Consider the following 51,328-nt stretch of genomic DNA (forward strand, 5'->3'; position numbering starts at 1 on the left):
TTGATTGTACCGGCTTCATTTTCAGAGAGAAGAAACGTTTGCGTAAACTTCGTAAAGAAGTAATAGAACAATTGGAAATCCCTGTGCCTTATTTCACCGCCCTTAAAAAAGGGCTTGATTATACGGCACCGAATGGCGAAGTATTTAAAAATGAAGATTTGACAACAGATTCGGCCGAACCCAAATCATACGCCTATTGCTCGGATACTATTTACTCTGAAAACTATTTTGAGCAGATAGCCAAAGCCACGCTGTTATATCATGAATCTACATTTTTGAACGATATGCTGGATAGGGCTAAGGAAACAAATCACACCACCGCATTACAGGCAGGGGAGGTGGCGCTGAAAACAAATGCTAAACGTTTACTCATCGGTCATTTTTCGGCCCGGTATAAAACACTTAATGAGCTATTGGAAGAAGCCCGCTCCGTTTTCCCTGATACCGACCTGGCCATTGAAGGAAGAACTTTTTATATTGATTGATGTGCAGATTTTTTTGATTTGAAAATTTGAGTATTTGAAGATTTGAAAATGAGGTTTTAAATATGCAGATGTGCAGATTTTTTGATTTAAGTATTTGAAAATGTATGATAAAGATAAAAAAGGCCGGTGATCAATATTGATCACCGGCCTTTTTTATCTGTGGACTTCTGTCTTGATTCTTGACTCTAATCTCTTGATTCTATTCCCTTCCTCAGTCTTTTTTACCGCCGAATACCGAGAAGCTTACGTAGCGTTTTGGATGTGCTTTAAGATCGATCAATAGGTTATTGAGACTGTTGGTGGCGTTATCCATATTCCTGTAAACCTTATCATCATTCATTAGCAAGCCTAAAGTACCTTTGGTTGAATTGATGTTGGCAATGGTAGCCTGCAAATCGGCCATGGCTTTATTAGCGTTATCTAAAGTGTTTTTAATGTTTGATGCGGCAATATCATTGCTCACTTTTTCAAAATTGGCGGTAATGCCGTTAACGTGAACTGTACTGGTTTTTAAATTGCCCGATACAACTTCAGCATTTGAGAGAATGCCGTCAATATGTTTTGTTTGTGAGCCTACCAGGTTGTCTATTTTTTTGGTGACACCTTCTAAGGTTTGCAACGAGTTGGCAATACTCATAAAGCTGCGATCAACATTCTTTTGAAAATTTGGGTTCAGAATTTTGTTGATGGCAGCCAGTGATGAATCGAGCTTGTTGATCAATTGTTCTGCCTTTTTCTGTATAGGCTGCAAGCTTTCTGCAAGGCTGCCCTGTATATCGGCTTTCAGCGTGTCTTTATTTTCAGCAAGAATCTTACTGTTGCCCAATTCAAAAACAATGGCTTTGCTGCCTAAAAGATCCGTGCTTTCCAACTTGGCAAGCGTGTTGTTTGGTACGTCGTACTTTTCTTCTATTTTAAACTCAACTATGGTGCGGCCATCTGGCTGAAGTTCCATTTTTGAGATGCGGCCAATCTGGAAACCATTTACCAATACCGGTTTTGATACACCAAGACCTTCTACGCTATTATAAACAGCGTAAAATTTATTTGATCCCGAAAAAACGTCGTTGCCTTTTAAAAAGCTATATCCTAATACAAGTATCGTTATGGCTATTACGGTAAGCGCACCTATTTTGGTTTCGTTTGAAATTTTCATTAAGCAGAGTAAGTAGTATGTGTGATTATATGTTTTTGTTTTTAAAGCACATTCGTGCTGTTTGCTGTCGGTAATGTATTATTTTGTAATATACGTTTGAACGGGGCATTAAGTTTGGCAGTAAACGCCAACTGAGTGCTTTTATTACTGTGAAACGTTTTCAACTGCGCTTTTGTAGTTCAATAATGCACGTACTATCGAACTTACAATCTCGTTCTGGCCATCTTCTGAATTAAGGTATTCTTCGTCTTTTGGATTATTAATGTATCCTGTTTCGACCAGTACCGAAGGCATGGCAGTGTGGCATAGTACGTAAATACCTTGTTCCCTTAAACCTTCGCTTTGCCTGCCATCAGTTTCTGTAAACTCATTATTAATGAGGGTAGCCAGTTTGATACTTTGTTGCCTGAATTTTCTTTTATACTCATTGGTTAAAATAACGGTAATGGGATCATCCGGGTCCAGACCTGCATCCATACCAGAGTCTTCTTCAACCTGGTTATGAACAATGGTTTTTTCTTCTTCTTTTGATCGGTGTAAACCATAAATAAGCAATAACACCCCACGACCGGAACGATCTGGCACAGTAACGGTACGGTAAACCGCTTTGTGATGTTTGGTGCCTACCTGCTCGCGCACCCGTCTGTCTGATAATGAATTGCAATGGATGGACACAAAAATGTTCCCTTTGTTTTCGTTTGCTATTTCGGCACGTCTTTCAAAGGACACATCGTCTTCCGTAGTGCGGGTTAAAACAGCGTTTACGCCAGGCATATCTTTTTCTATAGCTTTTTGCAATTTTAGTGCAATAGCAAGCGTTACATTTCTTTCCTGTGAAAAGCTGCCCGAAGCTCCATGAGAAAAATGGCCCGTGCCGGTAGGTTTACCACCGTGACCAGGGTCGACAATGATAGTTTTGATTTTAAAACCACCGTTATTTAAAATAGTGTCTGTTTTTATGGAACCATAAGATGTGCCCGGGAAATATGAAAGGAGTACAACTAATACCGATAAACTATAAATCAATCTTTTCAATGCCCTATTTTTCATTATTTTTGAACGCTGTTAACTATATCTGCAAAAATACTATTCATAATCAATTTTGAAATTCATAACACTTTTTTTTCTGCTTGCAATTATTTTAACGGTGAGTGTATTTGTTGCCCAAAGCAAAGGTACACATAAGCGCTATAGCCGCAAGGTTATTGCCGATACTATTATAAAACTTGACACCAACAAGAAAAAGGATCGTAAACTCCTTAAAATTAATAAATCTTCTCAAAATTCAATTAACAGCGACGGGCAGGCCGGGAAAAATCTGAATGTTGCACCGTTAAATGACACTATTACTAAAAAGATAGACACAGGGAAGAACAAAAAGATTAATCCTACCCCGATTATCCCCGGGAAAAACGGCCCTGCTCAGGTAGATACCACTAAGGATAAAGGTGCCATACAATCTGAAGTAAAGGCGGTTGCCGAAGATTCAACCATTGTTGACAACGATCATAATGTTTTATACCTGTATGGCCGTGCAAGGGTAACCTATGAAGATTTTGAACTGGATGCCGATTATATCCGGGTCGATCAGAAAAATCACCTGATCTTCGCCAGCGGTAGTATTGATCCACGTACCAAACGCTATATCGGCCGGCCGATCTCTAAATCGAAAAACGAAAAGCCAATCGCTTCAGATTCCTTATTGTTTAATTATAACACCAAAAAAGGTAAATTATATAATCCCGCATCAGAGCAGGAGGGAAACTTTATATCTGGCGGGCAAGCTAAAAAATTAAACGAAACCGAGGTTGCTTACCGAAACGTAATTTTCAGTACCTGCGATTTGCCTTATCCCGATACCCACTTTGGCATTGTGATAACCAAAGGTATCGGCGAAAAAAACAGGATCATATCTGGCCCGGCTTATTTGGAGATTGAAGGGGTGCCTTTGCCGTTGGCTATTCCTTTCGGCTTTTTCCCCAAACCCAACCAGCGAACATCCGGGGTAATATTGCCCACTTTTGGTGAAGATGCCAAACTGGGCTTTAAACTGGCGGGCTTTGGTTATTACCTTGGTTTTAGTGATTACATGGACTTAACCACCACGGGTACCATATATTCTAAAGGATCATACGAGGTAAATGCTACATCGCGATATTTGGTGCGTTATAAATATAGTGGTAACATCTCGCTGAGTTATGGATCACATAACTACCAGCTGCCAGGCGATCCTCCTGTAAAGGATATTCACATTGATTGGACGCACTCACAGGATCCAAGTGCCAATCCCGGTTCAACGTTTAGTGCTTCGGTAAATGCAGGTACATCCGGTTATTTTTCGCGTAACCCATCAACCTCAAACTATAATGTGGTAACTGCTGCTCAAAGTAGCTTACGTTCAAGTATCTCTTACGGTAAAACATGGGCGGGTACGCCTTTTAATTTAAGTGTGGGTATTGGCCATAGCCAGGATATTGCTAATAAAACCATCACTATTGAGTTGCCAACTATCGCATTCGGCATGTCGTCCATAAATCCTTTTGATTCAAAAGATAGGGTGGGCGAACAAAAATGGTATCAAAAGATCACCATTAGCTATAATTTGAATGCCACTAACAAAGTAAATAATATCCCCGAATCGGAATTGTTTAAAAGCTCGGTTACCAGGCGGTTGCAAAACGGTTTTCAACACCAGATCCCGGTAAGTTTAGGCCTAAATGTGCTTAAGTATTTCCAGTTTAACAGTAGTGTGAATTATACCGAACGCTGGTATTTTCAAAGTATAAATAAACATTTTGAACGGGGAAGTGTCTCCAGTTCAGACGCGTTAATTGTTGATACCCTACAGGGCTTTAAGCGCGCAGGTAACTATAGTATGAGCACGGGTTTATCAACTAAGGTTTATGGCACCTGGACTTTTAAACACGGCAATTTAAAAGCGATAAGGCACGTAATGACCCCTTCGATAGGATTTGGGTATACGCCAGATTACTCCGATCCAAGCTATGGCTACTATAAAACTGCGGTGAGCACCGCAAGCGTTCCGTACCCTTATACGCATACCAAATATTCGATCTTTGAAAATGGTGTTTATGGGTACCCTTCAAGCGGTAAACAGGCAGGTATCAGCTTTGCTTTGGACAACACTATTGAAGCCAAGCTAAAAGCAAAAAGTACCGATACATCTGGTACCGATAGAAAAATAACGCTATTACAAGGTTTATCCTTTTCAACATTCTACAATTTTGCTGCCGATTCTATGAAACTGGCAAATATCCAGTTTTCGGGGCACACTGCTATCTTTAAGCAAAAAGTGAATATCAGCTTTAGCGGTGCTTTTAACCCATATGTAACCAGCGTACATGATTCTATTGCCAATAACACCATTGTGCGCACAAGCCAGCTTATTAATAAATACAGGTGGTCAAACGGGCAATTTCCTCAGTTAAGCCAGGCGAGTATTTCTGCAAGTGGTAGCTTAAACTCTACCACAGCCAAAGCCCCGGGTACGCCTGCAGTTAATACATTGCAAAGTATAGGCGCCCAACAGGCACAAAGGCTGGCGCTCATCAACAGCGATCCTAACTCATATGTAGATTTTAACGTACCCTGGAATATATCTCTTAACTACAGCTATAGCTATAGTAATTATCTTAACCAGGTGCAAACCAGTAACACCATAATGATAAGTGGTGATGTAAGTATCACCCAAAAATGGAAAATTCAATACTCAACTAACTATGACATTAAGGCGGCTAAATTGAGCAGTGCAACGTCATTTTCTATTTATCGCGACTTACATTGTTGGGATCTTTCGTTTCAATGGGTACCTTTCGGCTACTTAAAATCATATAACGTAACATTGAAGGTTAAATCAACTATTTTGCAGGATTTGAAACTGAGCAAAAGGAACGATTATTCAAGTAGCAGAACTTTTTATTAATTACCATGCTGGCAGAGATCATTACCATTGGCGACGAAATACTTATAGGACAAATTGTTGATACCAACTCGGCCTGGATGGCCAGGGAGTTAAATAAGATAGGGATCCGGGTTAAACAAATCTCGTCGGTATCAGATGATAAAAATCATATCCTGAAAGCCCTGGCTGAAGCTGCCGGCCGTGCCAAAATTATTTTTATTACGGGCGGTTTAGGTCCAACCAAGGATGATATCACTAAAAAAACGCTGGCAGAATATTTCGGCGTTGAGTTGGTTGAAAATGAAGAAGCACTTGAAAATGTAACCCGGATTTTTGCCAAATATAATCGTCCTTTATTGGAGGTAAACAGGCAGCAGGCTTTTGTACCGGCAAATTGTGTAGTTGTACCCAATAAAAACGGAACAGCCCCCGGTATGTGGTTTGATCATGAGGACGTAATTTACGTATCGATGCCTGGTGTTCCTTTTGAAATGATGTACATGATGGAAGAGGAGGTAATTCCTAAAATTGTTGCTACATTAAAACTACCATCAATAGTTCACAAAACATTGTTAACAGTAGGAGAGGGAGAGTCTTTCCTCGCCGAAAGAATAGCTGATATTGAAGATTCTTTACCACCCTATATCAAACTGGCTTATTTACCAAAGCTTGGCCAGGTTAGGTTACGTTTAAGTGCCTTTGGCAATGATGTTAACTCGTTACAAAATGAGGTAGACGCATTTGCCGCCAGAATAATTGAAAGGATAGGTCGTGTTTTTGTTGTTGATCAGGATATCCCACTTGAGAAAGCCATTATGGATAAGATGGGCGACCTGGGCCTTACTGTATCGGTTGCCGAAAGTTGCACAGGCGGGTACATTTCTCATTTGTTTACGCAGCATGCCGGTGCTTCAAAAGTGTTTTTGGGTGGCGGTATTGTTTATTCATATGATTTGAAAGAGCATATATTGGGGGTAAAACATGAAACTCTTGAGCAATTTGGCGCTGTTAGCGAACAAACGGTGAAGGAAATGATAGAGGGTGCACTTTTAAATTTTAAATCTGATTTTGCTATTGCGGTAACCGGTATTGCAGGACCTGATGGAGGCACTGCCGATAAACCCGTTGGTACTGTGTGGATTGCGGCGGCAGGCAAGGGGAAGCTGTTAATAAAGAAATACACATTTGGCAACAAAAGACAGCAAAACATTGAAAGGAGCGCTGTGATGGCATTATCAATGTTGAATACTTTACTAACAGATGTTGCAGAATAAAGCTTAAAATGCATATTTTTGGGGTTAAGTATAATTTCTACATATGGCCAAATATCAACTGTTACTGCCAAAAATGGGTGAAAGCGTTGCCGAAGCAACGGTGATCAAATGGAACAAAAAGCCAGGAGATCATGTTGATGCGGATGAGGCGGTAATGGAAATAGCTACTGATAAAGTAGATTCTGATGTGCCTTCGCCGGTGGCTGGTAAACTGCTTGAGCAATTTTACCAGGAGAACGACGTAGTACAGGTAGGTGCTGTTATTGCCATTATTGAAACTGCTGATGCAGAGCCTTCAATTGCAAAAGATATTGAACCAACCACTACTGCGCCAGAGACACCAGAAGCACACACATTTACAGAGCACGCACCTGCAATTGAGCATATTCCTTTTACTGAGCCCGTTGTAGTTACCGAACAACCGGCAGCAGTTGTGGAAACGCCAACCTTTGCACCGTCTTTTGAATCTGAACAGCATACCGACATCCCTGTTGATATTCCTGGCATTAACCAGTTGGATCAAAAAAGTCCATCTCCGTATAATCAATCATTTAAGGGTGAGGGCCGATTCTATTCGCCCTTGGTACGCAACATTGCAAGCCAGGAAAATATTAGTATCAATGAGCTTGATACCATTCCCGGAACAGGATCAGAGGGCCGTTTAACCAAAGACGATCTTTTAAGTTATATTCAGTATAAACATTCGCCGGCCGCCTCGCCAAAAACGGAAGCGCCTTTGGCTACTGCAACACCTCCGGTTGTAAGTGAAACTGTTAAGCCAATAAGGGCTGCAGCGCCAGGTGAGCAGCCTGTAAACGCGCCTGTGTCACCAGCTCCCGAACCGGTAATTGCCGCAGCGCCTGTTTTAACGGCTCCCGAACCGGTGGCTATACCTGAGTCTCCTAAAGAAAAGCCGGTTGAAATTAAATCTGCAGCTCCTTTAAGTTCGGTATCTGGTGCGGATGAGATCATTGAAATGGATAGGATGCGCCGTCTGATTGCCGATCATATGGTGATGAGCAAGCAAACCTCGCCGCATGTAACCTCTTTTGTTGAGGCCGACGTAACCAGCCTGGTGATGTGGCGCGAAAAGGTGAAAAATAGTTTTGAAAAGCGCGAAGGTGAAAAAATTACCTTTACACCTATATTTATTGAGGCTGTAGTTAAAGCTATCAAGGATTTCCCTATGATTAACGTTACCGTTAACGGTACACAGATTATAAAAAAGGCCGCCATCAATATCAGTATGGCGACCGCTTTACCAAGCGGTAACCTTATTGTACCTGTAATTAAAAAAGCCGATGAGTTAAACCTGTTGGGTATTACTAAAGCGGTTAACGACCTGGCTAACCGCGCACGTAATGGTAAACTATTACCGGATGATGTAAGGGAAGGTACGTTTACTATAACCAATGTAGGCTCTTTCGGCAACGTAATGGGTACACCTATTATCAATCAGCCACAGGTAGCTATCCTGGCAGTAGGAGCCATCAAGAAAAAACCAGCTGTGATAGAAACACCCGAAGGTGATGTTATTGCTATTCGTCATATGATGTTCTTGTCTTTATCTTATGATCATAGGGTAGTAGATGGTGCATTAGGAGGCTCCTTTGTGCGTAGGGTAGCAGATTACCTTGAAAAATGGGACGGAAACAGGGTTGTTTAAATTTCGACCGATACTACTATAAATAACAAAAAAGCCGGCATAGTCTGGCTTTTTTGCTATAGTACATTTTTAAGTGCCGCAAATGACAATAAAGTGGATAAAAAAAAACCCGCTGGTTTTCACCAGGCGGGCCCTTTCAAATCAATCAACTGTACAAGTATTTTATGGCTGCTTAACTAAAGTATAAGCTGCGGTTTTATCATCTGCGGTAGGTAAGAAGGTTATTTTGTACGTTCCTGTAGCAGGTACCGGGATGTTATCATCATCTGACGATGCTAACGTTTTTCCATCGGCGCCTGTTTTTGGTATACCGTAACTGATAGCCCAATCATGGCCTTTTCTTATCTTGATTGTTCCTGATGATTTCAAGGCCAAAGTAACGCTCCATGAACCGGTGCCATCATTAGCCGCTTTCATATCCACATCATTACCGGCATTCCATCCGTTTGCACCATCGCCAATAATACTGTAATAGTTTTTAGTGGCGTCAAAAGTTATTTTGTTGGTGTTGATATTAAGTGTAACGGTGTAAAAACCTGCTGTAGCAGGGGCGTAAAAGTTATTTGCACCGCCCACAACAACATTGCTGCTGGTAGTGTTTTGAGCATCTGTAGTAGCGTATTTATTGTCGTAGCTGCCTCTGCCCGGCACAACCAGGAATTGACTGTAGCTATCAGTGAAATTGAGGATGCCAACATAGATGCCATTGCTGGTAGCCGATAGTAAACTATCCTGGTGTTTAATATCCCAGCCTTGGTAGGCACCTACGGTATATAAAAATGAGGTAAGGTTAAATGGCGTTGCATTTAGCGTAATATCATTTGAATAAGTTGGGGTTGTTATAGAGCCTGTAAACTGCGTTTTTAAGCGGGCATGTACAGTGGTGGCAACGCCGCCTGTTAATTTTAAAGATAACAGCACATTGTTAAAATCAAGCACGGTAAAGGTTTTTGAAACATCTTTAATGCCTAATGATGTTTCTTTTGTTAATGAATCAACAAAAGTAGCAGATGTACTTATTTGTATTACATTGCTTGTAGCCGCGCTAAAGCCAAATTTCGGTGCTGTTAAATTAAAGGTAACGGCGTTATCGGTCATATGATCCTTACTAAGGGCAACCGTTGTGGTATTGGCGCTTAAAGTACCTTTGGCTCCTGTACCTGATATAACTACCTTATTGCTGTCATCCTTTTTACACGATGCCAGTATCAGCAGTGACATACCGCATAATACCGAAAATTTTGTAAATATTTTTTTCATTTTCTTCTAAAATTTAGTTGATATAACAGCCGGCAGTATCAGAAATACTGCCGGCTATTTTATTAATAACCTGTATTTTGTTTTAAATTGGTGTTGGCTGCCACATCGCTGCTTGGCAGTGGGTATAAGGTTCTGTAGCTATCAACGCCTTTACCTGTTTTTACGCCGCCTTTATATGGCCACAGGTAGGTATCTTCTACAAATTTTCCGAAACGAATTAAATCCGTACGGCGGAATCCTTCCCAATATAGCTCTCTGCCTCTTTCGTCAAGGATGTTGTCAAGTGTTAAGCTGGTTAAATTACCATTGGCGTTGCCATAAGCCCGGGTGCGTATCAGGTTTATATAACCTAAAGCAGTAGCATTATCACCGCCGGCGCCACCTCTTAAAACGGCTTCGGCATAGGTAAGATACATTTCAGATAAGCGGAAAATTGGGAGGTCCATATCAGCATAATCCAGGCTTTGCGGAGCACCGCCATTTATTTTGATGTCCTTAAACTTAGTAATACCGTACCCATCTGTAAATGTGCCTATATCGTTAATTTCCAGATTTTGACCGTTGGTGTAAAACTGAGCGCGTTTATCGGCACTTGAAGCACCTCCCGGAAATAGTGCCACCAATGCTTTGGTGGTACGTAAACCAGCCCAGCCACCGCCTATACCAAAATCACTTGCGGGCATTGATCCGCCCACCGGCGCATGAGTCATGAAAGTTGCGCCACCGTAACTTTGGGTGTGTAATCCGTCATAATTGATGGTAAGGATAAACTCACCTGTGTTAAGGTTGTTATCTGCACGCATTAATTTGGTGTAATCGCTTATCAGGCTATAACCGGCGCCAATTACCTTTTTTGAATAAGTTATTGCGTCAGTCGATCTATCGGTACCTGTATAAACTTTTGCATTCAGGTATAACCTGGCTAATAAGGCCCATTCGGCAGCTTTATCGGCACGTCCGTATTCATTAGTTTTTGGATCTGCCAAACCTGCGTCAATTGCCTTTAATTCAGATTCTACATAGTTAAAAAGATCCTTACGGGTAATTTGTTTAGGCAAAGTTGAACCCAGCGCATCGGCATCTGTAACGAAAGGAGGGTTACCAAAAAGATCAATTAACGAAGCATATTGGTAAGCCCTTAAAAAACGAGCTTCGGTTTTATATCTGCGGATATTATCAGCATCGGTACCAGAAATGCCCCTGCTGCTTAGGTTGGCATCAGATGACTGGCGAATGAAATCGTTGGCCAAAGTTATCTGATAAATAGACCTGTAATACAAGCCCTTTAAGAACACGTTGCTTGAAGACCAACTCATGTTGTGGAAATCTGGCAAACCAACATCGCCCCACCCAACAACAGCCTCGTCTGTAGGTAACTCCTGCGCGCACCATAACAAACGGAAATAATCTGATGTCCCCTCATCTATACCTTGGATATCGCCGTTACCGGCCGGGCCAGAGTTACCAGTAAGTGCAAATGCGCCATAAACTTTTGCAAATGCTTGTTTATAACCGGTTGCTGTGCTGTAAACCTGTGCCGATGTAACATCATTAGTGGGCAACAGATTTAATTTTTTGGTACATGATACCAAGCTACCGGATACTAAACCGGCAATTATTATTATTTTAAATGAATTTCTTTTCATGCTGATTTTTTATAATTAATCAATAATTATAGGGATAGGTTTAAGCCTAAAACATAAGTACGTGGTCTTGGATAAAAGTTGTTATCAATACCACCGTTTACTTCAGGATCTAAACCTTTATACTTGGTAATGATAAATACGTTTTGAACATTGGCGCTCAAACGAAGGTTGCCTCTGCTACCAAATATTTTACCAAAGTTGTAACCAATATTAGCGTTGTCCATTCTTATGAAAGAACCGTTTTGAACGTAGTAGTCAGATAAAGCATTTTTATCGTTAGTACCGCTAAGGCCGCTTTCCAATAAATTGGTTGATGCGTTATTGAGGATACCAATTGGGTTAAGTACACTCACTTTGGTACCCGAGCCTGAGAAAACGTTATTGTAAACGTAATTACCCACACTTGCTCTTGCCACAAAACCAGCCGACCATTTTTTGTAACTAACACTTGATGTTAATCCAAAATAACCTTTAGGATCGGGGCTTTTGTAATGATAAAGATCCTGGCCGTTTATTACGCCATCGCCATTACGGTCAACATAAACACCATCAAGCGGTTTGCCATTGGCACCGTACACCTGTTGGTACACGTAAAATGAATTACGTGCATAACCTACCGACTGAATTTGGATATTGTTACCTGTTCCGCCAGAAATGCCACCTGTTGGGCTACCAGCATAATTAGGATCGTTTGAAATGGTAAGCTTGGTTATTTTGTTGGTATTGTAAGTGGCGTTAAATGCAACGTTCCAAACAACATCTTTGGTTCTTACCACATCTGAGCTGATGTTAAATTCAACACCGCTGCTTTTTGCATCGCCTATGTTGGCTACAATTTCGTTAGAAAAGTTAGTACCTGCCGGTTGCGAAATGTTATTTAACAGATGTGTTGTTTTACGGTTAAAGTAATCAATACTACCGGTAATCCTGCCGTTTAAGAAACCGTAATCTAAGCCGATATTGGCAGCTGCGGTTTGTTCCCAGGTTCTGTTATAATAATAACCTCCCGGGCGGTATAAATTGTAAAATGTATTACCGAATTGATACTGCGCAGTACTGTTGCTCAGGTTGTAGTAGGAAATATAATCATAGTTTCCTATACCTTCCTGCTGGCCGGTAACACCATAACCTAAACGTAGTTTTAAATCAGATAAGACTTCTGAATTTTTAAGGAAAGGTTCTTCCTTAATTTTCCAGGCAAAGGCCGCTGATGGGAAGGTACCAAATTGTTTATCGGGGTTAAACCTTGATGAACCATCGCGGCGTACCGTTCCTGTTAAAATATATTTATCTTCAAACACATAGTTTACACGGCCATAAACAGATATTAGCCTGTTTTCTGGCTTATCGTAAGGATAAGTAGGGGAGGTTACTACTGTTTTATCAAAAGTATAATCGTTATAGTTATAGTTGGTGATTAAAAAGTCCTGGTAAGAGTAACCCGCTACTGCGTCAATGTGGCTGGAAATGTTTTTGAAGTCTTTAGCGTAGCTTAAAAATCCTTCAAAAATTTTATTTGACTGTGTTTGTTTATAAATGTTGTTGGTGCCGCCATGGAATTTCCCTTGCGCATCTTTAAAGCGGTTATAACCATTGGCTGCGCTATCAGGGATAATGGTATGCCCGTCGCCTTTTGAAATATCGTAACCTACGTTAACGTTGGCATGTAATTCTGGTAAAAAGTGAAATTTATAATCCAGTTGTAAGTTTCCAATGCTCCTGTAAACCTTACTGCGGTTATCTTGTTGTTCAAGTAAACCAAGTGGGTTTAAACCAGCTAATGAACGCAAGCCCGAGGTTGAAGAAGGGTCGAGCCATTCATAATAACCACCAAAACGTTTACTGCCCGAATAAATAGGTTTTGTAGGATCAAAGCTTACTGCTGCGCCCACGGCACCTTCATTTGCAAACCTTTGTTTTACTTGCGAACCTTTTAAATTTAAATTGATTTTTAAGTGATTGGTAAATAAGGTTGGGTTAAGGTTGATAGCTCCCGTTAAACGCTCCAAAGAACTTGTTTTTAATATACCATCCTGGTCAAGGTAACCAAACGAAACGCGATAAGGTAAAACCTTGGTGCTGCCAGACAAGCTTATGTTGTTATCGGTTGAAAGCGCTGTTTGGTAGATCTGTTTTTGCCAATCGGTATTTGCTGTACCTAACTGTGCCTGTTGTGCAGTTGTTCCGTTTGCCTTTACATAAGCTCTAAGCTGGTCGGCGGTTAATACGCTTGCTTCTTTTACCAGTTTGGCTACAGAAAACTGTGAACTGAAGTCAATAGTAGGTTTACCGCTTGCGCCTTTTTTCGTGGTAATCAGTATTACACCGTTTGATGCCCTGTTACCATAAATTGCCGCTGCAGAAGCGTCTTTCAAGATCGAAAAAGATTCGATATCGTTAGGGTTAATAAGGCTTAACGGGTTGGCCGCGCCAGAAATGCCGCTGTTACTTACAGGTACGCCATCAATAACAATAAGAGGATCGTTGCTGGCGCTTAGTGAAGCGCCACCACGAATACGGATTGTACTGCCGGAACCCGGCGCACCGCTGTTTGATACTACAGAAACACCTGCAACTTTACCTGCAATCAACTGCTCCGGCGTAGTGATAACGCCTTTTTGGAAGTCTTTTGAGGTTACATTGGCAATAGAGCCCGAAAGGTCTTTTTTCTTCTGTGTTCCGTAACCAATAACAACTACTTCATTCAGGCTTTTGCTTTCGGGCTGAAGACTAAAGTCAACAACGGTAACAGTATTTGTAACGGTAACAGCTTTCTTTAAAGGTACGTATCCTATAAACTTTGCAGTTACGGTAACGTTCCCGGTCCTTACGCCAGTAATAGAAAAGTTACCATTTGTATCAGTAGTGGACCCTACTGTAGTACCATCAATTGTTACGGAAGCGCCCGGTAGGGGCTGGTTTGTTTCGTCTAATACCTTACCTTTAATGCTTCCGGTTTGGGCAAATGCCATCACTGACATCATTAGGAAAGCACAAAGAAGAACGTACTTTTTTGAGTAATTTTTTCTCATTTACTTTTTGGGTTTGTGTGAATAAAAAAGGCTTAATTAGCCGGTATTAATTGGTCTTGTATTTTTGCTTTAACAGCACGTGACTAATTTACATTTAGAAATAATAAATGCAAATTTTATATAAAAGATAATTTTGACTAAAATATTTAAGGTATAGTTAACTTTAACGAAACGTAAGTGGGATGGATAATTTTAACATTTTTTCGCTTTTTTATGGCAAAATTTGCAAATTGACAAAGATTTGCATCGTTCTAAGTGTCAGAATTACACAATAGATAATTTTACTAATATGTAACGATTTTCCGGGAACGTTCCCGGAAAATAACTGTTTAACAAACAATTAATAATGATAAAAAAAATATTTTTCTGCGCGTTTTGGGTTTTTAGCCAAAGTTTTTTACTTTTTGGCCAGGTAAAAATCACCTTTAAATCGGGCAAAACCGCGCCCTTAAAATCAGCCTCAGAACACCTGTTTTTGGCCGGTAACTTTAACAACTGGAATCCAGCCGATGTTGCATGGCAAATGCAGCCCGATGGCAACGAAGGGTACCAACTTTTAAAGGATTTGCCTAAGGGAGTTTACAACTACAAAATAACCCGTGGTAGCTGGGATGCTGTTGAATGTACAACCACGGGTGGCAGCGTTGATAACCGCACGCTCACCCTCGTAAATGATACTACTGTTAATTTTGATGTTGCAGGCTGGCAGGACAATTTTGCAACCGCAGAAAAGAAACATACTGTCAGCGCCCAGGTGCATGTCATTAGCGATCGATTTGAGATGCCGCAATTGGGCAGGCAACGCAGGGTTTGGATCTATTTACCTGCAGATTATGGATCGTCAAAGAATAAATACCCGGTAATATATATGCACGACGGGCAAAACCTGTTTGATGACTATAGCAGTGGCTATGGCGAGTGGGGGATAGATGAGTTTTTAGACAAGGTTACCACAGCTAAAGAATGTATAGTTGTAGGGATAGATCACGGCGGCAATGAACGAATTGCGGAATACGATCCATATGATTCTAAATACGCTAAAGGACGAGGCGTTGATTATACCGCATTTTTGGTAAAAACGTTAAAGCCTTACATTGATGTAAATTACCGCACAAAAAAGGAAGCTAAATATACTACTATAGCGGGCAGTTCAACGGGAGGGCTAATATCAATGTATGCTGCGATAAAGTATCCTGATGTTTTTGGTAACGCGGGAATCTTTTCGCCGGCTTTTTGGATAGCGCCCGAAATATATAAACTTGCTAAACAAACCTCGCTCAATAAAAAATCCCGGTTTTACTTTGTATGTGGCGATGCCGAAAGCGACCTGATGGTAAGTGATATGAAAAAGATGGCCGACCTTATTCGGGAGAAAGGAATCAAGCCCGAAAATTCACCGGTAACCGTTATAAAAGGAGCCAGCCACAACGAAAAGCAATGGAATGCCGATTGGCCCGGTTTTTATAGTTGGTTGATGACGAATTAAGCCGCTTTTATGTTGGCGTGTAGGAGGGTGAAAGTGGGTAATATCGAGTTATTGATACCTGAAATTCACCTTTAAATTTGTCTTATATTTGACCGGTTGATTTCACACTGACAAATTTTTGCTTGAAACATTTAGAGATTAAAGAGCTGGTATCATTCATCCATAATAACGATGAAGAGGCGTTTAATAAACTCTATAAATTGCTGGTGAAAAAACTGGTGCAGTTTGCTTTTTCGTTCCTGGACGACAGGGCGATATGTGAGGAAATTGTGAACGATATATTTGTGAATCTGTGGCTTAACCGGCACAAACTCAATGTGGTTTATAACCCTAAGGTTTATTTATATGTGAGCGTTAAAAACGCCTGCCTTAACTACAACCGCGGCAACAATACCTTCGAAAAGCGAAAGGAAGAATTATCCGAGATCCACTACGAGATCCAATCACCCGATCCTTCACAATTGCTTATCGGGAAGGAACTAACCGCCCGTATCCTTAATGCTGTTAACGGCCTGCCCCCGCGTTGTAAGCTGGTCTTTAAAATGGTGAAAGAGGATGATCTTTCCTGCAATGAGGTGGCTGATATATTAGGTCTTTCCAATAAAACCGTGTTCGGGCAGCTTCGTATCGCGCTTGAAAAATTGGATGAAGCCCTGGTTTCCAGGTAGCATATAACCAGCTTTTTCATCCGCCCGAAAAAATATTTTAATTTCTTTTGAGAAAAACGATTGTTTGTTGTGTCCTTATGGTATTAACAACCCAATACCCTACATGAGCAAATCCAGATTTATTGACCTTATGGTTAAAAGCATGGGCAAAGCGGCAACCGAAGCCGAGCTGGCCGAACTGGAGCTATTTCTGGAAAAATTTCCCGATTACAAAAGACTACATCAATTAACTGATGAGCTAAAGAGTGATATCCCCGCCACAGGCCCTGTAGCCGAAGAGGAGCTAAACAAGAATTTAGACAACATCTGGACGAAGATCAAGGCTGCCGACGACGCGGTTGATGAACAACCTGAACCAAAAGTGATCACTGGTTTCAGGTGGGGCTGGGCTGCCGCTGCCGCGGCGGTGCTGCTATTCGCGTTTGCAGGCGTGTTTTATACCTTGAGTAAAAAAACGCCGCCGCAATTGGTAAGTGTGTTAATGCAGCAGATCAAGGTTCCGTTAGGCACCACCCGCCACCTGGTTTTAGGCGATGGTACTAAGGTTACCTTAAATGCCGGCAGTACATTTACCTATCCCGATAATTTTGACAAAGCAACACGCGATGTAAGCCTTGCCGGCGAAGGTTTTTTTGAAGTGACAAAGAACCCTAAGCGCCCGTTTTTAGTGCATACCAATAAATTTACCGTTAGGGTTTTGGGTACTGTATTTAATGTTAAGGCCTACAACAACGATAAAACCACCGAAACCACCTTACTGCAAGGGAAAGTGCAGGTACAGCTTACCAACAGTCCCGAGAAAACCATCATTTTGGTGCCTAACGAAAAATTGATAGTGGTTAACCAGCCTGCAAAAGCCGCAGCTGCAAATAACTCTAAGCAGGGTAAAATTGAATACCAGGTAGCGGCCCTTCCCGATGTTAAACCCGAAGAAGTTAAGGAAACAGCGTGGCTTGATAAACGAATTTTGTTTACCAACGACCCTTTTGAAGACGTTGCCAAACAAATAGAACGCAAGTATAACGTGCAGGTGGTGTTTGAAAGTGCCGATTTAAAAAACGAGCAGATAAGTGGTTTACTTGATAAGGAAAGCCTGCAAACGGCCATGCAGATCATGGTGCAAACAACACCTTTTAAATATAGGTTTGAAGGCAATGTATTATACCTGTCCCGTAAATAGAATTAACAACTTAATTAACCCTAAATAACAGCTTATGATTTTAAACAATTACTTACCAGATTCTTGAAAATCAATATTATATAACAAAGGAAGAGCTGCAAACTCTTCCCTGTAAAAATAGGATTTATCAATCGGAGTAAGCTACTTTCCAAGGGCCGCTTACTCTATCCATTAATTTTCAAAACAAATGTAATGAAAAAAACAAGAACGGCATTTGCTCGTCCTGGTGCCTCTTTATGCCTTAAAGTTGTCTTGCTCATGAAAGCAATTTTCTTTATCATCCTGGTTTCGTGTTTGCAGGTTTCGGCCAGCGTTTACTCGCAGCAAAAATTTACGCTTAGCATTAAACAAACGGATGTTAGCAGTATTCTTACTAAAATTCAAAAACAAAGCGATTATCGTTTCTTTTACAACTATGCCTCTATTAAAAAGCTGGGCAAGGTTAACCTTGATGTAAAAGACGCAACCATTGAGCAGGTGCTTGCCGAGCTTATGGATAATAAGCTGCCCTATAAAATGGGCGAAGATCACGTAGTGATCATATCTACCCCAGATAATGCTAATGCGCTGTTATTAGTAAAAGGTAAAGTTGTTGATGCCAAAGGCGAAGCGCTTATTGGTGTAAACATTAGGCTGCAAGGAACAAACCTTGGGGTTACAACCGATATCAATGGCAACTTTGTGATTAACGCGCCGGTTAACGGCGTGTTGGAGTTTAGCTATATCGGCTTCGAAAAAAAGGTGGTTACGGTAACTGGTGATGCGCCTTTAGCTATCACCCTTACGGCCCTGCCATCGGCTTTAACCGAGGTGGTGGTAGTTGGTTATGGTACCAGTAAAAAAATAGATGTAACCGGTGCTGTAGCCAGCGTTAAAGGTGCTGATATTCAAAACCTGCCGGTAGCATCTGCTGCACAGGCTTTGGATGGCCGTGCAAGCGGCGTTAGCATTGTGCGTAATGATGGTTCGCCGGGTGCTGCACCAAGTATCCGTATCCGCGGTACAGGTACCGTGAATGATGCCAACCCACTAATAGTAATTGATGGGGTGCCAACCAGTAACCCTGATGCTTTGAGCGACATTAACCCTAATGACATTGCCTCTGTCGACATCTTGAAAGATGCGTCGTCAAGTGCTATTTACGGTACCCGCGCTGCAAATGGCGTAGTATTGGTAACTACCAAAAGAGGTACCTATAACCAAAAGCTGGCCACATCGGTTAACTTTTACAACGGCTTTTCAAATACAACCAAATACATTGATGTATTAACCGCGCCCGATTTATATAAATTGAAAAGAGAGCGTTATACCAATGATGGTATTGATATTGTAGCGCCATGGAACGATACCTATTACGCCACCCAAAGAACCGACTGGCAGCGCGCCATTATGGGAACCGGCCACGTAACCAACGGCGATGTTAGCATACAGGGCGGCAATGATCAATCAAACTACTATTTTTCAAGTTCTATTTATAATGAGGACGGCATCATTGATAAAAGTAATTTTAAGCGTTACAGCACCCGCATTAATTCCGAGCATAAAATCACATCATGGTTAAAACTGGGCGAAAACATCCAGTTATCATACGGTAACCAAAACGGGTTTGATAACAACAACTCGCAAACGGGTTTAATATTCTCGGCTTTGCGTTTTAACCCGGCTATCCCTTTGGTTAATCCGGATGGTACTTATGGAACAGCAAAGGGCAACTCGCAGTTAGGTGATATCAATAGCCCTTACGCTACTATTCAGGAAACTGATAAATACACCAAAAAATATCGTGCCCTTGCTAATGCATTTGCCGAGATCTCTTTTTTAAAGGAATTGAAATTACGTGTAAACTACGCGTTTGATGGTTCGTTGATCCGCAATTATAATTTTAGCATTGCCGATGTTAACCAGGTAAGGCCAAATCCAACATCAACTTTAACCCAATCAGAAGAGGAAGTTTCTTCACAACTGTTGGAGTCATTTCTTACTTATGATAAAGTATTTGGCAAAAGCCATATTACTTTTACAGGGGGGTACTCCTACCAAAGCTTTAATGATTTTGGGTTTAACGCATCACGCATAGGGTATAACGATACAGCCACCGATCAAAGGGTACTTAACACAGGAAACCTACAGTATAATTCCAATATACTGGTTCAGCCAAGTTCACTTCAATCGGGTTTTGCAAGGTTGTTCTATGATTTCGATAGCCGTTTTTTAGCTACCGTTACTTTTCGTGCAGATGGTTCCTCAAAATTTCTGCCGGGTAAACAATGGGGTTACTTTCCCGCCTTTTCTGTGGGATGGAGATTATCTAATGAGGAATTTGTTAAAAATATCAGCTGGATAAGCAATCTTAAACTAACCGGTGGTTACGGCGAATTGGGTAACCAGAATGTTAAGCCTTATCAGTATTTGAGTTTAATTACCATAGGTAGTACATATGAAAACAATGGTTATGTATTTGGCGGTACTGGTGTAAGTGGTGCCGCGGTTGCTACGGTTGCAAATAAGGATATCACCTGGGAACGCGCTGCCATGACCAACATTACTCTCGATGCAGGCTTTTTAAATAACCAGTTGAGTACAACCATCACCTGGTTTAATAAAAACACCAAGGATATGTTGATCTCGCCTCCGCTGGTAAGTACCTACGGTTCGGTATCTATCCCAAATCAAAATATCGGCACTATGAATAATAAAGGTGTGGAGCTTGATTTGAACTACCAGGGCGGCGATAAAGTAAAATACGCTGTGGGAGCAAACGCATCGTTCATAAAAAATAAAGTAACCCAGCTTAATGGTGTGGGTACCTTTATCCAGTCTACGTTCTACGGTCGTTCAAACCAGGAAATTTCAAGAACCTACCAGGGCCAGCCAATTGCTTCTTTCTACGGATGGAAAACTAATGGCTTGTATCAAACCCAGGCAGATATCGACGCCGATCCGGGATTGAAAAATGATCCAAATAAAGCAAACATCCGCCCCGGCGATGTGCGTTTCCGCGATTTAAACGGTGATGGATTGATTGACGGTAATGACCGTACTACCCTTGGCAGCCCTAACCCTAATGTTACTGCCGGTTTACAGGGAAGTATCTCATACAAAGGTTTTGACCTGGCTTTAAGCTTTACCGGCGTATTTGGAGTAAGTCTTTATAACGCCGATAGGATGCAGGGTTTAGATCCAACTTATCCGTTTAACCTGTATGCCGAAGATTTAAAACGTTGGACAGGCCCGGGTACAAGCAATTCTATCCCAAGATTATCGCTCGATCCTACAAACAATAACTACCGCACATCAGACCTGTTTGTTGAAAGCGGCAATTATGTGAGTCTTAAAAATGCCACCTTAGGCTATAACCTGCCGCTTAGCTGGACTAAAAAGGCCGCGCTTAAAGGGGTAAGGTTATATGCATCGGGCCAGAATTTGTTTTACATAACCAAATATAAAGGCTACACGCCCGAACTTGGTTATACCAATGGCAACTTACAGCGTGGGGTTGACGTGGCTCAGTACCCATCTGTTAGGACAATCACTTTTGGTTTAACTGTTAAACTGTAAAAGATCATGAAATCAAAAATATCATTATATATTGGTGTAGGTTTGTTGTTGTTCGGTAGCGCCTGCAAAAAGGCGCTCGATTTAAAACAGCAGGGCGTTTATACATCTGACAACTACTTCCGTAACGAAACCGACGCGGTAACCGCGGTGAGCGGTATTTATAGCCTTTTAGAGGAAGAAGATTACATTGGCCATGCCGAGTGTACTTTTGATACCCCATCTGATGATTACTGGCGCTCTGGCGACCACGGCGAGGACGAAGCTATTGAAAACTTAACCTACGATGCTTCAAACGCAGCTATAAGGTACCCCTACAAATGGAGATACGAAGAAATTAACCGCTCAACCAACTGTATCATCAACATTCCTAAAATAACCGCTATATCTGCCGATGTTAAGAACCGCAGCATGGGCGAGGCTTATTTTTTAAGGGCATTTGGTTACTGGCGCATGATGCTTATTCATGGCGATGCCCCAATTATTACCGAGGATGATTATGCCAAGCAATTATTTAACGTTCCCAAATCGCCTATCGAAGAGGTACGTAAACAAATTGAATCGGACCTTTTAAAAGCGGTCGACCTGCTGCCCGAAAGCTATCTCAGTACCGGTCCTGATCGTGGGCGTGTAAGCAAAGGTACGGCACTTGGCTTGCTAACTAAACTGTACATGTACTGGGAAAAATTGCCTCAAGCTATTGCTACCGGGCAAAAAGTGATCTCGAACCCGGCATATGCATTGGCAGCCAATTACGCCGATAACTTTACCCGGGCTAATGAAAACAGCACCGAGTTATTATTTTCAATACAAGCATTACAAAGTGTGGTTCAAAACGATTTTACAGTGTATTATATACCTCGTTCATGGCAGGGTTACGGCTTTAGCCAGCCATTGCAAGGTTTGGCCAATGAGTTTGAAGCCAATGATACCCGTAAAGCAGCAACCTTGCTAAGCGTAGGTGATAAAGTTGACCTTGGCGATGGTAAAGGGTTGACCACCTTCACCGCCGATCTATCGGCTACGGGTTTTGCTTTTAAAAAGTACGCGGTGTTCAATACTACTGCAGCCGGTGGTGGAGTAGATCATTCGTTTGCTGTACCGTTGATGCGTTCGGCAGATATTTACCTATTGGTGGCCGAGGCTTTGATTCGTACACAAGGTGCAGGCGCGGGCGACGCGTTGATCAACCAGATCCGTCACCGGGCTTCACCTTTGTTAAAACCGGTTGTTGGTGCAGGTATGACACAACTGATCCACGAACGCCGTGTTGAACTGGCCGGTGAAGGCGAGCGTCACCAGGACCTAATGCGTTGGGATAAAGACAAAATTGTTGATATAGCTGCTATATACGCGCTGCCGGTTTCAAAGGCACCAATTGATCAGTCGAAAACAGTAACCTTCCAACGCCCTAAAAATTATTACTTCCCGCTGCCACAGGTGGAAATTGATAAGAGTAAAGGTGTGCTGGTACAAAACCCTAATTTTTAACAATAAATAAATAATTTGCCGGCAACCGAATAACCTCTATTAAAAAATAGTCTATTTGGTTTGCCGGCTTTTATATTTATTATGTCATTGCGAGTTTTGAAATCCGGCGGACAGTGAAGATGGATATGACGATTAAAAGCGAGGGCGTGTGCGAATCCCCTCTTGAGAGGGGCGGAGGGGTGTGTTGTGCATGCGATAAAACGTGGGCTAAACACACCCCTGCCATCGCTCGCTCCGGCGCGCCCCATCTCAAGAGGGGATTTTAAAAGCAACCATTCAAAGAATCCGTCTTGTGTAGGAACGAAGCAATCTCGTAACTATGCTTGTTCGCCCTGTAGGACTACGAGATTGCCGCGCTTCGCTCGCAATGACATAATTTTATGATACGTAATGCATAAGGTGAAACACATGCAACAACGTTTTTAATTTTTAAATAATTCCAAAGCAGATAATACATTGATGAGAAAGTGGTTGTTTATTTTTATGGTAGCGGCGTTTGGCTTAAAGGCAAATGCGCAGGTTGATCAGCAGGCTTCAATAAGCTTTATAAACCGGGTAATACCGGGTAAGGCCGGGGCTTTTGTAATTGAAGCTATCCCGCAGGAAAACGGTAAAGATGTTTTTGAGCTGAGCAGCAAGGATGGGAAGATCATTCTGAGAGGCAACAATGGCCTTTCCATTTCATCGGCACTAAATTATTACTTGAAGACCTATTGCCTTTGCGATATTGGCTGGAATGGTACCAACTTAAACCTGCCCGTCACCTTACCCATGGTAAACGGCACTATTCATAAAAATACGCCCTATCAATATCGGTATTACCTTAACTATTGCACCTTTAACTACACCATGGCCTGGTGGGACTGGGACCGCTGGCAAAAAGAGATTGACTGGATGGCCCTTAACGGCATTAACCTGCCCCTGGCCATTACCGGCGAAGAAGCGATTTGGCAGGACGTATACAAAGAGATGGGCTTTACCGATAAGCAACTGGATGAGTTTTTTAGCGGTCCGGCTTATTTTTCATGGTTTTGGATGGGGAATATAGATGCATGGGGTGGTCCGCTGCCACAGCATTGGAAAGATAGCCATAAGGAGTTGCAGAAAAAGATATTGGAGCGCGAACGTTCATTCGGGATGACGCCGGTATTATCCTCATTTACCGGCCACGTACCACCATCATTTAAAGATAAGTTCCCGGGCGCTAAGGTTAAAAAAACCAACTGGGATGCCGGTTTTCCTGATGTGTACATTCTTGACCCCGATGACCCGATGTTTGAAACCATTGGCAAAAAATATATTGAAGCGCAAACCAAAGTTTTTAGTACCGATCACCTGTACTCGGCCGATACTTTTAATGAAAACGTGCCGCCAACAAACGACTCAACCTATTTAGATGGCATGAGTAAAAAAGTGTTTAACTCCATGGCCGCTGCCGACCCGAAAGCTATTTGGGTAATGCAGGGCTGGATGTTTCATTACAATAACAAATTCTGGCAGCCGCAGCAGATCAAGGCGCTGTTAAACGCGGTACCTAATGAGCAAATGATTGTGCTTGACCTGTACAGCGATGCCCACCCGGTTTGGAACCGTACCGAGGCGTATTACGGCAAACCCTGGATTTGGAGTATGCTGCAAAACTTTGGCGGTAACATCGCATTGTTTGGTCGCATGCGCCACGTAGCCGCCGATCCGGCGATTGCCCTGCATGATCCCGAATCAAAAAATATGCGCGGTATAGGCGTTACTCCTGAAGGTATTGAACAAAATCCGGCCTTATTTGCGCTGATGCTGGAAAACGTATGGCGCGATACCCCTATAGATGCTGATGCCTGGGTGGCCAATTATGCTCACCGCCGCTATGCTGCCGATAATCAAAACGCGAAAGCGGCCTGGAACATACTGCTGAACACGGTTTACGCCGGCGGCCTTACCGAAGGCGGACAGGAATCGATCATTGTAGCAAGGCCAACGTTCCAAAAATCTATCGACAGGGTATTAACCAAACTGGACTATAATCCCGCGAAACTGGTTAAAGCCTGGGGCCTGCTCATCAATGCTGCCGATAGCCTGAAACAAAGCGACGGTTTTAATTACGATATAGTTGATGTTACCCGCCAGGTGTTAGCTAACTATGCCAATCCGCTGCAGCAAAAAATGACAGATGCCTATCGGCGTAAAGATTTACAGCAGTTTAAATTATATAGCAGTCAATTTTTGGAGTTGATGGATGATATGGACGCCCTGCTAAGTACCCGAAAGGATTTTTTATTGGGTAAATGGATTAACGAGGCAAGGGCCAACGGCATTACCGAAAAAGAAAAGAACCTGTACGAGTTTAATGCCCGCGACCTGGTTACCCTTTGGGGCGATAAAGAAAGTGGCTTACGTGAGTACTCCAACCGCCAATGGGCAGGCTTGATCAAGGGATACTACAAGCCACGTTGGGAGCTGTTTGTTAACCAAGTAGGCAAAGCCATGGCCGCTGGTAGTGAGTTTGATGCGCAGGCTTTTGATAAACAGGTAAAAGACTGGGAGTGGACCTGGGTAAACAAACACGATAATGCCTACACAGATGCCGCCAAAGGCGATGCCATTGAAAAGGCAAAGCAACTGTTTGTGAAGTATAATGGAGTGATTTTGGAGGCGTATAAGTAGGAAAAAAAGCGATGGTATGTGCGAATCCCCTCTTGAGAGGGGCGGAGGGGTGTGTTTTACGTGCGGAGTAGAACGCTGGCAAACACACCCCTGCCTGCACACCGCCCGGCACGCCCCCTCTCAAGAGGGGATTGGGGAAATAAGCGTTATTTAGCCGCAGATCGCATGGCGACGAAGACTCACCCGCCAGTCCGCCTTTGGCGAACGGCACCCTCTCTTCGGCTTCGCCGGAAAGAGGGGTTTGAAAATTTATTAGGTTTATGTTGTTTATTATCAATTGATTGAGCTATTTAAACCCCTCTTTCCACCGCAGGTGAAGAGAGGGTGGCCAGCGAAGCGTAGCCGGGTGAGTCGTCGCCGCTCTACAGAGCAAATTGCATGTCTGCTCTGTAGGGCGACGAGATTGCCGCGCTTCGCTCAATGACATATTTAAAATAAAAGCACCCGGCATGAAAGCGCCGGACCCGGAGAAAGCAAAACACTGCCTCTCCATATAAAATATATATGAAATACTACTACCTGATAATCATCTTACTATTCACTATCACCACTGCCCACAGCCAGGCCAGTAACGATCATATCTTTCCGGCATCGGCTGCAGCTAAACCTTATATCGATTTTGATAGCAAGGGCTTTGTTATTGAAGGTAAACGTACCTTCCTGGTATCGGCCGGTTTGGAGTACGCACGCATTCCGCATGAGTTATGGTATGATAGGTTGTTACGCATCAAACGCGCAGGATTTAATTGTATCGAGATTTATACCATCTGGAACTTCCATGAAGAAAAAGAAGGTAAATTCAATTTTACCGGTGACCGTGACCTGGGCAAATTTTTAGACCTGGTGAAACAGTTAAACATGTACGCCATTGTGCGCGTTGGTCCGTATTACTGTGCCGAATGGGATAACGGCGGTTACCCTATATGGCTTAAGTTTAAAAAAGGGGTAAGTGTACGTGAGGATAACAAACCCTTTGAGCAATATGTAGATAGGTTTTTTGACCATCTTTTACCCGTAGTGTTCAACAGGCAAATTAACAAGGGCGGCGCGGTTGTGCTGGTTCAGTTAGAGAATGAGCATCCTAAAGGCTGGGGTACCGCCATGCCTAACGGATACTTTACCCATTTGCAAAGTAAAGCCCTGCACATGGGCTTGCAGGTGCCCTACTTTTTTAGCGGCCTGCACCACGCCAGCGACCCGGCCGGTGATGGTAAGTTAGATGATGCCAAACGATCAAACCCCTGGTTTTCTACCGAGTTTTGGAGTGTGTGGTATTCGCAATACGGTGCCAAGCCGGGTGATGACCAATTATATGACAGGCGTACCTGGAAAATCATAGCGCATGGCGGCAACGGCTATAATTATTATATGGCACACGGTGGATCGAACTTTGGCTATACCAATAACGATGAGGACGCCGCATCATATGACTACGGCGCGGCCATAGGGCAAACCGGTGATTTACGACCAATATATTACGCCTTTAAACGCGCCGCCTGGTTTGGCAGAAGTTTTCAAAGCGTATTGGAAAACAGTACCGATGCAACCGCTAAATACAGCAATATAGTAACTGATACAGCAATTAAAGTATCGGCCCGTACCAGCCAAGTCGGCGATATTGTGTTTTTAGATAATCCGGGTGCAAAGCCTGTGAAAGTTAATGTTGCAGATGCTGCTTTAACTATTTTGCCAGGCGAGATCTATCCTTTGATCCGCAATTATAAATTATCAGCAGGCGTTATGATTAACCGTGCGGATGCCCGGATATTCGCGATAGCAGATCAGCAAAATACAACTACCATTATATTGGATGCGGAACAGGGCGAGCCCTTATCCTTGCATCTTACTACCAACGGTGATGCTGTAAACACTACATCATCAGCATTAAAAATCGATGGTCATAAAGTCGATCTGAATATGCCGATGCCGGCTATTGATAAACCATTGGAGTTTAACTTTACAGCGGGCAAGCAAACCATCCGCATTTTGGTCATGAACCGGGAATGGACGGATCGCACTTTCATTACCGAAGCGGCCGGCCAGCGTTTTATTATTAGTGGTGCTAATTACGTTGCTGATGTTAGCAAGCAAGTTAGGCAGATCAAGCTAACAACAGAAGATCCTCTTGTTGGAGCGAAAGCCAATAAGATTTTAGTTTATACCGATAAAGAAGCAATAGCCTTAAATGTTCCGGCCATAAAATTAAGAGCCCAGCCCGACAGCATTATGCTGAATAACTGGGAAGCGAAAGCCGCGCTGGCAGGCAACGGTACAGCGGGCTGGCTAAAATCAACCCACCCGCAACCCATGGGTGCCGATGCTGATGTAACGCCAGATGCCTGGTATAAAACAATATTAAACATTCCATCAACCGGGAAATATACTTTGCAGGTAAACGGAGGTGGCAGGGGCCAGGCTTATGTAGATGGTAAGCCAGCTGTAAAATGGCAGCTGAATGATAACGAAGTGTCCTTCAACCTAAAAAAGGGCAGGCATACATTTACCGTTTTTGCCGCGCACGACGGTAGGGATAAACTGGCTGCCTACCTTGGGCCTATAGATAAGGTTGATAGTAAGGGCATCTTTGGCAATGCGCTGATTAAAAAGGGCGGCCCGTTCATTACAGAATTGGGCAACTGGTTTTTTACCAAAGCCGCTAAGAAAGACGATGTAAAAAACGGCCCCCCGACGTTTGATACTTCGGCCTACAAAAAATATAAAATTGGTAATGATGTGTTTAATTTGAAAGAGGGCTTTGCCTGGTTTCATACAACTATACCTCAACAGGTGCCCGGCACGTCAAAAATTAAACTGCTATTTAAAAGTGTTGATGAAAACGCAACCATATTTATTAATGGCAAACAGGTAGCTCATCATGATGGCTGGAACCAGCCCTTTGATGTGGATATCACCGATGCGACCACGCTGAAAAAGCCTATCGACTTGAGTATATTCATTGAAAACTACTCTAACGAGGGCGGGATAGATCAGCCTGTGAAGATTAATGCCATTGGAGATGCGCAGGCAATTACCGGCTGGCAATTAAAAGGCGGTCCAGGTAATCCTTTTGCAGATACTGGTTGGGCTAAGCTTGCCGGAAAAAGCACCGCGATGCCTTGTTTTTACCGCAGCACTTTTACCGTTAACGCGGCTAAAAAACCAACCTTCATCTGGCGCATCGACCCTAAAAACCTGGGGCATGGTTCCATTTGGGTTAATGGCCATGACCTGGGCCGCTATCCCGAAAAACTGGATATGAAAAGCTTGTACATTCCCGAATGCTGGCTGAAGGACGGCCTTAATCAAGTTGTTATTTACGACGAGGACGGCAAACATCCCGATGATGTAAAAATTGTAACCGAACCAGGCGCCGGCAGACTGATCAAAACCCTAACCGCCACTATTAAAGATTGAATTAAAAAACATGGCAATAACAACTGAAAGATTTACGGCGCTCGATGTATTCCGCGGGATGACCATCTGTTTTATGATCATTGTAAACGCCCCAGGTTCGGGCGCGGATGTATGGACACCACTTGATCACGCCCCATGGATAGGCTTTACCCCAACCGACCTGGTTTTCCCGTCATTTTTATTTGCGGTGGGCAACGCGCTTAGTTTCTCCAAAAAGAAGTTTGAAACCGATGCCGCATTTATCGGCAAGATTTTTAAAAGAACGGTGATTATATTTTTATTGGGCTACCTCATGTACTGGTTTCCGTTTTTTCACCGCGAAGCCGGTGGCTGGGCGTTTAACCCGCTGAGCCATACCCGCATTATGGGTGTATTGCAACGCATCGCGTTGTGCTATTTCTTCGGCGCTTTGATTGTGCATTATTGCTCGCAAAAAACAGCGGTGATCATATCCGTAGTACTTTTAATGGGGTACTGGATTTTCCTGCTCGCATTTGGCGAAGCCGGTAAAGAGTACACCATGCTGGGCAATGCCGGCACCAAGTTGGACATTGTAATAATGGGCAATGCCCATTTATACCACGACAAAGGCGGCCCCATAGCATTTGACCCCGAAGGTTTGCTAAGTACCCTAACGGGGATAGTGAACGTAATAGGCGGCTTTTTGGCCGGCGCGTTTATACAGAGGAAGGGTAAAAACTATGAATCGGTTGCAAGGCTGTTCATGGCTGGTGTTTTACTGATTGCCACAGCCCTGTTCTGGGCGCAGTTTTTCCCAATAGCCAAAAAACTGTGGACAAGCTCGTTCTCCCTGCTTACCATCGGTATCGATCTGTTGCTGCTTGGCTTTTTGATCTTCACTATTGAAATTAAAAAGATACAGCGTGGCACCAATTTCTTCCTCACCTTCGGCAGGAACTCACTGGCCATTTATTTGCTGTCGGAATTATTGCTTACCGTGTTTCAAACCATTTGGGTTGGCCCTAAACTCAGCTTTTACGATTGGATAAACCAGGTGTTCTACCAGCGCGTTTTCCCCGGCGCTTTTGGCACCCTGGTATTTGCTATTTGTTATATGATGCTGTGCTGGCTGGTAGCGTATGTGTTGGATAAAAGGAAGATTTATATAAAGATATAGGGAATTGGGAAGGTTTTATAATGAGGCTTTTTAATGTAGAGAGGCATCACATGCGTCTTTAGCTATACAGAGCGGATTACCCGAGGTATGGCTCTATGCCGCAGAACAAATCCGATTTGCACGCGGGAGACGCATGTGATGCGTCTCTACAAAAAAACAATTAGCTTCTAAAATATTAAGGATGCGGTTAGATAGGTTTAAGTCAGTTTTTCTTTTTTGTGTTGCGATATTATTATGTGGCTTTGCAGGCCGGGCATCAGCCCAGCAATCAAACCACTTAAAATATGTTGATCCTTTTATTGGCACAACGGTAAGTAATGTAGTCACCAAATGGGGCAACATTGGCGGCACCTATCCTGGCGCGGCGGCGCCATCGGGAAACATCCAGTTGAGTCCCGAAACCAGGGTTACCGGTGCCCGCGGGTATAACTATGCCGATAGTTCCATTTATTATTTCAGTTGCTTTAAACATGCGAGCGGCTACCCCGAAGGCTCATCCGGTCGGTTTTTTATCATGCCGATAGGTGACAGGGTGGAATTTGGAGCAGGTAAGTACTCCGCAAGGTTCTCGCATGGTAATGAAAAGGCATCGGCAGGTTATTATAAAGTACATTTTGAGCGGGAAAACATTACTACCGAAGCCACGGCCACTCCGCGTACCGGTATGTTCCGTTTTACATTCGCGCCTGGCAGTCAACCTCGCATTTTCATCGGTGACTGCGGTGACTTAACCACTTCATCATCAAAAATAATCCACGCATCAAATAACCACTCGGTGCTCAACTTTAGCGAAAGTTTTGTAGATAAAAAGCAGTTAGATGGCGGCTGGGTGTTCACATTTTTACCGGCACAAAAGAATATCATAGTTAAAATAAGTACATCGTCGGTTAGTTATGCGGGAGCGCAAAACAATATTGATAAGGAAATTGGTCGGCTTGATTTTGACCGGGTGCGCCAGCAAACAAGCCAGGCCTGGCAAAAGCTATTGGCTGTGGTAGATGTAAGCGATAGCAATGAGCAAAACAAAACCGTGTTTTACACTGCTTTATATCACTCCCTACTGTTACCCTGGGTACTTAACGATGCCGATGGAAGGTATACAGGTGTTGATGGTTTGATTCATCAGAAAACCGGCGATGTTCAGTATGATTTTTTCTCGCCATGGGATACCTTTCGGTCGCTGCACCCTTTGCTTACGCTGCTTTATCCGCAGAAACAAAAGGATGTGATCCTTTCTATGCTGGATGTTTATAAACAAAGCGGCTACCTGCCAACCGAATCAATGACGGGGAATCATGCCATCCCTATTATTGTAGATTCGTACCTGAAAGGAATTACCGGCTTCGATAAAGCACTTGTTTACAGGGCTATGAAAAAGAGCATTGTTGGCGGGCCTTTTGTCCAAAACGATATGGAGGTGTATAATCAAAAGGGCTACATCCCTTATACCAGTCCCGAATCGGTAACCCGCACGGTTGAATATGCTTATGACGACTGGGCGCTCTCGCAATTTGCCGGCCAGGTAATGCACAATGCCGCAGATGAGCAACTGCTCTCCAAACGGGCTTACAACTACCGCAACCTGTTAAATACAAATGAGTTGCTCATGCTGCCACGTAACGGCGATGACTTTAAATTACAACCCAGCACATCTGGTTATAAAGAAGGCGATAAATGGGTATATTCCTATTTTGTACCTCAAAATGGCCTTGACCTGGTTAATATGATGGGTGGCGATAACCAGTTTGCTACCCGTTTAGATTCGCTGTTAACCAATAATGTGGTGTTATTTGATAACGAAACAGTATTTCATTTACCCTACCTGTTTAACCAGGCCGGCAAACCACAACTGACTCAAAAGTGGGTTAGGCAAATTATGTTGAACAGGTTTAGTGCAAGCCCAGGCGGCTTGCCCGGTAATGATGATCTGGGCTCTACCTCAAGTTGGTACGTGTTCAGCGGCATGGGCATTTACCCGGTTTGCCCTGGCAGGCCTTTGTATGCTATCGGCGCGCCGCTGTTTAAGTCGGTAACGCTTCATTTGCCTAATGGCAAAACCTTTGTTATCAATAGTAATAATTCATCGGCAAAAAGCAATTACGTGCAAGGTTTAAAGGTTAATGGCAAGCCATTTGAAAAACTTGTTGTACCGCATGCTTTACTTGTAAAAGGAGGAAGTATGAGTTTTAACATGGGACACGATAGAAGCGACTGGCCCCTGAATAAAACGCCCATCGAACTATCGGCAACCCAACAAAGCGCCCGGTTTAAAATCGCTAATGTATCTTCCACAAAAAAAGTGGTAAACCCCGATGAGCCTTTATGGGTCAAATTTACCCTAAGTAATAGCGGTAGCACAGGCATTAAAACAGTGAAGTTAATAGCCAACAGCAAGTCTTATTGTACCAAAAATTGCCTGGTAGAAACCGGGCACACGGTTAATGATTCTATACCGATCCGACTTTATCCGGCAGGAGAAACAGTATTGAGTATTGATGGCTCGGCCCCTGTTGTGGTTGAGGTAAAGCTACCCGCCAGGCTACAACATCATCCTTACAAAATATGGAATCTTGATGTTAAACCAATGGTGAAGCTAAATGAAAAACAGGGGATCAAATACACCATCAAGAATACCGGCGGTGTAGCGAAGGTGTTCGATATCCCTGTAAAGCTGAATGATACCATCGTTTTTGCAGATAAAATAAAACTGAACGCCGGCCAAACCCGAACGATCAACCATACGATGGCAGCCGCCGGTAAAGGATTTAAGAAATTGAAGGTAGATACTGCAAGTGCCATTTACAAGGTTTACAACAGCAATTTGGAATCCTTAATACTGGATGTTGATATTAACGGAACAACCGTGTCTGATAAATCCGGCTTTAATAGCAACGCCATTATTATAGGCAATACCGCCCAGGAAAAATTGCTTTTTGGTGATTATACCTATGTAGAAATGCCAAATACCCCTGTTTTAGATAGAATGGGCGAAACCATTACCATGATGGGCTGGGTTTATCCAACCGGAAAAGAAAAAGGCCTTGTTGATATGATCACCAAAGGCGATAATCATGTTTTGCAAACCATGGATAATAAAACCCTTACCTTTTTTGCCGGTGGCTGGGGCCGGGGCGATGTCACCGTAAATGTGCCGGCCAATTGGACAAATCATTGGCATCATGTAGCCGGCGTTTGTACGGGCAATGGCCTCTATCTGTATATTGATGGTGTTTTAGCCGGAACTGCAGCGCTCGACGTAACCGTCAACTTATCGGTAAATAACAAATGGGTGTTGGGCCGAAATGAGGAATTTCCTTCGGAGCGGGTGTTTCATGGGTATATTAATGAGGTGAAAGTGTTTGAATCGGCGTTATCAGCAAATGAAATCCAATTGATAGTAAAATCCGCGCAGTATCAGTTTAAGAACTAAAAATCGCGCGGCATAAGGGAGTTAAATCAAGCGGCGGCTAATTTATATTGCTTTTAAACTCATACAACTTGTAAAAGTCGGTCGCTGGTCCGTTCACACAGGTAAGCCAGTTTTCCTTGGCTATAACAGGAGAGCAGGGGCCATAGGTGAAAATTCGGATAACTCTTTTGTTTGCTTCGTTTTGCAGCATGGTCAGCACCGTCTGCATTATGCTTCCTGCAAAAGGGGTATACATAAAAAATACTGTTCCTTTAGAGTAATCTGCTTTGCGGGCATCTGCGTTGATAAATTCAATATTAAGTAAGTTTAAATTGAGGGCGCAGCCTTGCGCGTAATTACAATAAGCGGGTTCATACTCTATCCCCTTGCAAACTACTCCGCTGATTAAATTTATAAGAATTGGAACCTGGCCTAAGCCCGAACCCAGGTCATAGAAAACATCATCCGGTTTTGCCTTTACTAAGTTAGCCAGTTCAAATATTATTTTCGCAGGTGTTTGTTGGTAAAATACCATCTCTGGTTTTGGCTCAATAGTTAGTGTGGGGATGGTTTCACCCAATAGTACCCCGTTGATGAAAATATCCAGGTTGTTATAGCCCATCTCCGTGTTTTTTTTACCATCAAAAAAATGATCACCAAAATATTTGCTGATCATCATTTGAAAGGATGATTGAGTATATCCACCTGTTCTGATCTGTTCTTTTAAATGAACAAATAGTTCGGCATTTATTTCTTCAAGTTCGTTTTCGAGTTTTTCCGCACGTTTTTTCAATGCATGCAACTCTTCATTTCGCCCGGTTTGTTGTTGCAGGCTTGCTATCCGATCAAGAATATGAAAATCAATAAAGTCGATGGCATTTGTACGGGAATCAAAATTATTTTTTTCGTACAAAGTGATATCCCGTTCATTAAGCGATATATCGGCTTTTATTTCAGCTATAATTTGCGGCAGTTTGATATCCATGAATTGATAAAGATAGTGCTAAAGTAATAATACGAGGTAGTTGGCGTTTGCTCCCAGGGCAAACGCATTTAATTGGGTTAACATAACTTAACATATTTTAAATGTAATTTATTGTAATATATTGATAATCAATATATTATATTTTAACATGGTTAACACTAAATTGATGTATCGCGTAATTTAGGCGCATCCAAATATTTGTGCCTGCTGTTGGCCAATACAAGTCCCTTCGATACCAGGATCATTTAACCAGGACCACATAATAAAAACAAGGTATCGTTTGATGCTTATATCTTCCCAACGCAATAAGCTTATTCCCTTAGCTATTATTAAATAAAAGCTTATCCCGTTAACTATTTAGACGCGTTTGCCCGGAATTTGCCCCTGGCTAATTTTTGAAGGTTAGTTAATTAAAATACTAATATTATTAGTATTTTAATTATATTTGTAATGCCGTCTGTAAGGAAGTCAAAATCCAGGGATAGCTAAATATTGATGCTTTTGTCTTGATATAACAATGAGAATAGAGGATAAACTATATGGTGTTTTCGATGTGGAACCGGTTTTGGCGCAATTAATTCGTTCTGAGCCGATGCAGCGATTAAAGCGGGTTCACCAGGGTGGCGCTATATTTTTGGTTGATGCAGCCATTAACCACACCCGGTTCGCGCATTCCTTAGGAGTATTGTTCCTGGTTAAATGCTTGGGTGGCAGTATGGAAGAGCAGATAGCCGCGCTGCTGCACGATGTTTCGCATACCGCTTTTTCGCATGTGGCCGATTATGTTTTTGATCATGTTAATGAAGACTATCACGAAAGTATTTTTGAGGAGGTAATCAACAATTCAGAAATTCCGGAAATTTTGAACCAGCATGGTTTTGATCCCGGCATTTTGTTCGGGCATGATTACCCAATTTTAGAACAACCCCTGCCGCTGCTTTGTGCAGATAGGGTTGATTATACCCTGCGCGACCTTTTCCAGGCTGATATGATCAGCTTAAAAGATGTGCGCCGCTTTTTAGCTGAACTTACGCTACAACATGGCCGGATGGTTGTAAAATCAGAAGCCGCAGGGCAATGGATCAGTGATCAGTTTAAGCAACTAAACGATTCCTATTTTAAAAAGCCCGAGCATGTATATGCCAACACCCTGATGGCTGACTTATTAAAACAGGGATTGAAAGAGGGCTTGCTTCAAAAAAAAGACCTGCTGAAAGATGATTACCAGGTGCTCAATAAACTGGCCAAAGAAAAGGCAGGCTATCAAAGGATAAACGAGATCAGGAAGCTCACTCATTTTAAACAATTCTACAGCAAGGGAGCGGCAGAACGGTTTAAAAGAAGGGAGCTTAGTCCGGCTGTTATGAGTTGATAGCGGCTTGTTTTATCGTTTTTAAGATAACTCCATTTATCTGCAATACAATGGGGAGGCTTCGATTTTTTCATTTCAGGTTACAAAGGTTTAGTTTACCTCCATACATTAGTTTGCTGCGTTAAATTTCATTTCAACTGCTTGGCAAATTCCGACGGCCTGGTACTGGTTAACTGGTAAAATATAGCACTGAATGCAGATAAGCTGTTATAACCCAGTTTGTAAGCTATCTCACTCATCGATAGTTCTGTCTGTAACATCAACTCAATAGCTTTAACCATTTTCAGCAGCTTAAAATATTGCAAAAAAGAAGTATGCAGGGTTGATTGAAATAAGCGCGATAATGTGCGCTCACTAAAACCGGTTTTGCTGCTCACCAAGGTAAGGGTAAGTGGCTCAAAAAGGTTGGCGTTCATGTAATTAAGTACCGGATGCATGCGGGTGTTTTCTGTTGTGGGTAGGGCTATTGGCAAAGCTTTTTGACTGATCTGGGGCAATATACTTTTAATGCCGGCCAAAAAGTTAAAAGCGGGCTCATCGGGTCGTACATCGCCATTCCATCTTTCAGAATAAGTGAGCATTTGCAGTAAAAGTGTGTTTATGGGGTAAATACCACCCTTGGTGTAAAAGGGGTTGGTGTTATCGTCGTGCGAGTAAAAGTAGATAGTACGGGTGATAGCTGATCTGTGCATTTCTACAAAATGCACCATACCGGCGGGGATCCATACATAATGCCGGGCGGGGATCACCAAAGTTTTATGGGTAAGGTGAATGTAGGCTATCCCGCCCTCTATGTATATCAATTGACCTTTTTTGTGTGTATGCTGCGGAAAATTGCGCTCTGTTTTCCAGTTGATTACATATACCGAATCGGGGTATTTATCAATATCCCGAAAGAAATTGTCGGCAGTTTCCCGGTCTATGTTTTGGCTGGAATGAATAAACATATGGCAAATTTAAATAAAATAAGCTTTTAAAAAGCCCTCACCTTTGTGCTATTGAAATACCATGAACTTTAATAGTAAATATCACCTAACCCTGTTGCCTGCCTTGTTGTTAGTTTTGCCTCTAAGCGCGCAACAACTTGTTACCGACACCAGTAAAACCCTCCCTTTAACAATTGCCCAGGTTTGGCAAAAGGCCGAGGTTAACAGCAAAGCTGTACGAATAAAACAACTGCGTATAACCAGCAGCCAGGAAGCCATAAAAGACGCCAAAGCCGAACGCCTGCCCGAAATTAATATCAATGGCGAATATGCACGCGTAAGCAATATGCCAGTTTATGAAAACGGGTTATTTAGCTCACCGTCGCAATTCCCGGTATTGCATACCACATATACTGTAGGTGCCGAAGCCTATTTAAACATTTACAACGGTAATAAGGTAAACCTGGAAATTGATGCCCGCAAAAACGAAAGCAATATAGCCGGCGAGCAAAAGAAACTTACCATATCTGAAACAAAGCTGCATGCTGCGGCCTACTACCTGGATATGCAGCGCAGCCTGATCTTTAAAGATCTTTTGTTGAAAGATATTGCCGCGCAGGAAAAACAACTCCTGCAAATCAAAACCTTGCAAAAGAACGGCGTAGTGCTGAAAAGCGATGTACTGCGTGCTGAGCTTAAATTATCCAAACAAAAGCTTTCCTTAACTCAATTAGATAACGATTTAGCAATTGCTAATCAAAAGCTAAACATATTGATAGGTTTGCCCGATGAACAGCGCGTTGATCCGGTTGAAGCTGTTCAGTTAGATTCGGTTTTGCTAAAACCATATAGCACTTACCTGGCCGACGCGGCAAATGGTGCTTACCAGGTAAAGATCTCTGAGCAGGAAACAGCTTTGAGAGAACTGAAGCTAAAAAGTGTAAAGGCAAACGTAATGCCTAAAGTGGGTTTGTTTGCAGCTTACAACTACAGCTATCCTCAAATCCAGTTTTATCCTTATTCAGCAAGTATTTATGGGTTGGGTTTAGCGGGAGTAAAGGCTTCTTTTTCGCCTTCATCGTTCTATCATAACTATCACAAAGCCAAAGTGGCCCGGTTGGAACTGGAAAGCCAGGAAATTGAGCATGCCCAAACCGAAGATGTAGTACGCCAACAGGTTAATGAGGCCTGGTTACGGTATAAGGAAGCGCTGAATAGGGTAGATGTTACCCAAACCAATGTGAAACAGGCTACCGAAAACAGGCGGATAGTAAGCAACACCTACTTTAACCAGCTATCGTTAATAACTGATCTGTTAGATGCCGATACGCAGTTATTACAAACCCGCTTTGACCTTGCCGCGGCCAAAATTGCCGCCCAGCTTCAATATTATCAATTACAAAACGTAACCGGCAAACTTTAATCATGACCAAGCAAATAACCACCCACACAAAAACAGATAAGATAATAACAATAGTGACCACCTGGATGGCCGGCATAATTGCCTTGCTATTGTTGGTTTGGGGCATCATAACGCTGATACACCTGTACAGCTACGAAGAAACAGATGATGCCCAGGTAGAAGCTTACATTAACCCAATTACAGCGCGTGTAAGCGGCTTTGTAAAAGAGATTAGGTACGATGAAAACCAGGACGTTAAAAAAGGAGATACCTTATTGATCATCGATAACCGTGAATACCAGTTGCAGCAAGAGGAAGCCGGCGCGGGCCTTCAAAATGCCAAAGAGCAAGTGCGGGTACTGCAAAGCAACGTACAAACCGCCGCCAAAATTGCCGAAATAAATAACGCGCAGATAGCCGCTGCTAAAGCAAAACTGGTTAAGCAGCAGCAGGAGTTTGAAAGGTTTAAAAAACTGTATGATGCCGAATCGGCTACCAAACAACAACTGGAAAACGTGCAAAGCGCGCTGGATGTTGCCCGGTCTGATTACCAGGCGGCTTTAAATACCTACCAGGCTTCGCTATCAAAAGTGAACGATAGCAGGTCGCAAATTACGCCGGTATTATCAGAAATTAAACGCCGTGAGCTTGTTTTACAGCGTAATAACCTTGATGTTTCCTATACCGTGGTTACCGCGCCTTACAATGGCAAAATGGGTAAAAGAACTATACAACCCGGTCAGCAGATACAGGTTGGCCAAACGCTGGCTTATATTGTTGACCAGGAAACCGGTCTTTGGGTAGTTGCCAATTTCAAAGAAACTCAGTTGCATGATATGCGCATTGGCCAGTCGGTTGATATTACTACGGATGCTTATCCCGATAGGAAAATAAAAGGCCAGATCCTTTCCTTATCGCCGGCAACTGGTTCGCGGTTCTCGTTGCTGCCGCCAGATAACTCAACCGGTAACTTTGTGAAGATAGCGCAACGCATTCCCGTAAAAATTAAAATAGATAACAAAGCTGCCGATGTGGCTTTTTTAAGCGCCGGCATGAATGCCAGCGTTGCCGTACCCAAAAATCAATAAAAAATGAGCCGCGTAATTCCCGTTTTTAAACCATGGGTGCCCGAGTGGCTTATCCGTATAAGTTTGCTGCTGGTAATTTTACCGGGTATCATTTTGTTTTCGTTATCTATCAGTAATGTAAGCGCATCGGCTGGTTATTATGGAGTTAGCCCTAATGATGCCCAGTTTTCAATGATCATACTGTATGCAGCAACCGCAAGCTTTGTGGTATTGGAGAAACGATTTTTTAGAAACTTTGCCAGTAAAATATACCTGCTTATCAGCGTGTTGTTGTTGGTTATCACTTGTTATATCTGTTACAATACCCGCACGTTTTTCCTGCTTTTAATTTTTAGGTATATCCAGGGGATGCTTACCTGTACCAGTTTAAGTATTACGCTTACGCTGATGTTTAGCAGGTTGCATAACGAGCGGTCAAAGGAGATTGGTTACTCGGTTGTTTACTGTGTGCTGTTGTGTGTATCGCCTCTGTCGGTGTTGTTTACAGCATCTATTATTGATAGTTTTAATTTTAATGTGATTTATAAATGCGCCATTTATTCCTTTTTACCAGGAGCCGTGCTAATGTGTATCATCATGAATAATGTGCACCTTGATCGCAAACTACCGCTATATAAATTAGATTGGGCCAGCTTTGTAATATATTCCGTTTGCCTGTGTCTTATAGGTTATGTAATGATATATGGCCAACAATACGATTGGTTTGACGACAGGCGGATAACCCTTAGTGTTACCGCGATTATATTGCTATTAACTGTTTTTGTGATCAGGCAACTCCATTCCAAACGACCATACTTTTATATCCAGGCCTTTAAATCCCGGAGTTTTGTGTTAGCGGCCTTGCTGCTGTTTGTGTTTTACATTTGTCGTGGCTCATTTGGTATTACAACCTCTTATATGAGTGGTGTTTTAGGCATCGACCCTATAAATCAGGGGTATTTGCTCATTTATAACCTGTTGGCCATCGTGGTAAGTGTAACTATTGCGTCCCGGTTTATGCTCAGGAAAAAGCCACTAAGGTTGATCCTCATTTACGGTTTTACCTTGTTGCTGGCATTTCATGTTTATATGTGTTTTGTGTTTTCGGCCCAGGTTGATACCGGAAGTTTAATCCTGCCGGTGATATTGCAGGGATTGGGCGCAGGTATGTGTATGACACCTATTATATTGTTCATCATATCGTCGTCGCCGGTAAAATATGGCAATACAGGCTCGGCAGTAGGAATCTTTATGCGCTTTACCGGTTTTTGCAGTAGTATAGCGCTCGTCAATTACTTTCAGCTTTACCGGCAGGCAGATCATGCCAGTCGTTTCCAGGAACAGTTGAGTGTACTAAACCCGGTAGCAGTGCAAAAACTAACCCTATATAAACAGGCTTTAACTGCCAAAGGAATAGCCCCTGATCAGGCCATAAAAATATCGAATGGGTTATTGAGCAAAACTATTGGAATACAAACCCAGCTACGCTTTGCTGTAGATTATTACCAGATGATCAGTTGGCTATTGTTAACCATTATTTTGATAGTGATTTTATTTCCATCTAAAAAGCAAACTGTAATAAATCTTGGTGCCAATCAACCAGCGCCGGTTGTTTATTGATGCAGATTTTTGCAGTATGTTTGCTGTAATAACTTACAACGATGCTTTTTCAAATTCCTAATCATGATACCATTGATATCAGTTCCCTCTTAGCATTAGCTAAGGAAGCAGGGGCAGGCATCTTCGCTATTTATAATAACGATGATATCGCCGTTACGCTAAAAGAGGATCAATCGCCCTTAACACTTGCGGATGGTATTTCGCACGAGATTATCATGAAAGGACTGACTGATTTAACGCCATCTGTCCCTGTAATATCAGAAGAAGGAAAAGAGATTCCTTATGAGGTTAGAAAAAATTGGGACTGTTATTGGTGTGTTGATCCTTTGGATGGCACCAAAGAATTTATAAAACGCAACGGCGAATTTACCGTAAACATAGCCCTGATGTGTCAAAACCAACCCGTTTTAGGTGTTATTTATCTACCGGTTACCGGCGATCTATATTACGGAGGAAAAGGAATTGGGAGTTGGAAAGAGGACGCTTCGGGCAGCAAGCAACAAATTTTTGCCGATACGGAAGCTTTAAATTGGGTAGCGGCAGGCAGCAGATCGCATGCCTCAGATGTGGAGATCGAATTGCTCAAACAATTCCCTATTACAGGGAATATTACCATAGGCAGCTCCATCAAGTTTTGTCTAATTGCAGAAGGTAAAGCCCATATTTATTATCGCCATGGCGCTACCATGGAGTGGGATACCGCCGCGGGGCAAGCAATTGCCGTGTACAGCGGCGCGCAAATGACTGCCGGGGATGGGCAGCCCTTTAAATACAACAAGCCATCTTTATTAAACGGCGGATTTATTGTGAAAGTGAAATAATCTAATTCAAATCTTTTTGTACAACATCATTTACCCCTAAAGCTCTTTTCCGGTAATCTGTAGGCGTCATGCCTGTTTTTTCTTTAAATAGGGTCGAGAAATAAAAATAGGTATCAAATCTTAATAAATAAGCGATCTCTTTTATTGGTGTTTCGGGGTTATTGAGCAGATCTTTAGCCCGTTCTATTTTGAGCTGGATATAATATTGTCCCGGCGATAACCCGGTATAGTTTTTAAAAACTTTCCTGAACCAGGAGTACCCAACTTTTAACTCCTCGGCGGCTTGCTCCGGCGAGTAATCGTTTTCGATATTTGCCCTGAGCAGTAAGCGGGCCTTATTGATCACTGCTTCTTTGCCTTCTCCCTCGGCCAGGTTTTGTTTAATAATGGCATGGAAATTTCCCATCAAATGTAAGGCGGCCCCAGATATCAAAGGCTGGTAGCCAGAGTTTTCCTGTTTTGTTTTTTCGATGATGAGGTTAAACAGGTTGAAAATTCCCTCATGAAAGCCGATATACAAACAAGGATTGGCAGGGCTAATAAATTCTTTTTTAACCAGGTTATCAATGATGTTGCCTTTCATTCCAATCCAATATTCATCCCAGCCGGTTTCTTTGCAGGGTTTGTAACGGTGCCTTTCGCCGGGGAAAAGAATAATAATGGTGCCAGCTTTTACTTCCCGTATTTTGCAACTATCTGATTCAAAGGTGCCTTTGCCATTGGTGATATAAATAACCTGGAATTCGTTTAAAACGCGACCTATAGTCCAGTTAAAATAATGATGCGCGGGGTGGCTTTGCACCGGATATGATCCGTTGGCCTCTACATGGGTACAGCCGGTATTTAAAACGCACAATCCCCAATTCTCATCTTCTGTTGATACCGGTAAGTATTTGTAATAATTGATCATTAAAATTTAATAGCAGGAAAGCCATCCGCAGGCAATTAAACAATAATGAACCGTAAATTGTCTTTCAGATGGTGATGGTTTATTTTATTAAAATTAGCAACAATTAGTTTAGGCACAACTAAAATGTCAAAAACTACAAATGAAATATCAAAAAATAAAGCTGTGTAACTAAATAAACTATATCAACTGTTACTTGGTTTTCATCATCAGCCTGTATTTCAAAACCTTTTTCACTTCCGCTTTAAAGGTAATTCCACCGTCGCTGCTATATTGTTCTATCCCGGTTGAGAACGCGGTATCGCTATAAGCAAAACCATAACACCCGGTTGTGGCTGCCGACTTGATGACCATACAATAGGCCACCCCCTTTTTTACCTTCAACTTAGGACGTATAGTTACCTGTTTAGCCGACCAGCCGATAGATTCTACCGGAACAACTTCAGTACTCAAAGCCTCACCCAAAGGTTTTCCCAATTTATCGGCTTTGAATACGCTCACCTCAAGCCCGGCATTAGGATAGCCGGTTTTAAAGGTGGTGAGCAAAATTCCATTTAAAGTTCCTGCACTTGCTGCGGTAAATGATTGCGACCGCTGTACATTTTTACTGATGTCGCACGAAGTTTTGTATTCTGATGGATTTGGTTTACTAACTACTTTATTATCAGATGGCTGGATCTTAAAAGCCTGATCGCAGGTCATGGGAATGATAGCGCCGTCGGCAGCGAAAGTAAGGGGTGCCCAGTAATAATTGGCCAATGCCTCGTTTTTGGCGGCATTGTTCCACAAATCGCTGCCAAAAAGGAACACCGTACCCGATGATAGTTTGATAGTTGATACAAAAGAAGGCTGCCCGCCACAGGAGTTATCACTTATCTTTTTACCCTCAGACCATGGTCCTAATGGTGAAGTGGCCGTTTTATAAGATGCGCCCGTGCCCGAACAGTAACCGCAATTAGGATCAGAATAAACCACGTAATAAATGCCTTTACGCTTAAACATGCCGGGTGCTTCGGTACGGCCCGCGGTTACTCCTTTAACAACCTGGCCGGTGCCGGTAAGGTAATCGTCGCTTAGTTTTTCAATAACTATGGTGCCATTGGTGCGCCAGTCGGTATAAGCCAGGTAGGCGGTGCCATCATCGTCTACAAAGGTATCGTGGTCGCCGTTGTTTAGCCCGGCTGCGGGGGCGGTGCTGTTTACAGCCAGTTTGGGTTGTTCCTGCTCGGTAAATGGCCCAACAGGGCTTTTGCTGCTAAACACCCTATAGCCGGATACATTATCATAAACGTTGATCCACAGTACATAAAACCCTGTTTTTTGATTGAAGATTACGTGCGGCCTGAAACAGCCATACGTGTTGCCATTGCAACGGGTTTGCCAAACCTGGGTTTGGGCATCAAACAAAAAGCCACGGTCAGTCCAGTTTACAAGGTCGGTTGATGTATAAGTTTTGAAGCCGCAGAAGGGGGCGCTTTTGTTACCCCACTCAAAACCACAGTCATAGCTGGTGCCATAAAGGTAATACGTGCCGTTAAACAGGGCTATTTCGCCATCATGGGCGTCTATCGCATCGCCAACGGTGTTGAAGCGGGTTACCTGTTTGCCACCCTTATCAAAGTTGGTTACCGTATTTGATTTTGCTTTGGCAGTATTGGTTTGCGCGTTTGCCTGCTCTATGCAAAGCCAGGAAAAAACAATAAAAATAAGCGATGTGAAACTGTTGTTAGCGGACATGTTTTATATGGAATTTTTGTTGATCAATGGTTATTAACCAAGATGCAAATAATTGCTTTATAAACGGCTAAAATAACCAAACCCGCAAAGCTGTCTTTACACATTTTGACAATTGATATACGCTTTGTGATATCGTGATACTTTTTAAAGTAGTTTGATTTTATTCTATAGCGTTTATGCTATTTTTTTAAAATGTACTCCCATGTTGTTTTGTAAATATCTGTTTTTCAAATAATTGTTAATTGTCAAAAACTATAACTCAAATATCAAAACCTGTATTTGTGGCAGGTGTGGATTGGGATACTTTTGAAAACCGATTTAAATCAATGCACTGCTTCGTGTACAACAGCAGTGCTAAGCCCTAAAAAAAATACAATTCTGAAACTGAAATTCATGTGTATGCCTATGGTGTAAAAAATGTGCAACAAGTACGCAGTTTACTGTCAGATAAAAACCAATTAATTGAGGAAAATAAGTAACAAATAAGCAATAAATTATGAAAAAAAGACTTTTACTTTTTTTAACCTGCAGGCTCATCCCCTTAATGGCGTTAACGCTGTTATTTTGCCTGCCCGTTTCGGCGCAAACGGGGGCAACCGTTTCCGGAACATTAACAGATTCTGTAAGTACCGAACCACTGATCGGGGTATCGGTAATGGTACAGGGAAGCAACGCCGGTACTCAAACCGATGTAAAAGGAAAATTCAGCATAAACGCCGCCAAAGGAGCGGTGCTGGTATTCCGGTACATCGGCTACAATGAAAAGCACATCACTGTTGGCGAAAACACAACCATCAGCATAAGGCTATCGCCGATATCACAGGGATTGAAAGAGGTAGTTGTGCTGGCATATGGCTCCCAACGCAAAGGAGATATCACGGCAGCCGTATCATCGGTCGACCTTTCCAAATCGCAGGGTATCCCGGCGTCAAACGTTGGGCGTTTGCTGCAAGGGCAGGCACCGGGTGTGGTGGCTAAGCAAACTACCGGGCAACCAGGGCAGGAGCTACAGGTAGAGATCAGGGGCAACAGCTCCCTGGGTGCCACCAGCGATCCGCTTTACGTGGTTGATGGTTTCCCGGTAGGCACAAGTGTTGGCAACGCTTTAAACTCCAACGATATTGAAAGTATCACCATATTAAAAGACGCTGCATCTACATCTGTATATGGATCAAGGGGCGCAAATGGGGTAGTGCTTATCACCACCAAAAGCGGTAAAAAGGATGGCTACAAGTTAACGGTAAGCTCAAACAACGGCTTTGCCAATGTGCCCGATTCAAGGCGGGTGAAAATGCTCACCGGGCCGCAGTTCGCGCAGTTTGAAAATGATGTGTATTCAGACAAGATCAGGTACTTTCAAAACAGGGAACCATCTGCGGCCGATATTCCGGCAGATTTCAGGTTCCCGGCCCAAACCAAGGTATCTACAGATTGGTATAAAGAGATCCTACACCAGAACGCGCCTTTCAGCGATTACAACATGTCGCTAAGTAACGGTTCCGAAAAATCAAGTTCGTACATATCCGTTGGTTACCTTGATCAGCAGGGATCATTGATCAATACAGGTTTTAACCGGGTTACCGCCAGGGCCAATTTAGATGGCCGGCCAAACCAGTACATCAACTTTGGTTTACACCTTTCGGGAGCTTATTCATGGGCAAAAAACAGCGATGCCATCGCGGGCGGTTTTGGCAACAATATTGTTGACCAGGCCCTATTGATGGATCCACGCGAGCCGGTATACAACGCCGATGGCACCTATAACAATTACGTAGGCGGGCACGATAATATTTTTGGTTTCCCCAACCCGGTACAACGCTTAAACGAGGAAATACACAAAGAGTACAAAAGCAATGTAACCGCCAACGCTTATGTGGAAATTAAACCACTGAAAGACCTTGTTTTCAGAACCAACGTTAGCGGCGTGCTTAATGATCAGCGCAATCATGACTTTACCCCGTCAGATGTGGCCGGCTTTAACAGTGCCCCTCCGCGCCAGGCTACCGCAGGCGAGTACTTTTATAATTACATGAACTTTGGCATGGATAACCTGCTTACCTATTCACCTAAATTTAAGGATCATAAAATAGAGGTAACGGTTGGTCACATCTTCCAAAAAAATACCGTTAACACAGGTAATGCAACCGGTACCAATTTCCCGGATGACCTGGTAGAGTATGTATCTGCCGCCAACCAGCGCGATGGTAGTTCGGGAATGGCTGCTTATACTATCGAGAGTTTCCTGTCAAGGGTAAACTATTCTTTCAAAGATAAATACCTGTTTACTGCCGCATTTAACCGCGAAGCCAGCTCAAGGTTTGGTAGTGCCAACCGCTGGGGTAATTTTCCATCGGCATCCATTGGCTGGCGGGTATCACAGGAAAGCTTTTTTCCTAAAATGAGCTGGCTTGACGATTTTAAGCTACGGGCCAGCTATGGTGTTACCGGTAACAACAACATTGGTAACTATACCTCGCAGGCCAATATCAATACCAGCAATTATGTGCTGGGCAATACGGTTGTGCCCGGTGCCACCATCGGCTCGTTTCCCAATGTTAATTTGGGTTGGGAGCAATCAAAACAGTTGGATATTGGTACTGATATCAGCCTGCTAAAAGGTAAGGTTAACTTTACTGCTGAATACTACCGTAAGCTAACCACCAATATGTTGTTGAATGTAGAGGTGCCTGCGGTGGCCGGTTTCGGTAATATCATCACCAATATTGGCAAACTGCAAAACAAGGGACTGGAGTTTGGTGTAAATTACCGCGATAACTTTGGTAAGGTATCGGTTAGTACAGGATTTAACATTTCGTTTAACCGCAACAAGATCTTATCTATAGATGGCGACAGGAATTCCCTGTTAACCGGTGCTTTTTATGATGGCTACAACATATCAGAAGTTGGTAAACCAATAGGTATGTTTTATGGCTTTAAAGTGCTGGGCATTTACCAAAACCAGGCTCAGATTAACTCAACGCCGCATAACGCCAATAATGTCCCCGGCACCTATCAATATTTTGATGGCAATGGGGATGGCGTAATATCGTACGATACCCAGGATATGGTGGTAATTGGTAACCCCAACCCCAAATTCACCTGGGGCTGGAACTGGAACGTGGGCTATCAGCATTTTGATTTAAGCATGCTGTTTAACGGCTCATACGGTGCCCAGATCTATAGGGCGGTTGAAATGAACCTGGCCAATATTGATGGTGTATTTAACGTACTGTCTGATGTGCAAAACCGCTGGCGGTCTCAGGCTAATCCCGGTGCGGGCAAATGGCCAGGTTCAAATACCTATTATTTTACAAGGGAGGCTAACTCGCGTTACGTTTACAGCGGCACTTATACCTGGGTAAAAAATATCACCCTGGGTTATACTATACCAAGGATTAAAAACCTGTTCGATGCCAAAATTTTCATCAGTGTTGATAATGCCTTCCTCATCACAAAGTACCCGGGTAACAACCCCGAAGTTAACGCGGCAAGGGCCAATAATGGTAATGATGTGATTAGTCCGGGCCGCGATGGTGAATCGTACCCGGTTCCACGCACCATCTCTATAGGCACAAGGGTCAACTTCTAATTTAAAAACGTAAAACGATGAAAAATATATATAAATTATCATTCATTATAGGGATGCTGGCCATTACATCCTGCAAAAAAACGTTCCTCGATCTGTCTGATCCAACCAAAAAAACGGCAGATAAATTTTACCAGAACGAGCAGGAAATTCAGCAGGCCGTAAGTGGTGCTTACAGCTCATTGCAGGATCATGTGAACAGCCAGTACATTTTTGCCGAAATGTCTTCGGATAATACAACCATCCAGTTAGATCCGTCGGACCGTGGGCAAACTGATAGGGTAGAGGCATTTGAATTTTGGAACGTTACGGCTACCAACGCCAACATTGCTGATATGTACAACCAGTGTTATAACGCATTGTACAACATCAATTACGCGCTTGCAAAAATTGATGGTGTTACGGCTATTGATGCCAAAAAGAAAGCCCAATACCAGGGCGAGCTGGAGTTTATGCGCGCCTACTACTATTTTAATTTGGTTCGGTATTTTGGTGGAGTTGTATTGATTACGCAGCCACTGGCCACATCATCTGATGCCTTTAAAACGGTACGCAGCTCCGAAGCTGATGTATACGCGCAAATTATTAAAGATTTGACCGATGCCGCCGCAAAGCTGCCCGCGAAAAGCGAATATGCTGCCGCGGATCTCGGCAGGGCTTCCAAAGGCTCGGCTTTAGGTTTGTTGGGTAAGGTTTATTTAACCACTAAAGATTACGCTAAAGCTACCAGCACACTACAGCAGGTGTTAACATTAGGCTACTCTCTTGTTGGCGATTACGCTTCAGTTTTCGATCCTAATAATAAAAACAACAGCGAATCGGTATTTGAGGTGCAATATCAGGGTGGTAATAACCTGGGCGAGTGGAGTAATTTCATTTACATTTTTGCGCCGAGGGGTTCAGAGGGGGCTGTAACCGGTTTCTCTACCAGTCGCCCGCAGGGCTGGAACATCCCTACCAAAAGCATCATCAGCGAATTTGAACCTAACGACAAACGCAAAGCCGTGTCACTTAAAGAAGGGTACACCAATGCCGCCGGTACTTTTGTAGGTATTCCATTCATCAATAAATACAATCACCCGCACACCATAGTGGGGAGAACGGACGACGACTGGCCGGTGCTGCGTTATTCAGATGTATTGCTGATGCTGGCCGAATCTATCAATGAGGCGTCTGGTCCGGCAACTGCTTACACATACATTAACCAGGTACGGGCAAGGGCTGGTTTGGCTGCCTTAAGCGGTTTAAGCCAGGAAACTTTCCGCACCGCCATCAGGCATGAGCGCCGCGTTGAGCTGGCCTTTGAAAACGACAGGTGGTTTGATTTGAAACGCGCGCTCACAATTGATCAAATGACCGCTTTACTGAACGCGCACGGCCAGGCCGAAAAGGCAAGCCCGACTGTTGACAGGGGCGGCGTTCCTTTTGCGCCAACAGATTATAAATTTGATGGCTACGAGGCCCTTTACCCAATTCCCGACCGGCAGATTTTTCTCGATCATAATTTAAAGCAAAATCCAGGATACTAATTATTGGTTGATTAGATAAAACGTGGAAGCGGCTGGTTTTAGGTACAGCCCTTCCCGTTTTTAAGGAGGCTACTTCATTGGGGGATGAAGGTGAAAATGATCGCTCATTCCAGCGCGCCCCCTCTCAAGAGGGGATTTGAAAAGTCTCCCGTTCAGTGATAACAGCATTTTTATTTGCCATAAAGTTTAGGTTATATTTATAAACGATTGACTACTAATGAAAAAAATAACGTGTATTAGTTTTTTATTACTGGGGATAGGCATTTGCCGGGCACAAACGCCTCAGTTAAAGGTAGACTGGAATGATGTTACCATGACATCACGCTCAACCCCTACACTACAGGTTGTGGGTAACCCCATGCTTAGGCCGGGGGCGGCCATGCGCGAAAATTCCTTAAAGGCTTTGCGCGGCTTAAATGCCGACTATGTGCGGTATGTCCCGTGGTTTCCGTACCCCAAACTGGCCGTAGCCGAACTGGAAGCGCCAACAGCTACCAAAACATCATGGGATTTTAGTTTGATAGACCCCATGACCATCGATTTTTTGGAGGCCACCAAAGGGCACAGCATCATCATGAATTTTAGCACCATACCGCAATGGATGTTTAAAACAGATAAGCCCGTTGCTTACCCCGCCGACGCCAACCAGGTGGGTTGGGGCTACGGTGGCGGCACCCAGTTACGGGATACAACCATGAAGGAGTTAACCGGTTATTATACCCGGCTAATCAGTTGGTACACTAAAGGGGGCTTTACCGATGAGTTGGGTAGGTACCACAAATCGGGGTATCATTACCAGATTCCGTATTGGGAAGTTTTGAACGAGCCCGACCTGGAGCATAGCATGTCGCCGCAAACCTATACCAAGATCTATGATGCCATGGCAATGGCCATAAAGCAGGTATTGCCCGATGCGAAAATTGTAGGCTTGGCGCTTGCCTACCAAAACCCTGATTGGTTTGAGTATTTCCTGAACCCCGCTAACCATAAGCCCGGTATCCCGATAGATATGATCTCATATCATTGCTATGCCAATGCCAATACCAATCAAAAGTTTGACGCCTATGAATATTCGGTTTTTGATAAGGCCGAAAACTTTGTAAACACGGTTTCATACATCCAAAACATCAGGAAGCGTTTAGCGCCAAACACCAAAACAGATATTGACGAACTGGGTACCTTTGTAAACGACCAGATGCGTAACCAGCCCATTCAGCCCGAGTACTGGAACCTTTCGGCAAGTGTATACGCCTATTTTTTTATCGGGCTTACCAAAGCCGGTATTGATGTTATAGGCGAATCGCAATTAGTGGGCTTTCCAACACAGTTCCCGGATGTAAGCATGATCAACTATGTAAACAACAAGCCTAATGCCCGTTTTTGGGTGCTCAAGCTCATTAAAGATAACATAGCAGCGGGCAGCAAACTGGTAAAAACCTGGGTAGATGACAATAATGGCGATGATATTGTTGCACAGGGATTTGTGAACAATGGCGTTAAAAAAATGCTTATCCTTAATAAACGTAACAAAGCCATCAGCATAAAAATACCGGCAGATTTTAAAGGTTCAAAAATCACTTTGCTTGATACCGCAAGCGGCGACGATGAGCCGATAGCAGCAGCGTTGAATAGCGATGTGGTTGAACTAAAGCCTTTTGCTGTAGCTATGGTAAATTTTGATAAATAGCATTGGGGATTGATTAAAAATAAATCAAAAAGTGTAAAACAAATATCAAATAGGTAACATCCCGCTTGTGAAATTAAAATAGATTTGGCTCTCCGGGGAAGATTTTAATTTGACGAAATGAAAAGCGCGGGCATGTGGGAATCCCCTCTTGAGAGTAATGGCACTAACTTAAAATAAAAAGTGTATATTTGGTTAAACCAGAGGATCAAATGACACCAAATCAATCATTAGACTTGAGTTTGCAGTTGC

Annotated in this window: 30 protein-coding genes (1 of these 30 cut by a window edge); 21 read left to right on the plus strand and 9 right to left on the minus strand. The window is 42.9% G+C overall.

Annotation, left to right across the window (positions count from 1 at the left end; genetic code table 11):
- Positions 1-485, plus strand: partial view of a ribonuclease Z gene (locus FHS10_RS10705; RefSeq protein ID WP_259090295.1) — the 3' portion only. 430 nt of this gene lie to the left of the window's left edge; only the last 485 of its 915 coding nucleotides appear in the window; its start codon lies off the left edge, out of view; it ends in the stop codon at positions 483-485.
- A 211-nt stretch (positions 486-696) separates the two neighbouring features.
- On the opposite strand, the gene FHS10_RS10710 is transcribed toward FHS10_RS10705, so the two are convergent.
- A complete protein-coding gene (locus FHS10_RS10710) occupies positions 697-1,641 on the minus strand; it encodes an MlaD family protein (protein ID WP_259090304.1) in 945 nt (314 codons plus the stop codon).
- Positions 1,642-1,785: 144 nt separating this feature from the next.
- Entirely contained in the window at positions 1,786-2,691 is a 906-nt protein-coding gene (locus FHS10_RS10715) for an N-acetylmuramoyl-L-alanine amidase family protein (protein WP_259090305.1), read from the minus strand.
- A 97-nt stretch (positions 2,692-2,788) separates the two neighbouring features.
- Here FHS10_RS10715 and FHS10_RS10720 point away from each other — a divergent pair, with 97 nt between their 5' ends.
- The 3 genes from FHS10_RS10720 to FHS10_RS10730 are packed head-to-tail and all read left to right on the plus strand — an operon-like array spanning position 2,789 to position 8,503.
- Entirely contained in the window at positions 2,789-5,584 is a 2,796-nt protein-coding gene (locus FHS10_RS10720) for a putative LPS assembly protein LptD (RefSeq protein WP_259090308.1), read from the plus strand.
- A 5-nt stretch (positions 5,585-5,589) separates the two neighbouring features.
- A complete protein-coding gene (locus tag FHS10_RS10725) occupies positions 5,590-6,837 on the plus strand; it encodes a competence/damage-inducible protein A (protein WP_259090310.1) in 1,248 nt (415 codons plus the stop codon).
- Positions 6,838-6,880: 43 nt separating this feature from the next.
- Positions 6,881-8,503, plus strand: a complete 1,623-nt coding sequence (locus FHS10_RS10730) for a dihydrolipoamide acetyltransferase family protein (protein ID WP_259090312.1) — start codon at positions 6,881-6,883, stop codon at positions 8,501-8,503.
- A 162-nt stretch (positions 8,504-8,665) separates the two neighbouring features.
- Here FHS10_RS10730 and FHS10_RS10735 read toward each other — a convergent pair whose 3' ends face one another.
- The 3 genes from FHS10_RS10735 to FHS10_RS10745 all read right to left on the minus strand — a co-directional run bounded on the left by FHS10_RS10735 (position 8,666) and on the right by FHS10_RS10745 (position 14,381).
- Entirely contained in the window at positions 8,666-9,763 is a 1,098-nt protein-coding gene (locus tag FHS10_RS10735) for a SusE domain-containing protein (RefSeq protein ID WP_259090314.1), read from the minus strand.
- Between the two features lie 62 nt (positions 9,764-9,825).
- Positions 9,826-11,409 (minus strand): RagB/SusD family nutrient uptake outer membrane protein, encoded by a 1,584-nt coding sequence (locus FHS10_RS10740; RefSeq protein ID WP_259090323.1) that lies wholly within the window; start codon positions 11,407-11,409, stop codon positions 9,826-9,828.
- 26 nt (positions 11,410-11,435) lie between these two features.
- Positions 11,436-14,381, minus strand: coding sequence for a SusC/RagA family TonB-linked outer membrane protein (locus FHS10_RS10745; protein WP_259090325.1), 2,946 nt, complete (start codon positions 14,379-14,381; stop codon positions 11,436-11,438).
- A 406-nt stretch (positions 14,382-14,787) separates the two neighbouring features.
- Here FHS10_RS10745 and FHS10_RS10750 point away from each other — a divergent pair, with 406 nt between their 5' ends.
- The 9 genes from FHS10_RS10750 to FHS10_RS10790 all read left to right on the plus strand — a co-directional run bounded on the left by FHS10_RS10750 (position 14,788) and on the right by FHS10_RS10790 (position 33,461).
- Positions 14,788-15,927, plus strand: coding sequence for an alpha/beta hydrolase-fold protein (locus FHS10_RS10750; RefSeq protein WP_259090333.1), 1,140 nt, complete (start codon positions 14,788-14,790; stop codon positions 15,925-15,927).
- A gap of 122 nt (positions 15,928-16,049) precedes the next feature.
- Positions 16,050-16,595, plus strand: a complete 546-nt coding sequence (locus FHS10_RS10755) for an RNA polymerase sigma-70 factor (protein ID WP_259090346.1) — start codon at positions 16,050-16,052, stop codon at positions 16,593-16,595.
- Between the two features lie 103 nt (positions 16,596-16,698).
- Positions 16,699-17,775 carry a FecR family protein gene (locus FHS10_RS10760; RefSeq protein WP_259090358.1) on the plus strand — a complete coding sequence of 359 codons (1,077 nt, stop codon included), beginning with the start codon at positions 16,699-16,701 and terminating at the stop codon, positions 17,773-17,775.
- 258 nt (positions 17,776-18,033) lie between these two features.
- Positions 18,034-21,333 (plus strand): TonB-dependent receptor, encoded by a 3,300-nt coding sequence (locus tag FHS10_RS10765; protein ID WP_259090363.1) that lies wholly within the window; start codon positions 18,034-18,036, stop codon positions 21,331-21,333.
- A 6-nt stretch (positions 21,334-21,339) separates the two neighbouring features.
- The gene (locus FHS10_RS10770) at positions 21,340-22,821 is read left to right on the plus strand and encodes a RagB/SusD family nutrient uptake outer membrane protein (RefSeq protein WP_259090365.1); all 1,482 of its coding nucleotides are present in this window, start codon (positions 21,340-21,342) and stop codon (positions 22,819-22,821) included.
- Positions 22,822-23,280: 459 nt separating this feature from the next.
- Positions 23,281-25,479, plus strand: coding sequence for an alpha-N-acetylglucosaminidase (locus FHS10_RS10775; RefSeq protein ID WP_259090368.1), 2,199 nt, complete (start codon positions 23,281-23,283; stop codon positions 25,477-25,479).
- A 504-nt stretch (positions 25,480-25,983) separates the two neighbouring features.
- Positions 25,984-28,893 carry a beta-galactosidase gene (locus FHS10_RS10780; protein WP_259090370.1) on the plus strand — a complete coding sequence of 970 codons (2,910 nt, stop codon included), beginning with the start codon at positions 25,984-25,986 and terminating at the stop codon, positions 28,891-28,893.
- 10 nt (positions 28,894-28,903) lie between these two features.
- Positions 28,904-30,031: an acyltransferase family protein gene (locus FHS10_RS10785; protein WP_259090372.1), complete on the plus strand. Its 1,128-nt coding sequence runs from the start codon at positions 28,904-28,906 to the stop codon at positions 30,029-30,031.
- A gap of 181 nt (positions 30,032-30,212) precedes the next feature.
- A complete protein-coding gene (locus FHS10_RS10790) occupies positions 30,213-33,461 on the plus strand; it encodes a GH92 family glycosyl hydrolase (protein WP_259090381.1) in 3,249 nt (1,082 codons plus the stop codon).
- Positions 33,462-33,498: 37 nt separating this feature from the next.
- Here the strand turns inward: FHS10_RS10790 and FHS10_RS10795 are convergent, their stop codons facing one another.
- Positions 33,499-34,425 (minus strand): class I SAM-dependent methyltransferase, encoded by a 927-nt coding sequence (locus tag FHS10_RS10795; protein WP_259090383.1) that lies wholly within the window; start codon positions 34,423-34,425, stop codon positions 33,499-33,501.
- 517 nt (positions 34,426-34,942) lie between these two features.
- On the opposite strand from FHS10_RS10795, the gene FHS10_RS10800 reads away from it, so the two are divergent.
- A complete protein-coding gene (locus tag FHS10_RS10800; RefSeq protein WP_259090385.1) occupies positions 34,943-35,797 on the plus strand; it encodes an HD domain-containing protein in 855 nt (284 codons plus the stop codon).
- Between the two features lie 128 nt (positions 35,798-35,925).
- Here FHS10_RS10800 and FHS10_RS10805 read toward each other — a convergent pair whose 3' ends face one another.
- Positions 35,926-36,744, minus strand: a complete 819-nt coding sequence (locus FHS10_RS10805; RefSeq protein ID WP_259090386.1) for a helix-turn-helix domain-containing protein — start codon at positions 36,742-36,744, stop codon at positions 35,926-35,928.
- 61 nt (positions 36,745-36,805) lie between these two features.
- On the opposite strand from FHS10_RS10805, the gene FHS10_RS10810 reads away from it, so the two are divergent.
- From FHS10_RS10810 to cysQ, 4 genes are read left to right on the plus strand one after another with little or no spacing between them, the layout of a single operon-like run.
- A complete protein-coding gene (locus tag FHS10_RS10810) occupies positions 36,806-38,146 on the plus strand; it encodes a TolC family protein (protein WP_259090389.1) in 1,341 nt (446 codons plus the stop codon).
- Positions 38,147-38,148: 2 nt separating this feature from the next.
- A complete protein-coding gene (locus tag FHS10_RS10815; protein WP_259090391.1) occupies positions 38,149-39,213 on the plus strand; it encodes an HlyD family secretion protein in 1,065 nt (354 codons plus the stop codon).
- Between the two features lie 3 nt (positions 39,214-39,216).
- Positions 39,217-40,812, plus strand: a complete 1,596-nt coding sequence (locus FHS10_RS10820) for an MFS transporter (RefSeq protein ID WP_259090393.1) — start codon at positions 39,217-39,219, stop codon at positions 40,810-40,812.
- 41 nt (positions 40,813-40,853) lie between these two features.
- On the plus strand, positions 40,854-41,633 hold the full coding sequence (gene cysQ / locus FHS10_RS10825; protein ID WP_259090395.1) for a 3'(2'),5'-bisphosphate nucleotidase CysQ: 780 nt from the start codon (positions 40,854-40,856) through the stop codon (positions 41,631-41,633).
- Position 41,634: 1 nt separating this feature from the next.
- Here the strand turns inward: cysQ and FHS10_RS10830 are convergent, their stop codons facing one another.
- Positions 41,635-42,543 (minus strand): AraC family transcriptional regulator, encoded by a 909-nt coding sequence (locus tag FHS10_RS10830; protein WP_259090397.1) that lies wholly within the window; start codon positions 42,541-42,543, stop codon positions 41,635-41,637.
- Between the two features lie 189 nt (positions 42,544-42,732).
- Positions 42,733-44,277, minus strand: a complete 1,545-nt coding sequence (locus FHS10_RS10835) for a family 43 glycosylhydrolase (RefSeq protein ID WP_259090407.1) — start codon at positions 44,275-44,277, stop codon at positions 42,733-42,735.
- Positions 44,278-44,773: 496 nt separating this feature from the next.
- Here FHS10_RS10835 and FHS10_RS10840 point away from each other — a divergent pair, with 496 nt between their 5' ends.
- The 3 genes from FHS10_RS10840 to FHS10_RS10850 all read left to right on the plus strand — a co-directional run bounded on the left by FHS10_RS10840 (position 44,774) and on the right by FHS10_RS10850 (position 51,079).
- The gene (locus tag FHS10_RS10840; protein WP_259090409.1) at positions 44,774-47,866 is read left to right on the plus strand and encodes a SusC/RagA family TonB-linked outer membrane protein; all 3,093 of its coding nucleotides are present in this window, start codon (positions 44,774-44,776) and stop codon (positions 47,864-47,866) included.
- Between the two features lie 17 nt (positions 47,867-47,883).
- Entirely contained in the window at positions 47,884-49,392 is a 1,509-nt protein-coding gene (locus FHS10_RS10845) for a RagB/SusD family nutrient uptake outer membrane protein (protein ID WP_259090411.1), read from the plus strand.
- Positions 49,393-49,609: 217 nt separating this feature from the next.
- Complete coding sequence (locus tag FHS10_RS10850; RefSeq protein ID WP_259090413.1) at positions 49,610-51,079, plus strand: GH39 family glycosyl hydrolase; 1,470 nt, start codon at positions 49,610-49,612, stop codon at positions 51,077-51,079.
- The last annotated feature ends 249 nt before the right edge of the window (positions 51,080-51,328 follow it).

It is taken from the genome of Mucilaginibacter dorajii, from assembly GCF_024808255.1.
Classification (GTDB): Bacteria; Bacteroidota; Bacteroidia; order Sphingobacteriales; family Sphingobacteriaceae; genus Mucilaginibacter; species Mucilaginibacter dorajii.

Coding starts and splice junctions, on each gene's coding strand:
- FHS10_RS10735 (WP_259090314.1), bottom strand. CDS start 9,763: ATGAAAAAAATATTTACAAAATTTTCGGTATTATGCGGTATGTCACTG.
- FHS10_RS10710 (WP_259090304.1), bottom strand. CDS start 1,641: ATGAAAATTTCAAACGAAACCAAAATAGGTGCGCTTACCGTAATAGCC.
- FHS10_RS10770 (WP_259090365.1), top strand. CDS start 21,340: ATGAAATCAAAAATATCATTATATATTGGTGTAGGTTTGTTGTTGTTC.
- FHS10_RS10810 (WP_259090389.1), top strand. CDS start 36,806: ATGAACTTTAATAGTAAATATCACCTAACCCTGTTGCCTGCCTTGTTG.
- FHS10_RS10750 (WP_259090333.1), top strand. CDS start 14,788: ATGATAAAAAAAATATTTTTCTGCGCGTTTTGGGTTTTTAGCCAAAGT.
- FHS10_RS10805 (WP_259090386.1), bottom strand. CDS start 36,744: ATGTTTATTCATTCCAGCCAAAACATAGACCGGGAAACTGCCGACAAT.
- FHS10_RS10745 (WP_259090325.1), bottom strand. CDS start 14,381: ATGGCATTTGCCCAAACCGGAAGCATTAAAGGTAAGGTATTAGACGAA.
- FHS10_RS10800 (WP_259090385.1), top strand. CDS start 34,943: ATGAGAATAGAGGATAAACTATATGGTGTTTTCGATGTGGAACCGGTT.
- FHS10_RS10850 (WP_259090413.1), top strand. CDS start 49,610: ATGAAAAAAATAACGTGTATTAGTTTTTTATTACTGGGGATAGGCATT.
- FHS10_RS10725 (WP_259090310.1), top strand. CDS start 5,590: ATGCTGGCAGAGATCATTACCATTGGCGACGAAATACTTATAGGACAA.
- FHS10_RS10830 (WP_259090397.1), bottom strand. CDS start 42,543: ATGATCAATTATTACAAATACTTACCGGTATCAACAGAAGATGAGAAT.
- cysQ (WP_259090395.1), top strand. CDS start 40,854: ATGCTTTTTCAAATTCCTAATCATGATACCATTGATATCAGTTCCCTC.
- FHS10_RS10785 (WP_259090372.1), top strand. CDS start 28,904: ATGGCAATAACAACTGAAAGATTTACGGCGCTCGATGTATTCCGCGGG.
- FHS10_RS10795 (WP_259090383.1), bottom strand. CDS start 34,425: ATGGATATCAAACTGCCGCAAATTATAGCTGAAATAAAAGCCGATATA.
- FHS10_RS10775 (WP_259090368.1), top strand. CDS start 23,281: ATGAGAAAGTGGTTGTTTATTTTTATGGTAGCGGCGTTTGGCTTAAAG.
- FHS10_RS10820 (WP_259090393.1), top strand. CDS start 39,217: ATGAGCCGCGTAATTCCCGTTTTTAAACCATGGGTGCCCGAGTGGCTT.
- FHS10_RS10715 (WP_259090305.1), bottom strand. CDS start 2,691: ATGAAAAATAGGGCATTGAAAAGATTGATTTATAGTTTATCGGTATTA.
- FHS10_RS10740 (WP_259090323.1), bottom strand. CDS start 11,409: ATGAAAAGAAATTCATTTAAAATAATAATAATTGCCGGTTTAGTATCC.
- FHS10_RS10780 (WP_259090370.1), top strand. CDS start 25,984: ATGAAATACTACTACCTGATAATCATCTTACTATTCACTATCACCACT.
- FHS10_RS10760 (WP_259090358.1), top strand. CDS start 16,699: ATGAGCAAATCCAGATTTATTGACCTTATGGTTAAAAGCATGGGCAAA.
- FHS10_RS10840 (WP_259090409.1), top strand. CDS start 44,774: ATGAAAAAAAGACTTTTACTTTTTTTAACCTGCAGGCTCATCCCCTTA.
- FHS10_RS10730 (WP_259090312.1), top strand. CDS start 6,881: ATGGCCAAATATCAACTGTTACTGCCAAAAATGGGTGAAAGCGTTGCC.
- FHS10_RS10790 (WP_259090381.1), top strand. CDS start 30,213: ATGCGGTTAGATAGGTTTAAGTCAGTTTTTCTTTTTTGTGTTGCGATA.
- FHS10_RS10835 (WP_259090407.1), bottom strand. CDS start 44,277: ATGTCCGCTAACAACAGTTTCACATCGCTTATTTTTATTGTTTTTTCC.
- FHS10_RS10845 (WP_259090411.1), top strand. CDS start 47,884: ATGAAAAATATATATAAATTATCATTCATTATAGGGATGCTGGCCATT.
- FHS10_RS10815 (WP_259090391.1), top strand. CDS start 38,149: ATGACCAAGCAAATAACCACCCACACAAAAACAGATAAGATAATAACA.
- FHS10_RS10765 (WP_259090363.1), top strand. CDS start 18,034: ATGAAAGCAATTTTCTTTATCATCCTGGTTTCGTGTTTGCAGGTTTCG.